The sequence below is a fragment of the Rothia sp. HMSC08A08 genome, assembly GCF_001808385.1.
Taxonomy (GTDB): domain Bacteria; phylum Actinomycetota; class Actinomycetes; order Actinomycetales; family Micrococcaceae; genus Rothia; species Rothia dentocariosa.
Window position 1 is genome coordinate 115,344 of the sequence record NZ_KV793078.1, and the last position, 57,671, is coordinate 173,014.

Here is a 57,671-nt window from a genome sequence, read left to right on the forward strand (position 1 = left end):
TACCGACGTCTCAGCTCTTTCGGGTAGCGTCTGCATAGAAGAGCTTAGTGGGTGAAATGCTTGGTGGGCGTTATCGCGGGTCATAGTGCAAGCCTAGCCGCGTGCTTATGCCCCTGCCGGGCGGTTCCTATATTCTGTGGATAACTATCCGAGCGGGACATAAAAACCGGCTATCCACAGGGATTGCGCCAATTTTTGCGGGTGAATCGGGTAATTTTAGCGGCTACACAAAGAAAAATGACATTCTCACATCGCATGGCTAATAGATGACAGCGGCAAGTGCACCCAGTCCGGAATGCGCCGCCAATACGGGCGGGAGAGAGCTAAGAACCGCATCCGAAGCGAAGGCTCCCAACGAATCTTGCAAGGCTTTAGCCTCCGCAAAGTTACCCATATGGTGAAGCGCCACCACATGACCGGTTGGCCGCACGCCGTGCTGCGCAGCCGCAGCTGCAGGATGCTTTTTTACCGATTGGTGCTTAGTACAAACGTCACGAATAATCTGCGTGAGGCGTTCTTTCGCGCGCGTTGCGGTACGGGGGCGCTCAACATAGGTCAGTTTTCCATCCGCGACCGTGCCGATAGGCTTGATCTGGAACATCTGCCCGACCATCGCCAACGCGGGCGAGACACGACCCCCGCGGCGAAGCGCATCGAGAGTAGGAATGTAGAAATAAATGTCGGTCTCGGCGCATATACCGGTAACTACTTCGGCAAGTTCCTCAGGACTATCGCAAATATCGGCTACATCATGGGCATGCAGCGCCGCATGCCCATAGGCTCCGGCGACGGTACGGGAATCAAGTACGGTCACTCGCGCTTTAGAAAGCTGCGCACCCACTCGCGCTGACTCAACGGTTCCAGAGAGCTCTCCCGAGAGGTGTATCGACAGAATATGCTCGTACCCTTCATCAACGAGGGCATCGTAGGTATCGGCAAAGACACCGGGGGCAGGGCCGGAGGTATTGACCGTATTTCCGAGGACATGCGCCATTAAAATGGCTTCGTCAATTTCCTCGAGGCTAAGACCGGTTAAATCGCGGGTATTCGTCTCGGTTCGTGTGCCCCTGATGCCTGCGCGTGCGGGCGTCTCTTGAACGGATACCGGCATGGGTACCACAGCAAACCCACCGCGTTCTTGACGCTCCTTAAGAATTTCAGGAGCAATAGCAGCGGCTGAGTCTGTCACAACAGCGATGCGTCCCATAAGGCACCCTCCTGAATCTTAAAAATACGGCAATTTGCAATAACCGACTTTCTCATCATAGCTAAAAAGAATGGTGCCGCCGGAAGCAAAACCCGAAAAGTTTTCTTCCGGCGGCACCGCATCAACGTTCTGAAAACTCTAGATGACGATATTCACCAGTTTGGGGACTCGCACAATCACCTTACGGATTTCGGAGCCTTCCACCAGCTTCGCGATAGTCTCGTCCTCCAGGGCTTGTTTTTCAAGCTCAGCTTCAGAAATATCCTTTGATACCTCAAGGCGCGCCTTCACTTTGCCCTTGATCTGCACGATTGCGGTGACGGTATCATCCACGAGCAGGGATTCATCTACCTGCGGGAAACCTGCGGTCAGCACCGGGTTATCGTATCCCAGCGCGTGCCACATGTCCTCGGCGGTGTACGGCGCGTAGAGTGACAACAAGATCGCAATAGTTTCGGCGGCTTCGCGCACCGCAGGGTCCGCTCCCCCAGGGCCCGAATCGATAGCCTTACGGGTAGCATTCACCAGCTCCATAGTCTTGGCGACCACCACGTTGAACTTACCCGAGTCAAGAAGCTGCTTCACATCATGTATGGTACGCGCCACCAGCTTGTGCAGGTTCGCATCGCCGGATGCCGCATCCACACCAGGTTCGGAGGTAACGTCCTGAGCAATACGCCATGCGCGCGCCAAGAACTTCTGCGAACCGGCGGGCGAAACATCCGCCCAGTCCACATCATCTTCGGGCGGCGAAGCGAAGATCATGGTAGTGCGCACTGCATCCACACCGAACTTATCAAGCTGCTCACCCAGGTTTACACCATTGCCCAGCGATTTCGACATGGCCTTACCGCCGTTGAGAACCTGACCCTGATTCATGAGAGCTTTGAACGGCTCGCCGTGCTCAATCAGCCCCAAATCACGAATAACTTTCGTGAAGAAACGCGCATACAGCAGGTGCAGAATCGCGTGTTCCACACCGCCCACGTACATATTGACCGCGCCCCATTCCCTGATCGCCTGCGGGTCGAAGGGGCCTTCGGCGTAACGGGGCGAAACATAGCGCAGGAAGTACCAGGAAGAATCCACGAAGGTATCCATCGTGTCGGAATCGCGGCGGGCGCTCTTACCGCACTGTGGGCAGGGAACTATAGCCCAATCATCGGCGGCAGCAAGGGGCGACTGTCCCTTGGGCGCCAGCTGCTCGCCACGCAGATTATCCGGCAACAGAACCGGCAGCTGTTCTTCAGGAACCAGCACCTCGCCACAGTCCTCACAGTGAATCACGGGAATAGGCGTGCCCCAGAAACGCTGGCGCGAGAGCAACCAGTCGCGCAGGCGGTAAATAACCTTACCTTCGCCGGTGCCGGCAGCCTCAACCAGCTCGGTAGCCTTCGCAATAGCCTCTGCCTTAGGAAGTCCGGTTAGCTCACCGGAGTTAATGAGTACCCCATCGCCCGCAGTGGCGATACCCGACTCGGCAGGGTCTTCCTCGCCCTCAACATCGAGCACCGTCACGATCGGCAGGTCGAATTTCTTGGCGAAGTCAAGGTCACGCTGATCGTGCGCGGGCACCGCCATAATAGCGCCGGTACCATAATCGGCAAGCACATAATCTGAAGCCCACACCGGCAACTTTGCGCCGTTCAGCGGGTTGATTGCGTAACGCCCAGTAAACATACCGGTCTTTTCACGCTCGGAAGACTGGCGGTCAATATCGCTGAGCGCCTTAATCTGCTCGCGGTAGTCCTCTAGCGCCTGTGCCTGTTCGGGTGCCACAATCTGCTCGGCAAAGGTCGAGTCAGCGGCAACAACAATAAAGGTTGAACCGTAGAGGGTATCTGGGCGGGTGGTGAAGACCGTGAAGGATTCGGCAGGCTGTGCCTCGGTAGCCTCAATCTCGAAGCGAACCTCAGCACCTTCGGAACGCCCAATCCAGTTCCGCTGCATCAGCAAAACACGTTCGGGCCATTTGCCCTCAAGCTGCTCCATATCGTCAAGAAGCTGCTGGGCGTAATCAGTAATCTTGAAGTACCACTGATTTAGCGACTTCTTAGTAACCGTGGTGCCGCATCGTTCACAGGCACCGTTAACCACCTGCTCGTTCGCGAGCACGGTCTGATCTTTGGGGCACCAGTTCACCATCGAGTCTTTGCGGTAGGCCAAGCCCTTCTTATAGAACTGCTCAAAAAGCCACTGGGTCCACTTATAGTATTCGGGGTCTGAGGTGTGCAGGCGTCGATCCCAATCCACGGCGATAGCGTAACGTTTAAAAGATTCTGCCTGCGTGTCAATATTCTTGTAGGTCCACTCTTTTGGGTGGGTACCGTTCTTGATAGCAGCGTTTTCTGCGGGCAAACCGAAGGAATCCCAACCGATAGGGTGCAGAACATCGTAGCCGCACTGCTTGTAGTAGCGGGCATTCATGTCTCCAATAGCAAACGCTTCTGCGTGGCCCATATGCAGGTCACCTGAGGGGTACGGAAACATGTCTAGCACATAGCGGCGACCTTTCGCGGCGTTGCCGGTTGGTTTGAAGACACCCGTTTCTTCCCAGTAAGGGCGCCATTTCGCTTCCTGTGCACGGAAGTCATACGCATTCTCGATGCGTTCGGTCTCTACCTCAGCAGACACTACTACGATTCCTTTGACGTTTGATTTTCGCTAACCAACCTATTCTAGCGTGTACCCACAAAGGTTTCTTGATGTATTCATAAACTTACGAGTTCCCGTTTCATATCGTGGATGCGCCTCACCGCCCGCGCCCGCTTCGCCTTCGTTGCCGCCAGAGCAACCCCGCGCGCGTAAACCATTTTTAGCCGTATACGACGAAAAACTCTGAATATTGTTTGACTTTTCATCTAAATCTCCAGCACCTACACAGAAATTCCACGTACACTGAGAGAAATCATTGCGTGTGTAAGCCGGTTTACGCACGCCCTCCGTGAATCTCCCGCAGGGATTTACAGCGACCGAGCCCGCAACACACGAAAGGCACCCGCCGTGACATCACCCAGTACCGTTCTTGAAGGTGTGCCGGGGGCACTCATCCCGGGCACTAGATTTGAAATAGAGCTGTTTGGGGCAACTACACGGTATTGGCAGTATGGTGCGGGCATGGGCCCCGGCGTTTTTCCTGTCGAAAGCTCTCCAAAGATCCTGCTGATTCACGGGTTCCGCGGCGATCATCACGGGCTTGAGATTATTGCGAACAGGCTTCTGAAGCTTTTACCCGAAGCTAGTATTATCAGCCCTGACTTACCGGGTTTTGGGCGTTCAGAAGACCTGCCCATGACTGTTTCTTTGCAGGGCTATACCGCATGGCTGCACGCGCTTATTGAGCAGATAAACCCTGCATGCCCTGATGGCTCTGATATTCACGTGGTAGGACACTCGTTTGGATCTATCGTAACCGCCGCTTATGCCGCCGAATATCCACATGGACTTGACCGCCTAACGCTCATTAACCCCATTAGCGAGCCCGCACTTGAAGGGTCACAGAAGATTGCCTCGCGGGCGGCATCGTTCTACTATCGCGTGGGCGCTGCGCTTCCCGAAAAAATTGGTTATCCATTGCTGCGTTCACAGCTGATTACCCGTGTGACGAGCGAGTTGATGATGCGCACCCGCGAACCCGCCATGCGCCGCTTTATCAATAACCAGCACGCCGCCTATTTTGGGTCTTTCGGCTCGCGTAAGGGTGTTTTGCAGGCTTATGAGGTTTCGATTTCGGCAACCGCTGCCGAGTTTGCCCCGCAGATTCGGGTTCCCGTGCAGATGCTTGTTGCTGAAGATGATGATTTGGGTACCCCACAGACGGCACGCGCCATGTTTGCCGCGCTTGAGGGGCGCCCGCACTCCCCTGGTGAACGTTTTGAGATGATTCCTGAGGTTGGGCATTTGATTCATTATGAGACGCCTACATTGGCGGCAGGTTTGATTGCAGAATTCACGCACGAAGATTTTACGGTGTAATCCCAAGGAGAATCCTATGAAACTTATGGTTGACGCCCGTTATACACGCATTGGCTTTCACGACGGCATTAGCCGGTATACCGCTTCGCTTTTGGGCGCGTTGAAGGATTTGATGGATTCCGGTGCTCCTGAGGTTGCCGATCTGCAGTTGGTGATGGTGATTAGTGATGAACGCCAGCTGCAGATGCTGCCTGATCTGCCGCATGTGAATATTTGTTCGCCGACCGGCCCCTTAGAACCGACTGCTGCCCTTCAGCTCAATAAGTACAACCCTGATGTGGTGTTTTCCCCTATGCAGACTATTGGTTCGGTGGGGCGCAAGTTCAAGCTGGTGCTGACCCTGCATGACCTGATTTATTATGCGCACCCGACTCCTCCGGGGTTTTTGCCTGCACCGGTGCGTGCTGGGTGGCGGCTATTCCATAAGAGCTATACACCGCAGCGCATGCTGCTGAACCGGGCAGATGCCGTGGTGACGGTTTCGGAGTCTACGGCGCGGTTGATTCGTGAGCACCGGCTGACGGAGAAGCCGCTACATGTGGTGCCGAATGCCCCGCAGCCGGGGTCTGTGGTGAGCGAGGATGAGGCTCTGCACCGTGCAAAGTCACGGGCTGAGGGCGCGAGCAGGCACCTGGTGTATATGGGCTCGTTCATGCCGTATAAGAATGTGGAGACTCTGCTGTATGCCATGCGTGAGCTGCCGGGGTACACGCTACATCTGCTGTCGAAGATGCCGGATGCGCGCCGCGCCGAGCTCGAAGATCAGGAGTTACTCTCTCCCCTGGCAGCAAGCTCGAACGTGGTGGTGCACAACGGGGTTTCCGATGAAGAGTATGCGGAACTGTTAGAGTCTGCGCATGCACTGGTGACAGCCTCTCGGGCTGAGGGGTATGGGCTGCCCGTGGTGGAGGCTCAAGCGGCGGGCTGCCCCGCCGTGATTAGCGATATCGATATTTTCCGCGAGATCGCCCCGCACGCCGTTTTCGCTCCTGTCACAGAGGATCCACAGGCGGATGCGCCCGCCTGGGCTGAGGCAATCTGCTCCCTCGAAGACGATGCGGTACGCGACCGCGTCATCCTCGAAGGCTTGCAGGATGCTTCACACTATTCCTGGCGGGATTCGGCGTTGAAGCTGGTGAGGGTTTTGAAGGGGCTATAGAAGAGTTGTCCCATAAGTAAAATGATAACTACCATATTTAGATTTTTAATAAACCCCAGCGTTTATATATAATTATAAAGTATGTTATATAGCAAATAAATAAAATACAAATATACAAACTATAAGCAGGTACCATTCCCTGCATTAATAGCAGCATAATTGGGGCTATTATAGGAAAATATAGACATTTATTTATAAGTTTTCCAGAATATCCTACTAAAATTGCAGAAGAAAAAATGTATGCTACATATGAAATTAAAGCATAAATTCCCATTACATTCTTATCATACCCGTCGAAAACATTATAAAGTACGTAATTGCCGGAAAACATACTTAATGAAAATATTGCTAAGATTAATAGAAGAATAATTACTTTTAATGAAGGCTTTATTGCCTTCAGTAAAGAACTATTCTTATCTGTTAACGCCCTATAGTATACGTACTTATCTGAAATATCAATATTAATATGATTACGTACGAGTTTAAGGTTTCCTAAACTACTAATAATAGTTACAGGAATATAGAGGAGTATACACATTGAAAACACGGAACCAATAAAAGCAAGATATAATTCAGTAAATGATTTATCATTTATTCGCACATCGTAAAAATAGAATGCTAACATAACCATAAAAGGAGTGGAAGAGATATATAAAAAATTTCTTCTTCGGAGAGAGTGTTTATATATAGATTCTTCCACAGACCTATCAGGCTTAGTGCAACGATAGATATATTCAGATACTACATAGGGAACTGAGGAATAGTCTTTAAAATAATTAAGATGGACTGTTAAAGGGCTTCCGGGAATTCCTACTGGTCTTATGCTAGGATATTTTTTACTATCGTTACTATTCTTATGTAGAAAATATAGAGGAGATAAACGCCCTACTATATCATGTACGGATGAGTATTCTTCCCATACCTTTATATCTAAAGGATTAATGGTAATTTTGAGTATAATTTTACTAAATATATAAATAACTGTATGTGCAAGCATTAATATAGCTAGGAATAAGCTGAATTTAATTATATCTACCCAACCAATAAAATTAATAGCTCCTGAGGCATTCATGGACTGAGCCCCCAGTGCGCCGAGAAACATTTGAATGGGATTTAAATCAACTATAATAATCTTTATCAACTGATAAAATAGATATATAGAAGAATCTCCAAGGAATAACGTTCCCAAAATCACCAATGAGATAAATAGCAAAAATAAAAACCAACTATAAATGATCCTTTTCATAGATGCTTCTTTTAATATAGTTATTGGTATAATACCGCTACCTACACAGAACAGTCTATGTACCTTCTTGGCTTCTGGTGACTTATTTTCTAATAATTTATACGCAAGGTAACCACCTTGAGAGTGAGCTACTATAGATATCTTTTTTACTGTCTTTGGAAATAAAGATATATCTTTACGTATTCCTTCCTCTATATCTAGTAATTCCTTCTTTCCCTCTACCGCAATACGTATGTAATTAAACAATTTTATAATAGCTATAAAAGCTAGAATAATCAGAACCAGTAGTATCAAGTATACAATTAGAATAGAGGTATTAGAATACTCTCCTCTAAATATATAACGTATAGTTAATATAGGGATAGATGATAGAGACAAGCCTATGGTTATTCTGATTAGAATTCTAAATATTTTAGACAGAGTATTTTTACTCGATAAATCTCTCCAATCATAGAAAAAGAAAATTAGAATTAATGGTATTCTGATCAAAAGCCACAGTATTTTTTGTTTAGAAGCATTTTTAAAAGTATTATTATCTGACCAGTGACTTTCTCGGATATATACTTTTTTATAAGGAGATGAGAATCCGCAATCTATAACATATTCTTTACTTGTTTTCTTAAGGGGGTATTCACTTTGCCGAAAATTTTCAGAACTAGCTAGATTTGCAATTTCACCTGCAATTACTTTTCCTTGCTTGCGTAAAGTGCTACCCCTTTTTCTGTTGCCTATACCATGTATTAATAAAATGCCATGATCAGGCTTTTCTATATTTAATGACTTCTTACCTTTGCTCCTACTCATCCTTACCTTCCATCTGAATATAGAATCCTCTTCCATGATGTCCAACTAACGTACAAAGTATCGAAAGTTCACGTAGGAATCAAGAAAAAACTCATATAAGCATGAAATATTTCTATAACTTTTAGAGTAAAGTAAATGCTATCTTGTATAAAGCTTAGTGATTAGACGACATCCAACCCATCGCATCGAACCTGCACCGCTCCGACACGCTTAAGCGCTGATAGTGCCGCACGCACGGAGCGTAACTCGTGGGTGACCTGCGGTGCTTGAGCGTAGGAGAAGAAGAGAATAGCGCGCCAGTCGCCGGGAACCGCATTCTCGGTTCCTGGGGGTGAAAACTCAGATATATCGCCCTCTCCCCCGCTCTCGGTACCGGCATGCACAGGCTGGTGCGCAAAGAAATCTTCGTCCAGCGGTATAGGCCCGGTCACCCGAACTCCTTCCGGCAGGTACAGCTCCGCCAGGAATGCCTGAACATCGTCCTCGGTACCCGTAATGGCCGCCGTGCGTACCGCCGGGGGCAAACCGATCTGCGACCGCTCATCCAGCTCATACAGGGCAAACCAGGTGGGATCCCACCGAACCAACGCCTGCTCCACCGGCGATGGCGAGGCAGTCGTCACTACAACCCCACCCTGAGCCGCAGAACGCACCAGCGCGGCCGCGTTAAACCAGCGCCGCAATGCGGCCTCCGGGGCACGCAAAGAATCAAAACGAAGCATCGCATCCGCGTCCAAAAGCAACGCCGCCGCATAACCGCCAAACGCTACCGGCTCAGCCCCCGGGGTCGCCACCACCAGCGCAGATTCGGCACCCACCGAAGCGCGCACATGGTCCCCCACCGAAGAAATTACCGGAACGCCCCGGAAGGCGCGCCCCAGCTCCTCTGCGGTGCGCAAAGCCCCCACAGTACCCGAACGCCACTGATCATACCCGCACTCTGCACACCGCCACTGCTGTGCCAAACGCCCGCACCACGAACAACTCGGCACCGAAGCACTCGCCGCCAACGAGAGCGGCCCCCGACACGTATTACAGCGCGCAGGCATGCGGCACCGCTGGCACGAAAACGACGGAACATACCCGGCGCGGGCAACCTGCACCAGCACTGGGCCATGCTGCAGAGCCACACGCGCACGCTCAAACGCCAACCGAGGAATACGTGCCACAGCCGCCAACGGGTCACGCGCCAACTGATAGTCATTACCCGTCGAAAAAATGCGCGGCGAAAACTCGTGCACTATCGCCCGAGGTGCCCGCACATGCGAAGCCCACCGGGTGCGTACCAATCGTGCCGACTCGCTGCTCATTGCGTAACCGGCGAACAGTGCCGCCGCATCCGTTGCCTGGGCACGCAATAACAGCACATCGCGCGCATGGCAATAGGGCGAACGGCGCTCCACAAGCGAAGAATCGCCGTCATCCCAGCACACCACCAGCCCCAAATTAGCAACCGGGGCATAGGCTGCCGCACGAGTACCAATCACAATAGGCACCAGCCCCAGGCGCGCTTTCAAATAGGCGTGATACCGGCTATGCGGTTTATCGCTCGAACTCAACCGAACATAAGCGCCTGCTGGCACCCGACGTTTCAGCGCGGACTCAAGCCTATCGAGGGTCTTCTGGTCGGGAGCCACCGCTAAGGCACCACGGCCATTCGCAGCCGCCGTCACCACGGCAATAGCCAGCAGTTCAGCCCAATCGAACTCAGGATGCGCGGGCAGCACATTTATAACCGCGCGCGCTGGAGACCCAGCCGCTAGATCCTCTAAAAACTCAGCGCCATTCTCATAATCGCTAAAGGCACGGGAGTCTTCTGCCGAAACCTGGGCGGCAGGAGGGTGAATCTGGTAGGGCGCGAAACCGCCCAAGAGGAAACCACGAATATCATCGGTCAAAGAGGGCGAACCACTGGTCGGTGCTTCTTCAGGAGCTTCTTCCTGCGGCTCGTGGTCGGTATCTGAGTCATCTTCGGCGACCGATTCAGAAGTGCTATCTTCCGCCTTATCGGCGGTTTCATCAGATCCTTGCGGCAGACCCATGAGCTCGGAAAACGTAGGCAAAAACTGTGCATACTGTTTATCAAGAGATGCCACGCGCGGCGTCACCGCAAGCCGCAAAACATTCGCCACGGTTGAGGCATACCGATCGGCAAGCGCCTCTGCAAGATCAAAAATCTCGGCAGAAACCGCAGGAATCCTCGACAGGACCGATAAAAGCGGCTGCAGACCCTTAGCAACATCGGTCGTTTCGGCGCGCTCCGCGATAAAACCCGTAACCCGCTGCGAACCGAACCGCACACGCACACGAGCGCCGGGAACCGCATCTTCGCTCAGCTCAGCGGGAACCTGGTAGTCAAAGGTACGGTCAAGATGCGGCAGCGTATTATCCAACCGAACCCGCGCCACCGGGTACGGTACCCCGCTCTGGGCAAGCCGCTGGTGTACATCAACCGGCTCAGGCTCGGGAGGAATCAGGGCATCGCGGAGAGCAGGAAATCCCTGCAACAGATCAGGCTGTTGCAGGGATTCCTGCTGAGCGGGCTCAGAAGCCGAAACGTTCATCGACGAAGTATCGGTAGGGTTCTGAGCATCCGCGTCATTGGGCTGCATACTCGCAGGTTCACGCATTAGGATGCTGAAACCGCCGAACGCAGAGCCTCAACACGGTCCAAGCGCTCCCACGTAAACTCGGGTTCATTGCGGCCAAAGTGACCGTGAGCCGCGGTCTTTTTATAGACGGGTCGGCGCAAATCAAGGTCATTGATAATAGCCAACGGACGCAGGTCAAAGACCTCACGCACAGCCTTCTCAATCTTGAGGGGATCAACCTTTTCGGTTCCGAAAGTCTCGACGTACAGACCCACAGGTGCCGCCTGCCCAATAGCGTAAGCGACCTGAACCTCGGCACGGTCGGCAAGACCAGCGCCCACAATATTCTTGGCGACCCAACGCATAGCGTATGCCGCAGAACGATCAACCTTCGAGGGATCCTTGCCCGAGAACGCGCCGCCGCCGTGACGAGCCGAACCGCCATAGGTATCAACAATAATCTTGCGACCGGTCAAACCGGCATCGCCTACGGGACCGCCCTGCACAAAACGACCGGCAGGGTTCACAATAAACTTCGTGTTCGAGCTATCAAACTCGGCGGCATCCAGCACCGGAGTAATCACGTGTTTGATAATATCCGCACGCAAATCCGCTAAATCGTAATCGGCGGTGTGCTGGCTAGAAACCACCACGGTATCAACCGAAACAGGCTTATTATCGGCGTCATACCCCAAAGTGACCTGAGTTTTGCCGTCCGGGCGCAGGTTCACCAGCGTACCGTTTTTACGAACATTCGTCAGACGTTCCGAGAGACGATGCGCCAGCCAAATCGGTGCGGGCATCAATACGTTCGTCTCGTTCGAAGCGTACCCGAACATAATGCCCTGGTCGCCCGCACCCTGGCGGTCATAATCATCAACCGCGATACCACTGCGAGCCTCTAAAGACTCATACACACCAGCATTAATATCGGGTGACTGCTCGCCAATCGATACCGATACGCCGCAGAATTCACCATCGAAACCGCGGGTCGATGAATCGTAGCCAATACCTAGAATAGTTTCACGAACGATCGATGGAATCTCAACATAGCTTGAGGTTGTCACCTCGCCAGCAACATGAACCTGTCCGGTTGTTACCATTGTTTCGACAGCAACGTTCGCGGTGGAATCCTGCGCGATAATGCCGTCAAGAATCGCATCAGAAATCTGGTCACAAATTTTATCAGGATGCCCTTCAGTCACCGACTCGCTGGTGAAAAGGCGTAGATGATTATTACTCACGGTTTCTACTCTACTAGGTTTGGGGCACGCGGGATACAGTACCCAAGGATGTGAACTCGTGTATCAATTATGACAGAACGTTACACGGGTTCGGAGGGAGGGAGTCACAAACTTAATCGGCTCGTATTTCTGCTTTTCTCAGGGCTTTACATACTGTGCAAGAGTGCGCAATATCTGATCGGAAACGACCTGTTTAGAGCCTGAAAAAACAGGTTCCCGATCTGTGAACGAAGAGAGCAACGTAATCGTATTATCATCGGTTCCGAAACCCTGGTTTACGCCCACCGTGTTGAGAGCCAGAAAATCACAACCCTTACGCGCCAGCTTCTCGCGCCCAAGCTCAAGCGGAGTTCGCTCAGCTGACCCAGTCTCTGCGGCAAAACCCACAATCAAGTGCGCACCGGCACCTGTCTTCTGTCGAAGCTCCACGACTTCACGCAGAATATCCGGGTTGCGTACCAGCTGAATCGTGGGAGCGTCCGAAGAATCTGCGGTCTTCTTAATCTTGTACTCGGCGTATTCGGCAGGCCGAAAATCTGCAACCGCTGCAGACATAATAAGCATATCGGCGTTGTTCTGAGCTTCCAGCACGGCATCGCGTAGTTCACGGGCGCTCACTACTCGGGTTACCTGTACTCCCTCGGGCGCGGGGACTTCAAGGTTAGCGCCGATTAGATGCACCGATGCCCCTAGATCACGCGCAGCCTGGGCCAAAGCTACACCCTGTTTACCTGTTGAGCGGTTACCCAAAAAACGCACCGGATCCAAGGCCTCACGGGTGCCTCCCGCCGTAATCACGATGCGTTTCCCCGCCAAAATTCCAGGCTCAGGCTCAATACCTAATGCAAATGAGCTGCTAGGCTCTTCCGCCGAGCCAGCATTTACCAGGCGTGTGGGCGTATATCCCGGAATCTGCGAAGGATGCTGCTCCCCCTTCGGAAACTCAGCAATTACGCACTGCGCCGCCTCAAAAATATCTTCCGGCTCCGGCATGCGGCCCACACCCGAATCGGGACCCGTTAGACGCCCAATCGCCGGTTCAATCACGTGATACCCAAGTTCGCGCAAAGCCTGCACATTCGTTTGCGTTGCTGGATGTTCCCACATCTGAGTGTGCATAGCGGGAGCCATAATCACCGGTGCATGGGTAGTCAGTACTGTAGCAGAAAGCAAATCATCGCAGCGCCCCGCCGCCAACCGAGACATCAAATCGGCGGTCGCCGGTGCTATAACAATCGCATCCGCTAGCTCGGCCTGGCGAACATGGTTAACCTCAGGAACACGCTCAAAAACGCTCGTGGAAACCGGGTTGCCGCTCAGGGCCTCGAAGGTAGCTTTACCCACAAACTCCAGGGCAGCTTCGGTGGGCATGGCAATAACCTCATGCCCATCTTTTGCGAAAAGACGAAGGAGCATTACCGCTTTATATGCGGCAATGCCCCCTCCAATACCAACGATAATGCGCATGGTATTTACAAACGTTCCTTACTCAGCGGAGTCGTCAATAACAACCTCTTCAAGAGCAATAACCTCTTCGGTACCGGCAGGAATATATTCCTCCTCGATAGCACCGAAATCGGCGTCGCCCAGACCCAAGGATGTGAATTCCTCAGGAACCAGGTAACCATCTTCGTTGAAGTGCCCATCCGGCACGTGATCGGCAACAATCTGATCTGCCATAATTTCACGCATTGCAACCGAAAGAGCCTTGTCATTAGCCTCAGACTCAACCAGAGGACCAACGTGGTCGCCCGCACTCTCCTGCAGATTCGCGTAATAAGCGTTAATCTGGCGAGCACGACGAGCACCGAAAATCACCAGCCCGTACTTAGACTCAGCCTTCTGAATCAGCGCATCCGCGCTGGGGTTCACAATCCCCTCGGGAGCTACGCCATCAACGAAGTTGTAGTCTTCGTGCTCTTTGATTTCGTTTACCACAGAAACTCCAATATGTTGTCTTTGTACACTGCTGACATTCATGTACACGAACTCAGCCAAAACTAAAGCAATATTCTACCGCTAAACTCGGTAAAAATCACGTACCTTAACGAGAAAGCACAGTAATACCCGGCACGCCGCCAAAATACGTACCCTATGCTTCAGCAGATTCAGCACCCACGATGTGCACAATCTCCTGCGCTGCGCGCTCTACCGAATCATTGACCACGGTTACGTCGAACTCGCTTTCAGCCTCAAGCTCGATTTTGGCGGTCTCAAGACGCCGCTGCTGTTCCTGCTCCGATTCAGTACCGCGCCCTACCAATCGAGACACAAGCTCATCCCAGCTGGGCGGTGCCAAGAAAATCAGCTGTGCCTCCGGCATAGACTCCCGAATCTGCCGAGCCCCTTGAAGATCAATCTCAAGGATTACCGGGCGACCAGCATTTAGAGCTTCCTGAACCTTAGCACGCGGAGTACCGTATTTATTCTTACCGTGCACTACCGCATACTCAAGCATCTGTCCGTCAGCGATCATCTGATCAAATTCCTCATGCGAGACAAAATAGTAGTGCACCCCCTCTTCTTCGCCGGGGCGAGGGTCACGAGTAGTTGCCGAAACGGAAAACCAGACGTTCGGATAGTGCTCACGAATATACTGGCAGACGGTTCCCTTACCCACGGCAGTGGGACCAGCCAGAACGGTAAGTCTAGGTTGAGCAGTCATCGGGTTCTTCCTACGGTGTGATGTAATAATGCGTATTTTATTCGGCGGCGAGAACTATCGACCGCTGCGGCGGCGTGTATGCCGAACATTGCGGTTAAAATACTCCACCATTTTACGGCGTTGATGCACACCAAGACCGCCCAAACGACGGGTCGGCGCGATCTGCAGTTCTTCCATAATTTTCTCGGCACGCACAGCACCAATTCCCGGAAGGGCACGGAGCATTTGATCCACAGGCATCTTTGCAAGAGCTTGGTCGTCATCGACCAGATCGAGTACCTGACGTACCGACAGCTCACGGGTAGAAAGTGCCTGCTTAACTTCCTGGCGGCGAGTACGGGCAAGCAACGCCTTTTCACGTGCTGATGCACGCACCTCATCGGTTAGCGGCGTAATCGGCATGGGGTCTCCCATCAAGCGATATATGTATATAAATCAGCGTTCTTACGTTTTCTAACTTAGCATGTTGCACTGTAAAACGATGAACCGAGGTTCGTAACGTAAAGCCTTTCAGGCTCAACATAGTGCAATGGCGCACAGAGCAGATAAACTCTGTACGCCACTACGCGATCACAACGAGTTACGATGTGCCACGTGCACGCACTAAATCGTCACGTGCACTCTGCGCCGCCCGCGCCAGATCAGTCGGCTGCGGACCTGCAGAGAGCACGCCACGGCTGGAATTCACCAAAACCTGAGGTTCAACACCTGCAAAAATTCGGTATAGGTCCTCAGCACTAGCCCCCTGGGCACCATATCCCGGCGAAAGAATGGGACCGTTGAAAGTGCTCAGGTCTATCGCCAATTCTTTGAGGGCCTCCCCTACAGTGGCGCCCACAACTAGACCGCATGAACCCATGCGTTCCCAGGTCTGTGCAGTGTTCTCTGCGGTAGCTGCGGCAATAACCTGCTTCGCTACCGCTCCGGTATCTTCTGCTTTGCCCACATGCTGCACACTCTTACCCTCAGGGTTTGAGGTCAGCGCCAGCACGAAAGTTCCACGCTGGTTCGCAGTTGCCGCATCCAGCGCTGGGCGAAGCGACTCGAACCCCAAATATGGGCTTAGCGTGACCGAATCCGTGCCGAGTGGTGAAGAGGTACCGAGCCAAGCATCCGCATAGGCTTTCATAGTCGAGCCAATATCACCGCGTTTTGCATCCGCCACGATTAGAACCCGGTCTTCAGCGGCGCGAGCAAAGAGCTCTTCCAACACGGCAAGACCTGCGGAACCGTGGCGCTCAAACAGGGCAACCTGGGGTTTAAGCGCTGCGGCGTAGGGGACGCATCCTTCGTAGACAGCTGTGGTGAAGGTACGCAGAGATTCGGCAGAATCTTCCAAACCCCAAGCCTGCAGCAGGCTCGGATGCGGATCAATACCCGCACACAGCGGACCGTATTCGTCCATCGCAGCCGCAAGACGATCGCCGAAGGGGATCACGAAAGTTCCCCCTCACGCGCCTGTTCGTCCTTGTCCTGCCCCTGCTCGCGGGTACTGGCGGTCCGCAAAAACTCACCATGTTCTTGCAGATTTATAATCTCCCAGCTACGCTCGCGCAGCGCGGTAATAGCTTGAACAGCAGCCGCGAACTCCGAAATCGTGGTCATCACAGGGCAACCAACACTGACTGCGGCCGCACGGATTTCGTAGCCATCACTACGAGCAGCACCACCGGCAGGCGTATTCAAAATCAGATCGATTTCACCATTGCGCACCATATCAACGATCGAATGCTGACCGTTTGCCTCCGCAAACTTGGAGGCAACCGTAGAATTCACACCATTGCGACGAAGCACATCTGCAGTGCCGCCGGTGGAGACAATCTCGAAGCCCAGCTGTTCAAGCATCTTGGCATAGATGATCACATTGCGCTTATCATGGTTAGCCACCGACACGAAGACCTTGCCCTCGGTCGGCAGCGGTGACCCTGCACCTGCTTGGGCTTTCGCAAAGGCAGTATCGTAAAGGGCGTCAAGACCCATGACTTCGCCGGTCGAGCGCATTTCGGGACTAAGTAGGGAATCAACCACCACACCCTCAGGAGTGCGGAAGCGGCTAAACGGGAGAACCGCTGCCTTAACTGCAATTGCAGTATTCTGCGGCAGGGATGCACCATCCATGTTCTTAGGCAAGTATCCCTCTGCCTTTAGCTCGGCAATGCTCTTCCCCAAACCGATCATCACGGCCGCCTTAGCCAGCTGCACTCCGGTTGCCTTCGAGACAAACGGAACGGTGCGAGATGCACGTGGGTTTGCCTCAATCACGAACAGATTCTCTGAGACGTAGGCAAATTGAATATTAATCAGGCCCCGCACTCCGGTACCACGCGCAATAGCCTCGGTTGCTTCTTTAACCTTGGCGATCACATCGGGGCCCAAGGTAATTGGCGGCAAGGTGCAGGAGGAATCACCTGAGTGAATGCCAGCCTCTTCAATATGTTCCATGACACCGCCCAAGTAGAGCTCGGTGCCGTCAAAGAGCGCATCCACATCAATCTCAATAGCGTCTTCCAGGAACTTATCGATGAGTGCTGGCTGAGAGGGAGAAACCTCGGTCGCATTTTCAAGGTAGCGTGCAAGATTTGCTTCGTCATAGACGATCTCCATACCGCGCCCGCCCAGCACATAGGAGGGACGAACCAACACCGGGTACCCAATCTCATCAGCAATGCGTTTGGCGCCCTCGAAGGTATATGCGGTACCATTCTTCGGCGAAATCAGACCACCTTCCTCCAGCACGCGCGCAAACTCGCCGCGATCCTCAGCAAGGTCAATAGCTTCGGGAGTAGTGCCCAAAATCGGGACCCCAGCATCTTTGAGGGCTTTCGCGAGCTTTAGCGGAGTCTGTCCGCCCAACTGCACGAAAACGCCCAACAAACCGCCCGTGCGGCGCTCTGATTCAACAATTTCGAGCACATCTTCCAACGTCAGCGGCTCAAAATACAGGCGAGTCGAAACATCGTAGTCAGTTGAAACAGTCTCCGGGTTACAGTTCACCATAACCGTCTCGTACCCCAGAGAACGCAGCACCAGAGAAGCGTGCACGCAAGAATAATCAAACTCGATACCCTGGCCAATGCGGTTCGGCCCCGACCCCAAAATCATGATGGAGGGAGTCTCATGGTGAGCGACCTCATCCTCAGAATCATAACTAGAGTAGTGATAGGGGGTAAACGCCTCGAACTCAGCGGCACAAGTATCAACAGTCTTGAATACGGGGCGAATACCTAGGGCATGGCGCACACCGCGCACAACGTCCTCAGAAGATCCGATAATCTCTGCGATTTGCGGGTCAGAAAAGCCGTGGCGTTTTGCCAGCTGCAGGATTTCAGGGGTCAAGTTATCGCGATTTTCCCGCACAATCCCGGCGACTTCATTCAGCAGCACCAGCTGATCTAAGAACCATGGATCAATCTTGGTGGCTTCAAAAACCTGCGCAATAGATGCGCCCGCCAAAAGTGCCTGCTGCACCTGATAGATACGCTGCGTGGTGGGTATCTTGGTCTTCTCGATAAGCGCGTCAAGTTCTTCGGCATTCAGTTGCTGCTTCGTGAACGAGAAAGAAGCACCTTTCTGCTCTAGAGAGCGCATAGCCTTCTGGAGTGCTTCGGTGAAGTTACGGCCCAGCGCCATTGCTTCACCCACCGATTTCATGGTGGTTGTGAGAGTCGGATCAGCGGCCGGGAACTTCTCAAATGCAAAACGTGGTACCTTGACGACCACATAGTCGAGGGTCGGTTCAAAGGATGCGGGCGTCTTCTGAGTAATGTCGTTCGGAATCTCATCCAGGGTGTACCCCAGCGAAAGTTTGGTCGCAATTTTAGCGATCGGGAACCCGGTTGCTTTAGACGCAAGCGCTGAAGAGCGTGAAACGCGTGGGTTCATTTCGATAACGATGATGCGCCCGGTCTTAGGGTCTACAGCAAACTGAATATTGCATCCGCCGGTATCAACCCCAACTTCGCGGATCACGTTGATAGCGATATCGCGAAGTTTTTGGTACTCACGGTCGGTGAGGGTGAGGGCAGGCGCTACCGTGATGGAGTCGCCGGTGTGCACGCCGACCGGGTCGAAGTTTTCAATCGAGCAGACGACCACGACGTTGTCATTTTTGTCGCGCATCATTTCGAGTTCGTATTCTTTCCAGCCAAGAATAGATTCTTCGAGCAGAACCTCGGAGGTAGGCGAATACTGGATGCCTGCACCGGCAATGCGGTAAAGATCTTCTTCGTTGTAGGCCATACCAGAGCCAAGTCCGCCCATGGTGAAGGAAGGACGCACGACCATGGGGTAACCGAGCTCTTTGGCCGCTTCAAGAGCTTCCGGCATGGAGTGCACAATGATCGAACGCGCCGATTCGCCGCCCGCGCGCTCTACCACGCCTTTGAACGCTTCACGATCTTCGCCCAGATTTATGGCTTCGATATTTGCGCCAATGAGTTCAACATCATATTCGCACAGAGTTCCCTGCTTATCGAGAGCGATAGCGGCGTTGAGCGCAGTCTGCCCGCCCAAGGTAGGAAGAATGGCGTCTGGACGTTCTTTTTCGATAATCTTAGCGATGACTTCGGGGGTAATCGGCTCAATATAGGTGGCATCTGCAAACTCAGGGTCGGTCATAATGGTCGCCGGATTGGAGTTTACGAGGACAACACGCACACCTTCTTCTTTGAGCACGCGTAGAGCCTGAGTGCCGGAGTAATCGAATTCGGCTGCCTGACCGATGACGATCGGACCTGAGCCGATGACAAGGACGCTGTTAAGGTCGGTACGACGTGGCATTTAGGCTTCCTTTGCAGTCTTCTTGGTGGAGGTCATGAGGTCAATAAAACGGTCGAAAAGATATGCGGAGTCGTGCGGACCTGCGGCTGCCTCCGGGTGGTATTGAACCGAGAACGCGGGAATATCTTTGCAGGTTAGCCCCTCGACCACGTTATCATTCAGCCCCACATGGGAAACCATGACCTTGCCGAATTCGGAGTTGGGGGCGGTTACGTATTCACCGATAGGCGCATCGACGGCGAACCCGTGATTTTGGGCGGTTATTTCAACTTTGCCGGTGGTTTTATCCATGACGGGCTGGTTGATACCGCGGTGTCCAAAGGGCAGCTTGTAGGTCCCGAACCCGAGCGCACGACCGAGAAGCTGATTGCCAAAGCAGATACCGAAGAACGGGGTGCCCTGGCGCAATACACCCTGTAGGAGTTCAACCTGTTCGTCAGCAGTCGCCGGGTCGCCGGGACCATTGGAGAAAAATACGCCGTCTGGACGAAGCGCATTTACGGTCTCAAGAGTTGTGTTTGCAGGCAGTACATGTACACGCACGCCGCGTTCCGCGAAACGCTGCGGGGTCATAGATTTGATGCCAAGATCGAGTGCAGCAATGGTGGCAACCGGCGGAGCGAACCAGCCGTATTGGTGAGGTTCAACTGTGTAGGCTTCCGTCACGGAAACGGTATCGGCAAGTTTACGGCCCGCCATCGGCTCGGAGGCGCGCACCGCTTCCAAAAGTTCGGCTTCGGGACGATTGGCGTGGCGTCCCGAAAAAATACCTGCACGCATTGAACCGCTAGAGCGTAGGCGGCGAGTCAGCGCACGAGTATCAATGCCTTGAATGCCCACGATACTTTGGGTCCTGAGCTCGTCATCCAGGGTACGTTCTGCACGCCAGTTGGAGGCAACACGTGCGGCATCTCGTACCACGTACCCGGCAACCCAAATTTTGCGGGATTCTGCATCTACCTTGTTCACACCGGTGTTACCGATATGAGGCGCGGTCTGCACCACGATTTGCCCTGCGTAGGAGGGGTCGGTCAGTGTTTCTTGGTAGCCGGTCATGCCGGTGGAAAATACTGCTTCGCCTAAGGATGCGCCAATTGCTCCATACCCGTAGCCTCGGTAGATGGTGCCGTCCTCAAGAACAAGTAACGCGCGGTCCGTGCCCAAAGCACCGGAACGTGTCATCTCAGTCATGCTCTTACTTTCCTTTTCTCGGTGGTCTGTTCCCCTGCTTGTGCCCTTTATAAATGGAACACTGTGTGCAGGAAATTCTTGGTATGCCGTTCGCAATTAACGGGTATTTTGTGGGTGAGTCGTATGTATGTGTATTAGTGATGTGCCGTCTCTTCCCGCACCCATTTTTCGGGGCTATTGACCGCATCCGGCGAGATCTCGCGAAGCTTCTCAAGTGCGATTTTTTTCTGATCGGCATAGCGAGTGCGAAATCCGGTCTGCACGCGGTGGCCGTCAAGAGTCCAACCGATCACGATAAGTCCGTCACGTTCTACAACCTTGCCGATCATTCCCCGCCCGGTGGTAATGACCGCAAGTTTCTTCGCGGGAATCCACAGGTCTTTAGCCCCGTTGCGGGTGAAGATAATGCCGTCCGAGTAGATCAGGAGCGTGGATTTTGTTTTGAACCCTAGCTGGTCGAATCCCACACGGTTCAGTTCATCACCGAATATCGTAGTGCTCACATACTCCCCCTCAAACGCCGCCTCGGCTTCAAACCCGTCGTAGCGTGCGGGAACGTCTTTGAGCGAACCGAACATCGTGGACTGCCGCTTGAGCCGGGATTTCCAACCGCGCCAAATACCAAAGAAGCACAGTGCCACCACAGCAACGCAGATAAGGGTGGGAATCAGTTTTTCCACGGTTCTTCTTTCTTCTCGGTTTTTGGAACGATCAAGCCTGCCGGTGAGGGCTCGCGAGCTCACCATTCAAAACGGTTGGATGCCCCGCGTAAAAGGTTGCACGCACAACACCGGGAACCTCCATCCCGCGATACGGGTTGTTCTTGCCCTTCGTGGCCTGATCCTCAGGCTTAATCACACGGCTAGCCTTCGGATCAACCAACACGATATTTGCTGGTTCACCTTCGGCAAGCGGACGGCCCTGCTCAGCATCCAGGCTGCCAATTTTCGCCGGAGTTTCGCTCATAATCCGTGCGACATCGGCCCAGGTAATATGCCCCGGCTCCACAAGAGTCATCTGAATAATCGAGAGTGCCTGCTCAAGACCGGTCATGCCGTTTGCAGCACACGCCCATTCACATTCTTTGCTTTCTGCCGGATGCGGTGCGTGGTCGGTACCAATAACATCAATAATGCCGTCGGCAACAGCCTGACGCAGAGCAAGCACATCCTCTTCGGTGCGTAACGGCGGGTTCACCTTAAAAATCGGGTCGTAGGTGCGCGCCTTTTCATCGGTCAAGATCAGGTGGTGCGGGGTAACCTCGGCGGTTACCTGTACGCCGCGAGACTTAGCCCAGCGCACAACCTCGACCGAGCCTTTAGTTGAGAGGTGGCAAATATGCAGACGCGAGTTCAAATGCTCAGCCAGCAGAACATCGCGGGCGATAATAGCTTCTTCCGCCACAGCAGGCCAGCCGGTAAGCCCCAGATCGGCGGAAACCTTACCCTCGTTCATCTGAGCGCCCTCAGTGAGGCGGGGCTCCTGCGCGTGCTGGGCGATCACACCGTCAAAAGTCTTTACGTATTCAAGAGCACGGCGCATAATCGCCGGATCGTAGACGCACATGCCGTCATCCGAGAACACTCGAACCTTCGCCTCAGAGGTCGCCATAGAACCAATGTCCGAGAGGAATTCGCCTTTCAGCCCAACGGTCACTGAGCCGATAGGCTGCACACGGCACCAACCAGACTCTTTACCCAGCCGGTCAACCTGCTCAACTACGGCTGCGGTATCTGCAACGGGAAGTGAGTTCGCCATCGCAAAAACAGCCGTGTAGCCGCCTAAAGCCGCCGCGCGAGTACCGGTCTCAACGGTTTCAGAAGCCTCATATCCGGGCTGGCGCAGGTGAGTATGAATATCGACCAGACCGGGAAGAGCAATCTGACCAGAAGCATCAACGACCTGAGCGTCTGCGGCTTCTATATCTTGACCGATACGCGCAATTTTGCCATCCTCAATCAGGATATCGGCAACGCGCTCACCCAACAGGGATGCGCCTTTAATAAGGTACGTGCTCATATGTATTCCTTCTTTCGGATAGCGTTAAGATTCGTCGCCGGAATATAGTTTCTCGCTTGACCCGTCAGTCAAGAGCAGGTACAGCACCGCCATGCGAACCGCCACGCCGTTACTGACCTGGCGCAGCACCCAGGCGTTCTGAGAATCGGCGGCTTCGGCGCACAGCTCCAGCCCTCGGTTCATGGGACCCGGATGCAGAATTGCGATTTCTTGAGGCTGCGCCAGCAGATTCTCGAAACGTTCTTTGGTGAGTCCCCACAAGGCGGTATATTCCTCTGCCGAGGGAAAGTAAGCGGCGTTCATACGCTCTTTTTGGATGCGCAGCATCATAACCGCGTCAGGTTTTGTAGCGATTGCGTCATCAAGATCGTGGAAAACTTCAAGTCCCCAATCCTGCTTCCAACGCTCAGTATGCACAGGCAAAAGCGTAGGCGGAGCCACAAAAGCGACATCGGCCCCCAGATTTTTTAGCAACCACAGATTCGACCGCGCCACGCGAGAGTGCAGAATATCCCCCACGATCAGCACACGCATACCGTTTAAATCGGTTCCTCGCGTTGATTCCAGACCATCATGCTGAGCCTTAAACTGGCGCATCGAAACCGCATCTAAAAGAGCCTGCGTTGGATGCGCATGCGTGCCGTCCCCCGCATTCAGCACGGGAATATTGGTCCATCCGGCCTCGGCAAGACGCTGCGGAGCCCCCGAAGCCGAATGACGAATCACGAAGGCATCCGCACTAATCGCTTTGAGAGTCTGAGCAGTGTCTTTGAGGGATTCTCCCTTAGAAACCGATGAACCACGCGCAGCAAAATTGGTGATATCGGCGCCCAGACGTTTCTCTGCGGATTCGAAGGACAGTCTGGTACGCGTTGAGTCTTCAAAGAAAAGGTTGACTACAGTCTTGCCGGCAAGCACATTGAGCTTCCGGTTTTCTGCCTTAACCTGTGCCATATAGTCTGCAACGTCGAGTATTTCAATGGCCTGAGTTCGTGTGAGATCGCGAGTGTCAAGCAGATGTTTCATGAAATCTGTCCTTCCAGCTGAATGATATCAACGCGGTCTGTGGCGTTATCCGTTTCTTCGAGTACCACACGAACCTTCTCTAAGGCACTGGTCGGAAGGTTTTTCCCCACGTGGTCGGCGCGAATTGGGAGTTGCCGGTGCCCGCGATCAACTAACACGGCAAGACGCACCAGAGCCGGACGTCCGTATTCGTTAAGGGCGTCCAAGGCGGCCCGAACAGTGCGGCCGGAGTACAGAACATCATCGACGAGAACCACATTTTTGCCGTCGAGACCCCCCACCGGGATCAAGGACTCCCCCGCGCTGCGGTTTTCATATTCCTCATCGGTGAGGTCATCGCGATACGAGGTAATATCGAGAGCGCCCAGGCCATTTTTGAGATCAAAATTTGAGTCATTCGTCTGGATGCGCTGTGCCAGACGCTGTGCTAACGGGTATCCACGAGACCGAATACCTAAAAGCACTAGGTTATCAGTTCCCTTATTAGACTCAAGAATTTCAAAAGCAATACGTGTAAGAGCGCGACGGATCTCATCGTCGCTAAGGATAGTGTGCCCTTCATTGGGCGTTTTTATTGGCGCGCCTATGGGATGCGCACCAGGCTCATAGGGTACAGATGTCCCCGACACAGCCGACTCCTTCCCCGCCTCACGGGACGGATTTAAAGGTCTGTTGCTTTTACCAAGACTACCATACGTACCACGCAGTTCAGGGGTATGTGTTTCTGAAGTTTTAATTTTTTTTTGGAGTCAAAAATCCTCTATATATCATGCAATAAACGCTCATGTTCCCTGAACAAAGACTCATAAAACGTCGAGAGTCCATTATGCTAGTAAAAGCATCACCGATAGTACAACCACACCGAGGACTGCATCATGGAAGATCTCTTTGAGGGCCTGGTAAGAATTATCTTTGGGATTCTTGCAGCCCCTATCGTTTTCGTGGCGCACCGCTACTTTAAGCGCCGCAACCGAATGCGCACCCGGCAGCTTACGGAGCTTGGCTTTGCTTCTTCCACTCAGGTGATTCGGCATACTCTTGGAGAGACTCAACGCAACTCATACTTCTCGGTTATCGGTGCAGTCCTCTTCGGACTATGTACTCTCATCATGGCATGGATTTGGGTATCTTCCTCTTTTGACACTATCGCTACTGTCCTACTGAGCGTCGTTGCTCTATGCACTCTTATCTTCATCTGGTACTACCGCCGATCCTACGTTGAGTTCAGGCTATACGAGTTTATGAGATCCCGACTTGGCGAGGGCGTTATCACTCTTGACTATGCTGATATTGATGCCTATACATTTACCTACAATAAGTTTGAAACCGCTCTTAAAATCACCACGGTATCCGGCATATCATTTGAGCTCGATCCCGCTATTCAAGACTGCCGTTACCTCTGTGCCATGATCGCTATGCGTATGCGTTCTAATCGTTGGCCCGATCCGTCCTCAGACCGTGATATGAGCGTTGTGCTTCATATGATGCGCACACAACACTGGCTCAAGTTCCTACTGCACGTACGTGAAGGGTCTAACCTTGCTGTTAATAATCTCGCTTCTACCCAGCATCGCAATACTCGGTACACCCATGAGGGCAGCGAACTTTTTGAAGAGGCTAAACGCCAGCTCGGGTTCTATGCATAACCCGGCTTGATCCATATGAATGTATACTAAAAGCCGCCTCAAACCCCTAAAAAGCAGGGGTTTGAGGCGGCTTTATAACTGAGCCGTTTAAGCAAGCAGAGTCGGTTTTACCTGGCGCAGCTTATCCAAAAGACCGTTAACAAATTTCGGTGAATCGTTTGTAGAGAGCACACGCGCCAAACCGGTTGCCTCCGAGATAGCAACCGCATCTGGAACATCATCATTATAGAGAAGTTCCCACGCGCCGATCCGCAAAATTACGCGGTCGACAGCTGGCATACGCTCAAACGACCAGTCACGCGCATAGGTCTCAAGGTATTCTCGAATCTCGTCATCATGTTCACGTACGCCGCGCACGATCTCTTCGGCATAGGCCGAGATCTGAGCGGCAGTATGCAGACGGCGTCGCTTCAGCACATCAATAATGTCTTCTTGACGCTGATCGGCTTCAAAAAGTACCTCGACGGCACGTAAGCGGGCTTTGGTACGAGAGTTCATTAGTCGTTAACACGGCCCAGGTAATCGCCGGTACGGGTATCAACCTTCACCTTGGTGCCTGTCTCCAGGAATAGTGGAACCTGAATTTCATAGCCGGTCTCAAGAGTTGCAGGCTTATTGCCACCAGTGGAACGGTCACCCTGCAGGCCAGGCTCGGTGTAGGTAATTTCAAGAACAACAGAGGCAGGAAGCTCAACATATAGCGGAGTACCCTCATAGAGGGCTACAGTCGCGGTCTGCGACTCCAGCATGTAGTTAGCAGCATCGCCCACCACAGCTGCAGGAACATTAATCTGATCATAGGTCTTCAGATCCATGAAGACGTAGTCTTCGCCGTCCTGGTAGAGATACTGATAGTCGGAACGATCAACAGTAGCAGTCTCAATCTTAGCGCCAGCATTGAAAGTGCGGTCGACAACCTTACCGGAGGTTACGTTACGCAACTTGGTACGCACAAACGCACCACCCTTACCGGGCTTTACATGCTGGAACTCAACAACGGACCACAGACCGCCATCAATCTTGAGGATTGCACCGTTTTTAATATCAGTGGTAGATGCCATGCGGCTCTCCTTCGTATTGTCGACGCTTACACACAACACGATGCGTGTTGCCGCAGGCGCTAAGTTATCAATGAGCAAATAATGTCGCCCTTTAGTTTACACTATGGCACCGCTACTATGACATATCTAAGTAAAATTCCCATCACGTTCTGCATGTTTGACTGCCTAGACATGGGTACCCCCTGTAAAAGCACCTAAATTGCAGTTAGTTATTCGGCGATTTCTTGGTATGTCATATACAGGATGGAGTCATCGGGAACCTCATAAACACGCGGTTTACCCAGTTCTTCCAAAACGATAAAACGCAAAAGCGAGCCGCGCGCTTTTTTATCCCGGCGCATAGTTTCGAGAAGCTCTTTCCAGCGATCCCCCCGGTATCCCACTGGAAGATTCAAAGATTTGAGAATGGCACGGGTGCGATCAACAATTGTTTCATTAAGATACCCAGCGGCAAGCGCGAGCTCGGCCGCATACACCATCCCCACCGCAACGGCTGCGCCGTGGCGCCACTGGTATCGCTCGGCACGTTCAATAGCGTGCCCTAAGGTATGCCCGTAATTGAGAATTTCGCGGCGACCGGATTCGCGCAGGTCTTCAGAAACAACCTCCGCTTTCACCCGAACGGCACGCTCAATCAGGTCACGCACTATTGACGACTGAGAATCCCGAATCTTTTCTGGGTTAGCCTCAATACTGTCAAGAATCTGTGGGTCAGCAATGAACCCACACTTTACGACCTCCGTCATACCTGTTAAAAGCTCATGCTCCGGCAAGGTACGCAGCGTACCAATCTCGCAGAGCACTGCAGAAGGTGGCCAAAATGCCCCCACAAGATTCTTTCCCTCGGCGGTGTTAATACCTGTTTTTCCTCCCACAGCGGCATCGACCATGCCAAGAAGAGTGGTCGGAATGTGAATCACACGTACCCCGCGCAGCCAGGTTGCCGCCACAAAACCGGCAACATCAGTAATGGCTCCGCCGCCCACTGAAATAATTGCATCCGTGCGTGTAAAGTCGTTCTGACCTAAAACCTGCCAGCAAAATGCGGCCACTTGATGGTGCTTAGCTTCTTCAGCATCAGGAATTTCAGCGCTAAAAGACTGGTAGCCAACTTTACGCAGATCTTCCATAACAAGCTCGCCGGTAGCCCGTAGGGCGCGCGGGTGGATCACCAAGATTTTATGCGCTGTGTTACCTAGAATATCGGGGATTTTCTTAAGCAAATTATGCCCCACCAGAACATCGTAGTTCTCGCGTGGTGAGCTGCCTGTGACGGGTATATAGGTAATGTCTTCCTCACCGGAAGCTCCGAAAGTTGGAGCTATAGAGGTTTCGGACTCAGCGGCGTGATGTGACTGTTCAATCATGAGAGTGTTCCTTTCGGAAGGCAAGAACAAAGTTCTGAATTTCGGCGGTCATAACGCTAATATTTTTTTCTCCACGCGCATCCAAAGTATGCTGTGCAAGTTCCTCGTACCGGTGCTGCCTATGCTCAAAAATCTCAGACCAGCGCTCTACCGGGTTAGGCTCTAGAAGCGGGCGGGTTTTATTGCCGGTAATGCGCGGCTCAACCGTATCTACATCGACCAGAATGTAAACCACGCATTCGTCACGCAAAAGGTCAGCAACCGCATCAGTCATAGGGGCACCGCCGCCCAGCGAAAAAACTGTGTTGCGATAGGTTGGCGAGGTCAGCACATCTTCAATAGTCTTGCGTTCAAGTTCCCGAAAATAGGCTTCACCAAAGATTTCAAAAATCTCGGACACCTCACCATAACGTTCCACAATCAGCTGGTCGGCGTCAAGAAACTCATAGCCGTAAAACCGCGCAAAATGGGTGCCAATATAGGTTTTTCCCGCCGCCATAGGACCGATAAGAACTACCGGACGGGCACGTTCGGCAAATTCTTCCTGAAGCTCACGTACCTGCTGCGGATGTATGCGAAGGGTATTTTCCTCGCTTTTCTCCTTAGAGATGCTTTCGCGCTCTGATTCTAAACTAGCAACGCCGTGCCTCAGGTGTGCAGCCCGTGCCATACGCGCTGTAATCGCGGCAAAACTTGCGGATTCATGCGGCTGTTCAGACACAGGTGCCCGTTCCAAGTCATCATTTTTACGTGAAGCCTGTTCCGCAACGACGCGCGGGCGCGCGAAGATTGCGGGCGTCGGTATAGTGTCTGATTGCTGACCGCGTGCAGCCTTGTTCGTCTCCAATACTTCAGACTCTTCAGGAACTTGAGGACTCCCCTGTTCGTCCTGCGGTTTATGAGGTTCTACAGTAAAGCCTGCTAATTTTTCACGAAAAACGCTTGAAGCGAGAGGGGCCGGTGTGGCCGAATCAGATGAAGCATATACCCGTACCTTCGATGCAGCACGCGGGGCAGCTTTCCCAAATTTCCCAAAAACTGTGAGTGGGCTGGGAACAGCCGCTTTGCGAGCAGAATGAAGTTCTTGAGTGTGTGAGCCTACCTCATGCTGTTCAGCCGTGTTCTCCTCAGGTTCCGAAAGCTTTGACTGCGGGCGCGAGGCATTCCCCTCTCGGGCACGGCGCGCTGCTTCCGCTATGCGAGAGAAAGGGTTCGTCTCCGACGATGCGCGCCCGGAAGGCGCTGGATCCTCAGCAGCCACAGTCTAGGAATCCCATCCCGCAACATTAGATTCCCAAGCCAACGATTCGGGAATCTCTGCCAGATAAGAGTCCATATTTCGACGTGTCTCGCCGATGGAATCGCCACCGAATTTCTCCAGTGCTGCCTGTGCGACTACAAGGGCGACCATAGCCTCCGCCACCACACCGGCGGCTGGTACAGCACATACATCAGATCGCTGATGATGCGCCTTCGCGGGTTCCCCGGTTGAAGTATCAATAGTTTTGAGTGCCTTGGGAACAGTAGCGATGGGCTTCATAGCGGCACGAACACGCACAAGATCGCCTATACTCATACCACCTTCAATGCCGCCGGCTCGATTCGTATCACGAGTCACGCCATGTTCACCAACCGAAATCTCATCGTGTGCGGCGGTACCAGGACGGTCTGCAGTCGCAAAGCCATCGCCAACTTCGACACCCTTAATAGCTTGAATCCCCATCAGGGCCGCGGCAAGGCGGGCATCCAGACGACGGTCCCAATGCACATATGACCCGAGTCCTGGGGGCATACCATAAGCCAAAACCTCGACGACACCGCCAAGTGTTTCTCCATCTTTGTGCGCCTCATCAACCCGGGCGACCATAGCATCTGAAGTAGCTTTATCGAAGCACCGAAGAGGATCAGCGTCAAGAGCAGCAACATCACGGGGAGCAGGCACCGACGCTCCATCGGGCGCGTGTACTCCGCCCACTGCAACAGTATGCGATACAAGCTCAACACCAAGTGCTTTTAAAACCTGAGCTGCGACCACACCCAGAGCTACCCGAGTCGCAGTTTCGCGTGCCGATGCGCGTTCAAGAACAGGACGAGCCTCCGCAAAGTTATATTTCTGCATACCCGTAAAATCCGCGTGACCGGGGCGCGGGCGTGTCAGGGCAGCATTGCGGGCACGCCCTTCAATAAGTGCGGGATCTACCGGATCTGAGCTCATGACATCAACCCATTTAGGCCATTCAGTATTCGCGATTTCAAGTGCTACGGGGCCACCCTGCGTCAGGCCGTGCCGCACCCCGCCCAGAATACGTACTTTATCTTCTTCAAACTTCATACGAGCGCCGCGGCCGTACCCTAGACGGCGGCGAGCCAGCGCATCACGCACCATCTCGCTGGTAAGCTTCACGCCGGCGGGGACTCCTTCGATAATACCGACCAGCGCTTCACCGTGAGACTCCCCCGCGGTCAGCCAACGTAGCTCCATGTATTTCCTCATCTCCGTTTTGCCGTCTTGAGAGTTTCGGCACCGTCAAAGTTTGAATCTGTATATAAATTCTAACGTCTCTTTTAACACACAATGTCAGGAAGCTGTTCACGCGGAGCAAGATTTACAGCGGCACACATCGCATTGAGCACATCAAGCTCGTGCGGGAGATGCTGATCTATAGCATGCCCGGTAAAAACGCGTACCTGGTCGAGAGCCTGATAGAGAAGCATTTCAAGGCCCGATACGACGCGCCCGCCGCACCGCTCCCAAATCTGCGCTAGCTGAGACGGCCACGGATCATAAGCTACATCCAGTAGAACAGCGTACGGGTAGACCTTGTGTATGTTTTCAGTAAAATCATCCGCAGCATGAGCGGGGAGAGTCGAGATCACCGAGTAATACGCGGCGCAGTCTTCCGGAAACCGGGCAAGAGGCTCTGTCTGGACCTCAAGACTTAGACGTTTTGCTGCGTCATATATGGTAGAGAGCTTATGCAGTGAGCGCGCATACACCGTCACACGAGTGTACCCCAAACGGTGTAAGGCGGCTAGAGCAGAAACAGCGGTTGCGCCGCCGCCCAGGATAGCCGGTTGTGTCGTTGCTTGGTGAGTTTCAAGCCCAGCATGTAGAAGTGCATTGACGATGCCGCCGACATCTGTATTATGACCACGCGGCAACGGTACTTCGGTATCTTCCGTCTTTCTCCAGAAAACGGTGTTAACCGCCCCAGTCACCTGGGCCAAAGCGGTTGTTGAGTGAAGATACCGAATAATATCGGTCTTGAGCGGCATTGTGACCGAAAACCCGCAGATTGCTTCTCCGGCCTCTGCCTCATCCATGAGAGCCGGAAGATCCGCGGAGAGTGTGTCACGACGGGCATACGCAATGTTCTCTTTGAGTACCTGGTACGCAGCGGTATGTAAAACTGGCGAGAGCGAATGCGCTATAGGATGCCCCAGCACATAGGCTCGTCGTGCTGCCGCTGCCTTAGTCATGGTATTCCCTTCCCACGAGATGCCGTCTAGATTGTCCGTCACTTTACGCACATAAACGGAACGGATGCTCCTTCCAGTTTAGTGGAAGGAGCATCCGTTCCGTCTTACGAAGAACCGTACAGAACCTACAAATACGGTGCCTCAGTACTGACCATGCAGTATCTTACTTACAGCGACCTGAGTGTTCCTCACACCACTGGTTGTACTCGTCAACGTACTTCTGGTGTTCCTTATAGGTGCGCGAGTACTTCGTCTCACCCGTGTCAAGGTCAACTGTTACCCAGTAGTAGTATGGGTTGTTCTCGGGATTTGCTACCGCTTTGATTGAGGATAACCCTGGCGATGCAATCGGGCCTGCCGGCAACCCTGTATTTGCATAGGTGTTGTACTTATTATTCTTATCTGCCTTTTGCTCTTCCGTGAGGTGATATGAACGTACGCCCAAGCCATAGGTCACGGTAGCATCGGACTGAATCAAACCGTTAGTCTCCCCCTTGGGGTTATTGAGGCGGTTATTGATAATGCCCGCAACGGCCACATAGTCCTTAGGCTGTGCTTCAAGCTCCACGATAGAAGCCTTAGTCAGGACCTCAAAGGTTCGTTGGTCTCCGCTAACTCCTGCTTCCTGCAAATCAGCCTTTGTTCGCGAAACCATAGCCTCAATAATTTTCTTGGCGTCGGTCCCTTCCTTCGGAATTCGGTATTCGCCCGGGTGCAGCCAGCCTTCCATAGAGGGGAAGTTCTTCGGGATACCGTATTCTTCGGGGTGAGACATAGCAGCTTCAATATCGCGACGACTTATCTTGCCTTCGGTAGCTTTAGCGATAATATCGACCGTCTCGTTCATACGCTTACCCTGCTGAACCGCGATATAGAAAATATTATTATCGCTATCTACCAGGTTCTTCACGACCGAAGAGCTGCTCATTTGCTTCTGCAACTCATAGGTACCAGCCTTAAGAGTTTTACCGTTAGCCTCTTTCTGGTACACGTCAATAAACTTGCCGGGATCGGCAATAATGTCTTTTTCTTTGAGCGCCTGCGCAATCTGCGCGGTACTCTCACCCTGCTCAATCGTAAAGCTTACCGGCTCGCCATTTCCCGACCCCGAGTAGTCACGATTTTTGAAGGGGTTAATGTCGTAACGCTGCACGAAGACCACCCCAAGCACAATAAGTACCACGGCAAAGACGCTCAAAGCTGTTGCCATGATGGTGTGGCGGCGACGCTTACGTGCGCGTAGCTCCCTAGCGGTTACCACCTCATCCTCAAGGGTGATACCGCGAATGCCAGCCTGGCTTTCGGCGAGTGTCGGACTGAGAAGCTCGCTTAAGCTACTCTCTCGCGTCCGCTGTTTTGTAGGTTCTTCGGTCACTGAAGGTTCTCCGTTTCGTTGACGGGGCCGTCTATAGTCTCTTGCAGATGGGAATCTTCGCGGGGTGATTCATACACCAGATATCCAGCGACAGCTTGCCCAGCTTTAAGAGCATCCAGACTGTACTGCAATATGTTAACAGCAGCAACCTGGTCAACCATAGTCTTGAAATTTCGGCTGGATACACCAGCCTCGTGGAGGGAACGATGCGCACTCACCGTGGTGAGACGCTCATCGACCAGCCAAATGTTGATGTGTGTATTTCCTTCTGCATCCAATTCAGAGCGCAAAGCGTGGGCGTAATCCCGTGCCATGCGGGTGGAGTCCGACTCTCCTCCCCGCATGGTTTTGGGAAGCCCCACAAAGATCTCTTTCACGTCGTTAACCTCCACAAGTTTGCGGAGAACTCGACGGTCCGAGTTCTTCTTGCTGTCACGACGGAGTGTCTTGAGCGGAGTCGCCAGAATGCCGTCTGGATCGCTCAATGACGTGCCAACGCGGGCATTACCCACGTCAACACCCATCCGTACTCCTCGTTGAAATTCAGTCAAGTTATGCCTGCGCTATCGCGTTGCGAATAGCATCCAGTGCTTCTGAAACCTTCGAAGCATCCTGTCCGCCACCTTGTGCAACATCGTCTTTACCGCCGCCACCGCCGCCGAGTACACCTGCTGCGAGTCGCACCAAGGCACCGGCTTTAATGCCAGCTTCACGGGCACCTTCATTTGTGGCGACAAGAATAACCGGGCGACCATTGGTCACGCCAGTCACCGCCACAACGGCAGCTTCAGAGCCGAAGCGTGAACGTAAATCTAACGCTAGCGAACGAACACCGTTGGCGTCCAGCTCTCCCGCATGATGTGTAAGAACTCGTACGCTGCCGATGGTTTGCGCGTTTTCTAAAAGCTTACCAGCCTCAGCCTGAAGCTTCTCGCGGCGCAGCTTTTCAAGTTCTTTCTCAGCTGACTTTAGTTTCGCCAACGTCTGGTTAATTTTCTCGGGTAGCTCGGACGAAGACTGCACCTTCATCATGCCGGTCAGCTGATTGACTAGGGTACGCTCAGCGGCAAGATGCTCGAAAGAATTCATACCGACCAGTGCCTCAACGCGGCGGTTACCCGAGCCCACAGACTGTTCGGTGAGCAGAGTCAGAGAACCAATCTCAGATGAAGTTCCTACGTGGGTACCGCCACAAAGCTCACGCGAAAACTCTCCACCGATTTCGACCATACGCACAATGTTGCCGTACTTCTCGCCGAAGAGGCTCATAGCGCCTAGGGCTTTAGCCTCGGCAAGAGGCATCTCACGCGCAATAACTTCGTGGTTATCCCGGATAGCAAGGTTTGCTACCTCCTCGACTTCACGCTTAGCGGAGTCAGATAGGCTCTCACCCCATGCGAAGTCAAAACGCAGGTAGCCTTCCTTATTGAAGGAACCACGCTGAGTTGCCTCATTACCCAATACCTGGTGCAAAGCCGCATGAACAATATGGGTACCCGAATGTGCTTTTTCACCGTCTCGACGTCGCTGCACATCAACCTGCGCCACAACCTCAGCGCCCGGATGTGCTTCACCTTCACGAACAACGGCGCGGTGAACGCTCAAGCCCTTGACAGGCTGCTGCACGTCCTGAACATCAATCACGAAACCGTTTCCAGTAATCACGCCGGTATCAGCTGCCTGTCCGCCGCCCTCCGCATAGAACGGGGTTTCATCCAAAACAACCTCGATCTTATCGCCCGCTTTAGCTACGGGAACGGAAACCCCATCCTTCAGCAAAGCACGAAGATGAGTCTCAGTGCGAAGTTCGGTGTACCCGGTAAAGATAGAACCACGTTCATCCACGAGCTTACGAAGCTCAGAGAGGTCTGCGAAAGAACCTTTTTTAGCCTTAGCATCAGCCTGAGCACGGTGACGCTGCTCAGCCATCAGTTCGCGGAACGCCTTCTCATCAACCTTTACGCCTGCTTCAGCGGCCATTTCAAGGGTCAGGTCGATTGGGAATCCGTAGGTATCGTGCAGTGCGAATGCTTCTGCCCCAGAAACAGAGTTTGACCCGTCTTTCTTAGCCGTAGCAACGGCTTCTTCCAAACGCTCAGTGCCGGTTTCAATCGTATGCAAGAATGCCTTTTCCTCGGCATAAGCGATGCGGGAAATACGCTCGAAATCATCCGCCACGTAGGGGAAAGCACCAGCCATCGCATCGCGAGAAGCGGGGAATAGGATAGGCAGGCACGGTTCAGTAACGCCCAGCAGACGCATCGCACGAATAGCGCGGCGCATCAGGCGGCGTAGAATATAGCCGCGTCCTTCGTTGGAGGGAGTCACACCATCGGCAATCAGCATGAGAGAAGAGCGAATATGGTCCGCGACCACACGCATGCGCACATCGTCTTCATACCCCGGATCTTCGGGAGATTCAGAGCCGTGGTATTTTTTCCCGGAGAGCTTCGAAGCGGCGTCAAGTACCGGGCGCACCTGATCGGTTTCGTAGAAGTTTTCAACACCCTGCAGAAGCATCGCCAAACGCTCAACGCCTAAACCGGTATCGATATTCTTCTTGGGCAATTCACCCAGAATCTCGAAGTCTTCCTTACCGATCCCTTCACCACGCTGATACTGCATGAACACAAGGTTCCAGATCTCAATATAGCGATCGTCGTCTACCGCCGGACCGCCTTCTTTGCCGTATGCGGGTCCGCGGTCGTAGAAAATTTCGGAATCGGGGCCTGCAGGACCAGGCTGACCTGTAGACCAGTAGTTTTCCTTCATGCCCATGCGTTGAATACGTTCTTCTGGGAATCCTACGGTTTTAGTCCATACGTCGAAGGCTTCGTTGTCTCCTTCGTAAATGGTCACCCACAGACGTTCCGGATCTAACCCGTAACCGCCTTTATCCTGGCTAGCAGTGAGTAGTTCGTAGGCGAAAGGAATAGCTTGCTCTTTGAAATAGTCGCCGAATGAAAAGTTACCCGCCATCTGGAAGAAGGTGCCATGACGGGCGGTCTTACCTACTTCTTCAATGTCGAGGGTACGAATACACTTCTGAACGCTTGTTGCACGCGAGAACGGAGGGGTCTCTCGTCCAAGAAAATAAGGGATAAATGGCACCATACCCGCAATGGTAAACATGGCACCGGGTTCGTTTGAGATGAGTGATGCAGAAGGCACCACGGTATGTCCGCGCTTCTCGAAAAATTCGATCCAGCGCTTAGAAATTTCCTGTGAGAGCATCGCTTTCCTTAGACAATTCTGTGTGAAATTCTACGAAATCTATCAAGTTCGTCATGCCGTCATTACGGCTACGTTACAGTACCGGCTAGTTAAAGAAATCTTCACCCAGCTCTCGGTCACGTTGGATGCGGGCGGAGCGAAGTTCCTCCTCTGTAGCGGCAATCCGCGATTCCACGTCGAGCAGTTCCCGCTCGGCAGCAGCCCGATTTGTGGAAGCAATTTCTTGCTCACTCATCTGACGGTCCCAGGTATCTATAGAACCAGGACGTATATCCTGTTTCTGTCGCTCAACTTTAGCATGAAGTTCAGCTTCTTTTTCCTGCATGCCTTCACGAACACGCGCAGCAAATTCGACAGCTTTAAGCGCATAGGGTTGAAGAGGCTTACCAACGGGTGAATCGAAAAACTTTCCCACCTGTGACTCCGGGTTAAGAGCGAGTGTACCCTGTTGGTACTGAACAAGAGCGCCTGTTTTCTTTTCGGGCGATGCGCTGGCACGTTTTGACGCGAAATAGCCTACCGCTGCGCCCGCTCCCACAAGAAGAACTGACCGAAATAAACCCAATTACTGTTCACCTCCCTGTGAAGTACCAGCTGCACGATCGTCGTCACCAGGCTTCTTACCGCGGAATGCCTGACGGACACCGTATGAGAACGAAGCAACTTTAATAAGGGGCTGCCCCACAGTTGAGGTCACCAAAGAAGACAGGGCAGAAACGTTCGCGGAAGCATCGGATACGTTAGAGGTGATACCGTCTACCTTCTCAAGCTGCTCATTCGTGGTAACGACTGTTTTAGTAACTTCGTCGATCAAAGGTGATGTGCTCTGGTTGAGCGAACGAATGGTCACGATAAGTTCATCGAAAACTTTAGTCAGGCGAATAATAGGTAAAGCAAGTAACGCCACAAGAATTGCGAAAACACCAGCAGCTATCAGACCTGCAATGTCTCCACCACTCATCACGACCTCTTTCCTATATCAACCAGTAAAACACAGTGAGCGCCCGCGAGAAACAAGTTTTGAAGCGAGCACACAGAAAAACCGTACCCACGGCTTACTCCATCATAAATGAAAAACCTTGTGCATGCCCATTTTGAACGCCGCTTGTCGTCAAAATATACAGCTCTACCAGGGGTTTTATAAAAAATTTACACTTACTGCGGTATCTCGTTACAGTTCAGATTCCACGTTTATTACCCTCATCAAACTCTATAAGACATGCATAAGATGCAACATCAAGGAATAATCCTCAGGTTTAGTCATACACCACCGACCTGAATTTTGGGTTCCGAAGCAAGTAAACACCTTCAATAAATGTTGTACCGTCTATTAAACCGGTAATAGCTCACAAGACATCATGCAATAAAAATAACCCCTCCTACAGCCGAACCGTAGGTAGGGGTTACCTTCTCGAAAATTCGAGATTATGCTAGGCGTGAGTAGTACTCAACAACCAGCTGCTCATCGCAGACCACAGGGATCTCTTCGCGCTTGGGGGCTCGTTCGAGCTTAGCGTGCAGCTTCTCGATTTCGACGTTCAGGTATGCCGGAACCTCAGGCAGAACTGCCTGGTTCTCGCCCGCAGCTGCGACCTGGAAAGGAGTGGTCTTCTCAGACTTCGGGTGAACGTGAATCAGCTGACCGGGCTTGACGCGGAACGAAGGACGATCCACGCGCACACCGTCAACCATAATGTGACGGTGTACAACCATCTGACGAGCCTGTGCAATGGTGCGAGCAAAGCCCGAACGCAGAACCAGAGCGTCAAGACGGGTCTCAAGGTGCTCAACCAGGTTCTTACCGGTCTGACCCTCGACACGTTTTGCTTCAAGGTATGCGCGGCGCATCTGTGCCTCACGAATGTTGTACTGAGCGCGCAGACGCTGCTTTTCCTTCAGCTGGGTAGCGTAGTTAGAATCAGCCTTCTTGCGGGCACGACCATGCTGACCGGGGCCATAAGGACGGCGCTCAAGGTACTTTTCTGCCTTCGGGGTCAGTGCGATGCCCAAAGCACGGGACTGACGCACGGTACGGCGGGTGCGGTTATTTTTAGCCACAATTACCTTTCATAGTGCAGAACCCCCATGTATTCACGCTAAGGGCTCTTATCTTTTTGGAGCTGGCCTCCTCGGTTTACCCGCACCGGGTGGTGGGGCGGAGAGTTTGGGGCAGAGTACCCCAGCACTACGTCAGCGTTATTCCCACTGAACACAATATACTGAGCTATATAGTGGGTATAACGAGACTGCCAGACCCATCAAGTCTACCGTGGTTCGCATTCAGAATCTAGCTGAGTACCGCACAAATTTTGTGTTCTCAACCATGCGCAAGAACACATTATGACACTCCCTCAAAACTTTATGACAGAAGTTCCTTTACCGAATCTTTACCATGTCATAGAATAAAGGCAGTACACCGGATGTGCGACCGACTTCCGGGCTCATAAGAGTCTGGTGCGCATTCGGAGTTTATCTATCACATCTCACTCTAGCGGTATACACCACGGCCGAGGTGGTGCATACCGCTTTTCTGTTCGGTTAGCTATCGGCTCGATTCAGAATTTCTCGGATACGCTCGCGCCGTTCAGCCAGGGTTCGTTCAAATCCGTATGGCGTCGGCTCGTAGTAGACCTTATCCCGCAAGGTATCCGGCATATACTGCTGAGCCGCCACATGCCCCGGCTCGTCGTGCGCATAAATATATCCGTCACCGTGTCCCAAGTCGGCGGCGGCCGCATAGTGGGCGTCTCGAAGATGAGCTGGAACCTGCCCCGAAAGCCCAGATCGTACATCCGCTATTGCCTTATTAATAGCCACATATGCCGCATTTGATTTGGGCGCTAAGGCACAGTAGATCACCGCCTGCGACAGAATAATACGCGCCTCTGGCATGCCGACCAACGCCACCGACTGGGCGGCGGCGGTCGCTACTTGAAGCGCCTGCGGATCGGCAAGACCGATATCTTCACTCGCCGCAATCATAATGCGCCGCGCCACAAAGCGTGGGTCTTCGCCGCCTTCGAGCATGCGCGCTAGATAGTGGACGGCGGCATCAGCATCGGAACCGCGTATAGATTTAATGAAGGCGCTAATCACGTCGTAGTGCTGATCGCCGCCTTTATCGTAGCGAACGGCAGCCCGGTCAACGGCTTCCTGGGCATGTGCCAGAGTAATGCGCACGGGTTCTCTAGGGTTTACCTCTCCCCCAGATTCCGCGTTCTCGTCCGGGGATTCGACCTGTTCATGCTCGCTGAAGGCTATGGCGGCGGCCGCTTCTAAAGAAGTCAGCGAGCGGCGTGCATCGCCACCGGAGACTGCGGCAAGGTGGGCACGAGCATCTTCATCAATCACAGCAGCACCCTTGAACCCGCGGGGGTCTTCGAGCGCTCGGTTAATTAAAGACTCAATATCGGCTGGCTCCAAAGAATGCACTCGAAGCAAAAGTGAACGTGAAAGAAGAGGCGAAATCACGCTGAACGAGGGGTTTTCCGTCGTTGCCGCCACAAGAATAACCCAGCGGTTTTCGACTCCGGGCAGCAGCGCATCTTGTTGAGCCTTTGTAAACCGGTGAATCTCGTCAAGAAAAAGCACTGTTGTGGTGCCGTACATGTCACGGTCTAAAAGTGCTTGGTCCATAACGGCGCGAACGTCTTTAACTCCGGCGGTGATAGCGGAAAGTTCGACGAATTTACGCCCCGGCGCACGTGCGATGACATGCGCCAATGTGGTTTTCCCGGTGCCGGGAGGGCCGTACAAAATAACAGACGAAGGTCCTGCTGGTCCAGACTTATCGGCACCGGCAAGCACACGAAGTGGAGACCCTGGGGTCAGCAGATGGGCTTGTCCAAAAACTTCATCGACGTGACGCGGGCGCATACGTACTGCCAAGGGCGCTTGGGATGCGGTACGTGAAGACGGTGCGGACGTAAATTTTACGCGATCTTCGTCGTCTGGAAGGTCAAGGTCAAAAAGCGAATCTGCCATGTTTCAACTCTACCGTGCGTACATGCGGTATCTAGAGGGTTTCGCTATCGAGAATGAGGGTTACCGGCCCGTCATTAACGAGTTCAACCTGCATATCGGCGCCGAAAACTCCTGTTTCAACACGGAGCCCGATAGCGCGGAGCTTCTGGACAAAAGCCTCAAAAAGCGGCTCGCTGACAGCGCCCGGAGCCGCTTTCGACCACGACGGGCGCCTGCCTTTTTTCGCATCTCCGTAGAGCGTGAATTGACTAACGGCGAGAACGGGCGCATCAACCTCAAGCGCGGATTTTTCGCCATCAAAAAGGCGCAGGTTAGCGGTCTTATCCGCCATTTTCGCCAGTTGGGCCTCGCCGTCCTCATGGGTAATACCGACGAGTGCAAGATACCCGGTTTCTTCAATCGCCCCAACGATTTTATTCTCTACACGCACGGATGCGCGGCTTACACGCTGCAAAATAACTCGCATGGGTATGCTCTGCCTTTCGATGTTTATAAGACGTTCAGATACTTCCGCGAAGCTGTACCGCTTGCAGAAATTTCTCTGCTTCACGGGGTGTTCGGAATTCGATATATCGTTTGTCAGGGTGATTTCTGCGTGCTTCGGCCATCAGAGGCGCATATTTAGGGTAGCTGCTCCAGGTGTAGCGAATCATATTTTCGGGGTCGGTAAAAACGCTCCACAGAGGCGGCTCAGTATTTCCGGCCCAAAGTTCTTCACGAGTCACTGCTCGGTGCAGGGTTCTTCGAATAACCCGCTGCTCAACAAACCATCTCGGATAATGCAGGTAAATGACGGTATCAGCACGCTCTAGAAGACGCTCACGTACCTGCGAATACTGCCATTCTGTAATCCACGAATCCTGCGCCGCGAGCTCATCCACATCTGCTTCAAAACTGGGGCGGGGCGTCCAGTTCTCGCCCCAATGCAAAGAATCCATTTCGGTATGCGGTATGCCTAAAATCGCACCAAGTCTTCCGGCAAATGTGGTTTTGCCGCTGCCACTGGCGCCTGTCATGAGGATGCGCATAGGTTCATGCCTTTCGTACGGGGACTCTTTCCAGAATAGCTAACCCATACACGAATGCGCGCCGAAACGACGAAAGCGGGCTGCATATACACCTTGGTGTATCTACAGCCCGCTTTCCTCTCAGCGCTCACACGCAGGAATTTTCAAGTAAGAACTACTTCTCGTCTTCATCCTTCTTCTTCGGCTTGAAATCAACGCCTGCTTCCTTGCGCTGCTGCGGCGTGATCGGCGCGGGTGCGGCAGTCAGCGGGTCATAGCCGTTACCGGTCTTCGGGAAGGCAATAACCTCGCGAATTGAATCTACCCTCGCAAGAAGCGAGATAATGCGATCCCATCCGAATGCAATACCGCCCATCGGAGGTGCGCCGTACTTGAAGGCGTCCAGCAAGAAGCCGAACTTCTCCTGTGCTTCTTCCTCGCCAATTCCCATGACCGCAAAAACACGTTCCTGCACGTCACGGCGGTGGATACGGATAGAACCGCCACCGATCTCGTTACCATTGCAGACAATATCGTAGGCGTATGCCAGCGCCGAACCGGGATCCTTGTCGAAGGTATCCAAGAACTCGGGTTTTGGCGCCGTAAAGGCGTGGTGCACGGCAGTCCATGCTGAGTGCCCCAGCGCGACATCTCCTGACTCGGTGGCCTCTGCGGCAGACTCGAAGAGAGGCGCATCTACTACCCACAGGAACGACCACTCGCCGTCCTTGATAAGGCCGGTACGGTGGCCGATCTCAACACGGGCAGCGCCTAGCAGAGCACGCGCCTGTTTAGCTTCACCGGCGGCGAAGAAGATGCAGTCCCCGGGGTTGGCGCCGGTTGCTGCAGCAAGACCTGCACGTTCCTCATCGGTGATGTTCTTCGCAACAGGACCAGTCAGTTCGCCGTCTTCCTGCACGAGTACATAGGCCAGACCTTTCGCACCGCGCTGCTTTGCCCATTCCTGCCATGCATCCAGGGTGCGGCGCGGCTGAGAAGCACCGCCAGGCATCACCACGGCACCCACGTAGGGAGCCTTAAACACACGGAAAGTGGTGTTGGCAAAGTAATCGGTAAGTTCGGTCAACTCAAGACCAAAACGCAGATCTGGCTTGTCGGTACCGTATTTCTCCATCGCTTCGGTATAGGTCATACGGCGAATAGGACGGGGAATATGCACATCAATCAGGTTCCAGACAGCCTCGACAATGCGTTCGCCTAGGTCAATAATGTCATCCTGATCTACGAAGGATGCCTCAATATCGAGCTGAGTGAACTCAGGCTGACGGTCCGCGCGGAAGTCCTCATCGCGGTAGCATCGGGCAATCTGGTAGTACTTTTCAATGCCGCCCACCTGCAGGAGCTGTTTAAACAGCTGAGGTGACTGCGGCAACGCATACCAAGAACCAGGTGCCAAACGCGCAGGAACCAGGAAGTCACGGGCACCTTCGGGCGTTGATCGGGTAAGAGTGGGGGTTTCAATCTCTAGATAACCGTCATCAGCAAGCAGGTTGCGTGCCGCGCGGTTAGCGTCGGAACGCAGGCGCATGATGCGAGCGGGTTCGGGGCGGCGAAGATCGAGGTAACGGTAGCGCAGACGCGCCTCTTCACCAACCTCAACATGCTCGTCAATCTGGAATGGAAGCGGTGCCGCAGTATTGAGAACCTCGACCGCAGAAACTTCAACCTCAATTTCACCGGTTGCAAGATTCGGGTTTTCATTTCCCTCAGGGCGCTTGGTCACCTGACCGGTTACACGCAGAACGTATTCATTGCGTAGGTGTTCAAAATCATCTTCGTTATGGAACACGCACTGGGTAACGCCCGCGCGATCACGCAAATCGACGAAAGCTACGCCGCCGTGGTCACGACGACGAGCTACCCAGCCGGTGAGGGTTACGGTTTCTCCGATGTTGGCGGCGGTGAGCTCGCCATTGGTATGGGTGCGAAGCACTGCATTCCTTTCATTGCAGGCACCTCACGACTATAGACAGTAGCCGGGTGCATGCGCTTGATTTTTAAGATACGCACACTGCGTGCGCATTTTCCCATTGTAATGCCGCCACTCACTATAGTGTGGCGACACCCTCAATATTTTATGAGCTGATGCTCTCGGCAGGCACTACACGCACGTTCAGGTCTTCTTCTGGCGGCATCCAGCTCGCGGGGTCCGCAGCAACTTGTTCCCCCGAACGGATATCCTTGACCTCGTGCGCCAGCTTGCCGTCATCCTCCGTCGAAATAAACCATACGAAGGGAATACCGCGTTTTTCAGCATATTTGATTTGCTTACCGAATTTGGCTGCATTCGCCGAAACTTCACAGGCGATACCACGCGACCGGAGTGCATCAGCAACATCGTTAGCGGCAGACCAGCCTTCATCATTAGTGAGGGCGATAAATACCGCAGAGGGAACCTTACGGGTAGCCTGCGCAAACCCCTGCGAGAGGATGCGCGCCACCAAGCGGGTTACCCCAATTGACAGCCCGACTCCGGGATAGGTTTTCTTCCCGTTCGAGGCCAGCGACTCGTACCGACCGCCCGAGCAAATCGACCCCAAAGATTCATGTCCCACGAGCACAGTCTCATAGACAGTACCGGTGTAATAATCCAGCCCGCGTGCGATAGATAGATCGGCAAGAACTTTTCCGGGAGCGCGGCGGGCAGCCTCATCGATAACTTCGGCAAGCTCTGTAACACCTCGATCAAGAAGTTCATGCCCAACCTTGTACCGCTCAGCGAGTTCACGGACCTGAGCCGCAAAAGATGAATCCTCGGTACGAATCTGCGCAAGCTCTAGGGCTGCCTGAGCCTGCTCTTCAGAGGCGCCAACCTCACGCTGAAGTTCCTGCGCCACCGCATCCGCGCCAATTTTTTCAAGTTTGTCAATGGAACGCAGCACCGCGGCTGTATCGGTAAGTCCCAGCCCAAGATAAAAGCCCTCAGCAAGCTTGCGGTTGTTCACCCGAAGTTTGAAATCGGGAATAGGAAGTTTTGAGAGTGCATCCACGACAACGAGAGCGAGGGTTACATCGTAGCGGAAAGGCAGTTCACCATCACCCACAACATCAATATCAGCCTGGGTAAACTCACGTGCACGCCCTTCTTGTGGGCGCTCGCCGCGCCAAACTTTCTGAATCTGGTATCGAGAGAATGGGAAATTCAGATACCCGGCGTTTTCAACGACGTACCGCGCGAAAGGCACGGTCAGATCGAAATGCAGAGCAAGTTTTTCTTTAGCTTTAGTGGCGTTATCATCCAACAGGCGAGAGACCGAGTAAACTTCCTTATCAATATCACCCTTGCGAAGAAGCTGCTCAATAGTCTCAACCGAACGGGTCTCAATCGAAGAAAAACCGTGAAGCTCGAAGGTCTTACGCAGAGTGTCAAGAACATAGTTCTCAACAAGTCGTTCAGCCGGTAAATACTCCGGAAAACCAGACAGCGATGCCTTACGAGCCATATGCTTCTCTCCTTGAAATCGTGGTATCAGATGTGCGCCATATTATGTGACGCGCACAGCCTTTTAATGATAGCAAGGATGCGCCCACAGCGAACCGCAAAACTTCGCGCCTATTCTGGCGCGTCACATGCCGCTATAGGATGTATAAACTGTATACACCCGCTATGCTGTATAGATGCGCTATATGTTTCGACCTATAGCCATGAGACGTTTCCCCGGCATGACATAGAGCCTATTCTTCCGATTGGTTTTTCATGCCCCTAGTGAATGAGAGTTATAGCGGTGACTATTAAATCCGACGACACCCAGGTAAACCTTGAGCAGGCACGTAAGTTTGGTCGTGTATCCGATGACGGTCATGTTTTTGTGATTGTTGAGGGTGAAGAGTACGCCGTAGGGCAGTTGCCCGGTGCCTCCGAAGAAGAAGCTCTGGCATATTTCGCCCGCAAGTTCGAGAACGTTGAGGCACAGGTCTCTCTGCTCGAATCGCGTGTCGAGAATAATTCCCCGGCGGCAGATCTGCAAAAGGGTATCACCTCCATCGGTGCGCAAATTGGTGTGCGCAATATGGTGGGCGATTACGCAAGCTTGCAGGAGCGCCTGTCCGCATTGAACGAACGCATTATTAAGCTGGGCGAGGCTCAGCAGCAGGAACGTGCCGAGAACCGTGAACGTGCTCTGGCGGCGCGCGAAGAGATCGTTGCTGAGGCTGAGCAGATTGCGGCTCAGGATGTTGAGAAAATCCATTGGAAGAATTCTCACGCCCGTATGAACGAACTCTTCGATGCGTGGAAACAAGCCCAGCGTGAAATTCATTTGGCGAAATCAGTTGAAGACGAGCTGTGGAAACGATTCCGCGCCGCCCGCACCACCTTCGACCGCAACCGTCGGGCGCATTTCTCGCAGCTTGACGACCGTAACGCCCGCATCAAACGCGCGAAGGAAGAGCTGATCGCTCGCGCTGAACAGCTGTCTTCTTCAACCGATTGGTCTGAGACCTCACGTGAATACGGCAAGTTGATGCGTGCTTGGAAGGAAGTTCCGCGCGGTTCTCGCCGTGAGGACGATAAACTGTGGGCGCGTTTCCGTGCCGCTCAGGATGTCTTCTTTGATGCCCGCAACGCCGCCGAAGCACAACAGGACGAAGCATATGCCGAGAATCTCAAGGTTAAAGAGGCTCTGCTAGTTGAAGCTCGCGCCCTGTTGCCGGTAACCGACATTTCTGCCGCTAAAAAGGCTTTTGAGAAGATCCTTGATCGTTGGGATGCAGCCGGTCGAGTTCCGCGCGCAGATTTGCGCCGTATAGATTCTGAACTTCGTAAGATTCAGGATGAAATCAACGGTGCAGAAGCCGCTAAATGGAAGAAGAACGATCCCGCTAAGGCAGCCCGCGCAAACTCGCTGCTCACCCAGATCCAGGATTCGCTCGCCGAGCTTGAGTCTGAGCTACAGGCAGCACAGGCCTCCGGCGATGCTAAGAAGATCGCCAAGGCGCAGGAGGCTTTGGAGGCGCGCCGCGCCTGGGCGGCAACCCTTGAAGGTTTCAACGCCTAAAGCTTGTTCCTTCCTTTCTTACGAAGGTACAAAAATTCCGGGGTGTTCCCAATCGGGAGACCCCGGAATTTTTGTGTTTATCTGCCAAGCTATGCCCTGCTTACACGCTTTACACACTCTGAGCAGATATTTTCACGCACCTACTGTAAGACTATGCAGCCGCTGGCTTGGCACCGGTGAGACGATACGCCTTATAGACGCCCGCAACGTTGCGCACAACGTTCAAGACATGCTCCAGCATAAACCTGTCCCCTAGCTCAACCGCAAACCGGTCGATGACAGTACGATCCTCAGAGGTGTGCACGCGCGCATCCAGAATACTTACTCCGGCCTCTGAAATAGCTCGGATGAGGTCGCTGAGCAGACCCTTACGGTCCAGACCCTCCACCTGAATCTGCACGCGGTACATGGCATCAGGTGAGGAAGCCCACTCCACCGTGGTAATACGGGGTTCATCATCAGCATTACGCATATTGGGGCAGTCGCGCCTATGTACTGAAATACCGTTATACCGAGTCACCATGCCAATAATGTCATCGGGCGGAACCGGTGTGCAGCATCGCGCAATCTTCGTCAGCACGCCCTCAGCACCTGGAACGACCACGCCGTTATCGCTGACAGCACGGTGAGTCTGCTTAAGCAGGGTCTCATCAAAGTCGCTAACCTCAACCTCAGATTCTTCAATCTGGTCGCCATTATAGAGCTCGACAAGAGAGTCAATCACCTGCTTTGGCGATATTTCGTTCTCACCAATTGCTCGGTACAGCGTTGCAACGTCATTCTTGTGCAGCTGTTGAGCTACCTGCGTCATGAGCTCTGGGCTCATCATCTTCTGCAGCGGCAGCTCATTATTGCGCATGCTCTTAGTGAGAGCTTCACGCCCGCGATCCAGCGCCTCAAGACGGCGTTCTTTTGCGAAATGCTGACGAATCTTTGTTCGCGCTCGCGATGAACGCACGAATTTGAGCCAGTCCTCGCTGGGGCCAGCGTCCTCATTTTTGGTGGTCGTAATTTCGACTGTTGAACCCGTGGGCAGCACTGTATGAAGTGGCACTAGGCGCCCATTCACCTTAGCGCCAACGGTACGATCCCCCACTTCAGAGTGAATAGCATAAGCGAAATCCACAGGAGTTGACCCGGCGGGAAGAGCAATTGCTTCACCGTCGGGGGTGAGCACCACGATTTCATCGGTATCGAGAGTTTCTGCCAAAGACTCATAGAATTTATCTGACTCAGGGTTGGAATTGGAGATTTCGGCAATAGACTGCAAAATCCCCACATTCATGGCGGAGGTATGCGCCCCCGGCTCGTGTTTCTGCTGGGTTATTTTCTCACCCCGCGAAGCCGCTTTATATCGCCAGTGCGCGGCAACACCGTATTCCGCTTCCTCATGCATCTTATAGGTGCGGATTTGAATTTCCAACGGTAAATTACCCGGCCCATAAACCGTCAAATGTAATGATTGATAATTGTTATTTTTAGGATTCTTAATATAATCTTTGAAACGCCCCGGCATAGCGGGCCAGAGTGAAAGTATATGCCCTAAAACGGTGTAACATTGTTCATCCGTTTCGACCATAATGCGCACCGCGAGAATATCGTTAATCTCGTCAAAACTACGCCCTTTGGTTTTCATTTTTTGATGAATGGAATAGTAATGCTTCGGGCGGCCCGTCACCGTAGCTTCAAGCCCCACCGAGTCTAAACGCTCTGTAATTTTGCTGCGTGATTCATCAAGAAATTTTTCAAGTTTAGGGGTACGCTCCCCCACCATACGCACGATTTCGGCATATATTTCGGGGCTCATCGCGGCGAAGGATAGATCCTCAAGCTCCCACTTGATGGTGTTGAGTCCCAGGCGATGGGCCAGCGGAGCATAAATTTTAAGAGTTTCTTCGGCTTTTCGCGCCGCCGACCCTGTGGCTACAAAACGCCAAGTACGTGCATTGTGCAGACGGTCGGCAAGTTTGATAAGAAGCACGCGAATATCTTTACTCATCGATAGCACGAGTTTGCGAATAGTCTCGATGGATGCGTGCTCGCCATAGGTCATTTTGTCGAGCTTTGTCACACCATCAACAAGGTAAGCAACCTCTTCGCCGAACTCTTCTGTGAGCTCTTCCATGGTGTATTCGGTGTCTTCGACTGTGTCATGCAGAAGCCCCGCTGCCAAGACAGGACCGGTCGCGCCCATTTCAGCAAGAATCGCGGTCACGGCAACGGGGTGGGTAATATACGGATCGCCACTTTTACGCTTTTGACCTTCGTGATATTTATTCGCTATTTCAAAGGCACGCTGCAGAACTTGAATATCTTCATCGGGGTGATATTTCCGCACGGCGCGTACAACAGGCGCTAAAAGCGGTGAGAAACGTACAGACGCACTTTCGTTGGCTCCCCCAGATGTTGAAAGCATGCGGCGACCAAAAACCAAACGGTTAGGCACACGTCCGGATGCCGCCATCACACGGTGAGAGCCACGCACAATTTTCTTAGGCGGCTGCGTCTGCATGCCGCCTTCGTTATCGGGGATTACGGGAGATCCTGCTGCGCTCATCTTTCTGCCTTCTTCCTCGTGCCCTCCACGTATTGAGAATCATCGTCGACCCACGCATCACCATAAAACCTGCGATATTACGATATCTTGAGTGAGACTCTCATGTGTTTATTTATCCTACTCACTGTTGTGCAAATGCGGCAAACTCATGTAGTGAAACTTTCAAGATTTATTGTAGGTGTTACATAAACCATAGGGGGCGCTCTTGTGAGAACGCCCCCTATGATTATTCACTTATATGCCCCAGTCAAGTTATTGGTCTGCGTTTATAACGTTGACTTCAAAACTCGGTTTACGGCGTTTACGCGGTTTATCATCGTCATCCTCAGATGCGGCATCCGCCTCTGCCTGACCACTCGCGCGGTATTCCTCAACCTTACGTGTGTGGGCGAGAATCTTCCGCTCGCCCAAACGTAGGGTTCCATAAAGCGGCGCCGATACGAAGAGTGTACCGACCATGCCGACCAGAATACCGACGAACAATGACAGTGAGAGATCTTGCAGAGTACCGGCGCCCAGCATAAACGCGCCGATAAAGAGGATCGAACCCACCGGAAGAACACCAACAATAGCGGTGTTAATTGAACGCACTAGCGTCTGGTTCACCGCAAGGTTAATGTCTTCCGCAAATGTCCTGTCTTTACGGGAGAAAGCATCCTCGGTGTTCTCACGGATCTTATCGAAAACCACCACCGAGTCGTACAGTGAGTAGCTCAAGATCGTCAAAAAACCGATGATCGCACTCGGGGTAATCTCGAATCCGAGAGCCGCGTAAATTCCTACCGTAACAACTACGGTAAAAAGCAACCCGGCTATAGAGGCCAGCGACATCTTCCACGTGCGGAAATAGAACGCCATGCCGATCAGTGCAAGGATCACGAACACTATCAACCCGAAGAATGCCTGGCGAGTTACATCTTCGCCCCAGGTAGGACCAACGTAAGAAGAGGTTACGTCGTTCTCGCTCACACCATAAGCATCTTGCAGAGCTTTCTTAACACTGAGGGTTTCGTTATCAGAGAGCTTGCTCATTTGAGCTCGGATAGTTCCGGGGGCAATATTTGTAACACGCACATCCGATGCCGAGGGTGCATGCTCTTTCACGGCGTTTTCGCCCTCAGATACCTCAGTGTGGGTGGTTCGAGATACCACAAATTCCGAGCCGCCACGGAAATCAATACCCAGGTTAAATCCACCGCTTACAAGCGGTATGGCAACAGATACCACCATCAACAGAACCGCAAGTAAGAGCCAGAGGCGGCGCTTGCCGATGAAAGGATAAGACCGAGCACCCGAGTGCAGGTCATTACCGAAGCGCGCAAAAACATTAGGCTTAACTTCAGCAGCCATGATTACGCCTCCTTCTCATCATTTGTTGCTTCTTCAGCAGTGGCGGCGCGCTCAGCACGTCGACGCTCCGCAATACTGAGTGTAGATTCCTTTGACGAGCGGAAACGACCGGCGCCTCGGTATAGGGGCGCTGCCCCCAAGGATTCCGGTGAAAGCCCGGAATGGCGGTGCCCCTCGCCAAAGTATCGTGTATTTGCAAGCAGAGTAAGCGCGGGGTGGGTGAAGAGATACACCACAACCAGGTCTGCGATCGCGGTAAGACCCAAGGTAAATGCGAAACCCTTCACCGAACCAACCGAGACCACATACAGCACTACTGCCGCCAGAAGGTTTACAGCTTTAGAAGCCAGGATAGTTCGGGACGCTCGCTTCCACCCGTGACTGACAGCCGCCGGTATTGTACGTCCGGCACGAATCTCATCACGAATACGCTCGAAATACACAATGAAGGAGTCTGCTGTCGCGCCAATTGCCACAATCAAACCAGCAACACCCGCCAGGGAGAGGCGATAGTTTAGGGCCCATCCCAAAAGCACAATGGCCTCATACGAGATAATGCCCGCAACTACCAAAGAAGCCATTGTCACAAACCCGAGCAGACGGTACTGGAACAGTGAGTACACGAAGACCAAAAGCAGACCAATCAGACCGGTCAGAATACCCACTTTAAGCTGTTCTGCGCCCAAAGTTGCAGAGATCTGCTGCTCTGACTGAATAGAGAAACTAATCGGAAGAGCACCGTACTTCAGCTGATCGGCAAGGTTTTTAGCCTCCTGCTCTGAGAAGTTACCGGTAATCTGCGGCTTGCCGTCCGCGATAACCGCCTGCGAGACGGGCGACGACAAAACCTTGCCGTCGAGCATAATAGCGAAACGGCTGCGGGGGTCGTTCGGGTTCTGACCGCGAATAGCGTTCAAACGGGCCGTCACGTTCTTAAAAGTTTCACGTGCCGATTTAGACGAATCATCTTTGAACTCAATATTCACGGTCCAGCGACCGGTGTTAATGCCCTGCCCGCTAGTTTCTTGCGAGTGACTTGCTGTCGAAATATCGTTACCATTGAGTTCTACCGGGCCCAAAATGAATTTCTCGTTGCCATCGGTAGAGCACGCCACGATAGCTTTCTTGGGGTCTGCCGCTTCCGCTTCTTCATTATTGCCCGCGGAGCAATCTTTAGCCTCAAACTCTTTATAAAGCTCGGGAGTAATCCAGTTGGTATCTGAACCGTTATCCTCCTGTGGCTCTGCGGTAGGCTTTGGGAGTTTATCGTCAGGAGTGCGTGATTCCTCAGGTACTGCTGTACCGGGCGATGAGGATTGCAGCACCGCGCGGAAGGTCATGTTGGCGGATGCCTGAATAAGCTCACGGGTTTCTGGGCTGATATTTCCAGGAACCGAAACCACAACGTTGTTTCCGGAGCCGAAAGACGTTGTAACTTCTGCCTCCGAAACGCCTGCACCGTCAACGCGCTGACGAATAATTTCAACGGCCTGTTTCAGCTGCTCCTGGCTAACGTTGGTGTCGTTCGACCCGTTCACTTTGGGTGAGAGGATCATCTGGGTACCACCAGATAAATCAAGTGCTAGTTTTGCTCCCCACGACCCACCGGCTTGCGTGGTACCGAAAATACCAGCGGCCATAAGGATCATGAGCAAAACCATCGAGACGAGGGCGCCTCGCGCGGCTGCAAGCGGTGAACGCCTAGCCATATGTGCCCCTTACTAGTTCTATGTTCTAGATATTCTTATGTGCATGAGATAAGGAGCTCCCCCTTTTAGCGGCGAAACTCCTTGACCAGTTATTCTTTGGTCTCTGAAACGTCAGAGCTTGTTTCTTCGGATGCGCCAGCACCTTCGGCAGAATCTTCAGCAGCCGTAATAACCTGCGCAATCGAGTGTGGGTTAATGGTGATGACGGTGCCTTGAGCAATCTCAAGTTTGGCTTTCTGCGCCTCAGCATCAACGGAGACAATTTTGCCGTATAGACCCCCACGTGTCATGACTTCGTCCCCGGGTTTAAGCGAAGCGATCATATCCCGCAGCGCTTGGAACTGACGCTTCTGCCGCCTAAAACTGCTGTAAATTAAAAACCCAGCAAAGACGACGACAAGAATCATCATAAGCGAATTGACGTCCATATGTTTCCTCTCCGTAGGCGCAAGCCCACCGCCGCAGGTTGGTAATTCCTACGGATATTTTGACGTTTTATCTGTGCACTACCTATCCATCCTACGCGAGAGGGTTGTGTTTCCCTACTCGTTTCATGATCTGCGTGTAGATTTTCTCAAGCATTATTCGCCGTTTTGACAATGCTCGGGCACCTTTTATGCGGATAGCTAACGCACCACTTTTAGCTTATACCCCACACAAAGGTATATCCCGACAAAGACAGTGCCTGTACCTAGTCTCCGATCTCGCTGAGCAACAGCGAGTACTAGAGGCTAATTTCAGGTGCCTCAAGCCCCAAATGCTCCCAGGCGGCAGGCAGTGCTACGCGCCCGCGCGGAGTGCGACCAATGAGACCCTCACGCACCAGATATGGTTCAGCGACAGTTTCTACAGTTTCGGTTTCTTCCCCCACCGCGATGGCTAGAGTTGAAAGGCCCACCGGTCCCCCACCGAATTTGTGGATAAGAGACTCTAAAACGGCGCGATCTAGACGGTCGAGGCCGCGCGCATCCACCTCATACATATCAAGGGCGGTCGCGGCATCATGAGAGTTGATATCGTGAACATCATTGACGAGTGCCCAGTCTCGCACACGGCGCAGCAAACGGTTTGCGATACGCGGGGTTCCGCGCGAACGACCGGCGATCTCGGCATATCCTTCACTTGTGATACGCATATCCATCAAACCGGCGCTTCGGCGAAGTACAAGTTCTAACTCAGGCACAGAATAGAACTCAAGGTGCCCGGTAAAACCAAAACGGTCACGCAGCGGACCGGGAAGCAGGCCTGCCCGGGTTGTGGCACCCACCAACGTAAATTGAGGAAGCTCAAGTGGAATCGAAGTTGCTCCGGCACCTTTGCCAACCACAATATCCACACGAAAATCTTCCATCGCCATATAGAGCATTTCTTCTGCCGGGCGGCTCATACGGTGTATTTCGTCAAGAAAAAGTACCTCGCCCGGTGTGAGCGAAGACAGAATCGCAGCCAAATCACCCGAATGTTGAATCGCTGGCCCGGAGGTAATACGAAGCGGTGCCTCCATCTCAGCGGCAATAATCATTGCCAGGGTGGTTTTGCCCAGCCCGGGAGGACCGGAAAGCAACACATGGTCGGCACTGCGCCCACGCATTTTCGAGGCTTCGAGCACAAGGGAAAGCTGTTGACGCACACGCTTTTGCCCCACGAAGTCGTCAAGCGATTTAGGGCGCAGCGCCGCCTCAATCATTTTCTCTTCAGGTTCTTCTTCCATTGCAACCAGACGCTGCCCAGGAACCTGCCCTGGCGCATACCCACCGGATGTAGCGTTATCGTATGGATTCTGAGTCACAATATCGTCCTTTATGGAAGAGAACACCAAGTCTTCTTAGCCTACGGTACTGGCGTACCGCTAATGCCGCCCCACCGTATTCTGTGCCCCCAGAGAGGCAAGTACCCCTCGCAGGGCAACGCTCACGGCTTCCTTTTCTGCATCTGGGTTATGCTGCACGTAAGCGTCGATTGCGGCATCTGCGTCTTTTTCGCTCCATCCTAAAGAGGTGAGCGCATCCATAACCTGAGGCTTCCACGCGATGCCCTGGGCGGGAGCGTTTTCTTCGGCCTGACCTTCACTCAAAATGAGTTTACCAGCCAGTTCTAACACAATGCGCCGCGCACTTTTCGGCCCGATCCCCGGAACTTTGGTAAAGGCTTTATCGTCGCCGGTTGCAACGGCTCGCTCAACCTCGGTAGCAGTATGCACGCTCAAGACGGCAAGGGCAATACGCGGACCAATCCCCGAAACCGAGAGCATCATCTCAAAGACCTCTCGCTCTGCAGGTTCTGCAAACCCGTAGAGAGTCATAGAGTCTTCGCGCACGATCATAGAGGTCAACAAGGTTGCAGTGGATCCCGTGCGCAGATTTGAGAGGGTACGTGCTGTAGCCCGAACGAGCATACCAAACCCATTGACGTCAAGAATTGCACTCTCTAGCCCTACATGGGTTACATGCCCCGTTAACGACGCAATCATCTTTTCCCTCTCTTGTTACCTTGCGGACCCTACCAACGTGGGTGCCATCATCCAGTATATTAGAATATTTTTCTGAATGTACAGTTTATAGCAATCTTTATCGAAAATATTTCCGATATAAGTTTAGCGTCGTGTCTTTGCCTCAGCTTCAAGCCAGATTCGTTGTGCCGGTGTCAGCTTCGCATGCTGTGCACGCACTGGGCGTGATCCCTGGTGAGTCTGCGTATTCGCTGACATATTAATGCCAGAACCAATGCCGCCACCGCGCCAGCCATGACAGATTGCAATCGCTAGGGCGTCTGCCGCATCGGCGGGTTTAGGAATTTTTTCCAGCCCCAAAATCTTGGTAACCATACGACCAACCGAGGCTTTATCTGCACGCCCCGAGCCGGTAACGGCGGCTTTTACTTCAGAAGGCGTATGAAAGAAGACCGGAATGCCGCGTACTGCTGCGGCAGAAATAACCGCCCCAGAGGCATGGGCTGTACCAATCACCGTATTGACCTGCTCCTGCGCAAAAATGCGTTCAATAGCAAGAGCATCAGGTTGATAGGTATCAAGCCAGGTTTGCGTCACGGTAAAAATCCGCAGAATACGCTCATCAAGAGGCTCAGCGGCGGCGGTTCCCGCGATCCCCACATTGATGAAGCTGGCTTTGCGGTTGGCGGTCATGTCAATCATGCTAAGCCCACAGCGGGTAAGCCCCGGATCTACACCCATAATGCGGGTGGCGCCAGCAGAGCGCGGCTCATTGCGAAGAGGATGGTTTTCTTGCGTAGATGCGTTCATGGTCCTCTTTCGTTGTTGCGCTGGCTGCGCTGTGTATATAGTTCATGCCCGAGTGGCTGCGATGCCGGTGTCTGGCACCGCATTGTAACCGTGCTCGGGCATGAGGTTAAAAGGCTTTTACTCTGCCTCTAGCTGTTCCATGACGTCAGCAGAGACGTTGGCGTTAGAGTATACGTTCTGCACGTCGTCGAGTTCTTCGATGGCGTCTGCAAGTTTGAGGAATTTCTTAGCGCCTTCGAGGTCGAGGTCTACCTGCATGGTGGGGCGGAATACGGGGTCGTCGTTGTTGTAATCAAGTTCCGCTTCATCCAGCGCTTTGCGGATTTCAGGCAGGTCAGTGGGAGCGGATACAACCGTGAAGACATCGCCTTCGTCGAGTACTTCTTCGGCGCCTGCGTCAAGCACAGCCATAAGAACATCGTCTTCGGTCAGACCGTCGGTCTTGGTAACTTCGGCAACGCCCTTGCGTTCAAAGAGGAAGGCGACCGAACCTTGATCTGCCATGGTGCCGCCGTTACGGGTGACTGCCAGGCGAACATCTGACGCCGCACGGTTACGGTTGTCGGTAAGGCACTCGATGTAGAGCGCGGTGCCCTGGGGCCCGCGAGCTTCGTATAGGATCTCGGTGTAGTCGATGGTTTCACCGGTGAGCCCAGCGCCACGCTTAATAGCGCGATCAATGTTGTCGTTGGGTACAGAGTTTTTCTTTGCTTTGGAGACGGCTAGGTCGAGTGCGGGGTTACCAGAAATATCTGCGCCGCCCATACGAGCCGCAACTTCAATAGCTTTAATGAATTTTGCGAAAGCCTTCGCGCGCTTAGCGTCAATTGCGGCTTTCTTATGCTTTGTAGTGGCCCATTTAGAGTGACCCGACATTCGTATCTCCCTTGTCTCTTCTTCGCCCGTGGCGGCGTACTTGCCCTGTTGCCACGTCACAATACTTTTACACTATACCGGTTTCGCGCGGTTCTCGGATAGTTTCATACCTGCGTTTCGCGGGGTGCATACCGTCAAAGTTTTGGTGTGCACCCCGCGGTTTGTTTGGATGTTGTGGCGAGTATCTGCCCTAGCGGGGGCGTTTCATAGCGGATGCGCGCGCTTTTTCGACCATCGAGTCATCAATTTTTTCAGGGGTGAACTCCCCATATTTGCGTTGTGCTGCCGCCTCAATCAGATAGTCCGAAATCTTCGGGTTCTTCGGCAGAAGCGAACCGTGCAGGTAAGTACCCACCACGTTGTGCACGCGAGCGCCTTCATGATGATCTGTCGAGTTGTTCCCTACGCCTTTGGTCACGGTTGCCAAGGGCTCGCATCCTGCGCCGAGGTAGGTTAGTCCCGAGTGGTTTTCAAATCCCACGATGGTGCCGAATTCTTGTGAGTCTTCAACGATGTTGCCAATCAGACGTTCGTTGCCGCCGACCGTGTAGGCATCAAAGATGTTAATACCTTTGAGGGTTTCGCCTTCGTGGGTGCGGAATTCTTTGCCGAAGAGCTGGTAGAGCCCGCAGATCACGAGCATGGGCATGCCGTCTTCTGCATTCTTTTTGAGCTTAGCTCCTATGGCGTGCAGGTCTTCTTGAATTACGGTTTGTCCGGAGTCTTGGCCGCCGCCTCCGATAATAATATCGACGTCGTCGGGGAAGGTATCTCCGGGGTTGTAGTCGAGAATTTCAACGTCGAACCCGTGGGCGTGTGCGCGGCGTGCCAGCGCTAGGGTGTTTCCCCAGTCCCCGTAGATGTTCATATCTTTGGGGTATAGCTGAAGAATGCGCAGGGTTTTGCCGTTATTAGGGCTTGAAACCGGTTCTCCTGCAATGGTGTGGGTCATTACGAAACCCTTTCGACGTCGGTGAATTTGGTGAGCTCTTCGCGTAGGGCGAGCATTGCGGTGTAGGTGCAGAAGATTCGCATGGGTGCGTCGCCGCTGGTGGTGATGAATTTCCTGAGGGCTTCGCTGAGGTTTTCGTTGACGTCATCCACTCGTACACCGTCGTGTTCGAGGCGCAGCGCCATGTCCCAGGCGCGTACCCCTGAGACCATGTCTACACCGGTGTCGCTCAGTGAGTCGAAGTCTACGTCCCATAGCCATGAGACATCACGGCCGTCTGCGTATTGGTCGTTGATGGTGATCATGGTGGCGTAGTCGTCTGCGCTTGCGCTGGCGAGTGAGAGGCGGAATCCGCTGGGGTTCTTAACAAGCAGAAGCTGCAGCGGGCGGCCATTGATGTTGAGGGTTTCGCCGCGACCGAATGCCGGGGTTATTTTAGCGAGTTCGTCAATAAGGGCTTGTTTGTTGAGTTTTTCGCCCAGAACCGCACGGGTGAGGGCAATGGCACCGGCGGCGTTGTAGATATTGTAAATACCGTAGAGGTTGATGTTTCCTTCGCAGGTTTCACCGGCGAGATCGAAGGTTGCGCTGGTACCTGAGAACGCGGTGAGGGTAACGTCTGCGGGGGGAAGTTCGCCGCGGTTGTTATTGATTCCGGCGCGCATTTCGTCGTCCGAGGGGAAGAAGGAACGCAGCGTTTCGTTGAGCCCAAAGTAGCTGATGTTTGTTCCGGTTTTTACGGATTGCGCAAGCGAGAGGATGCGCGGGTCTTCCCGGTTGAGTACCACAGTATCAGTGGTGGCTTCGGCTACAGTGGAGAGCATGCGGCGGGTCGTGTCAATTTCGCCGAATCGGTCAAGCTGGTCTCGCAGTACGTTCAGCAACAATGC

The 57,671-nt window shown here is 53.0% G+C and carries 48 protein-coding genes (2 of these 48 cut by a window edge); 4 read left to right on the forward strand and 44 right to left on the reverse strand.

Annotated elements, in window-relative coordinates; all coding sequences use genetic code 11:
• From HMPREF3164_RS08120 to leuS, 3 genes are all read right to left on the reverse strand, one after another.
• Positions 1–84: the 5' portion of a ComEA family DNA-binding protein gene (locus HMPREF3164_RS08120; RefSeq protein WP_070450301.1), read on the reverse strand. 1,158 nt of this gene lie to the left of the window's left edge; 84 of the gene's 1,242 nt are visible here — the first part of the coding sequence; the start codon lies at positions 82–84; the stop codon falls past the left edge of the window.
• Positions 85–259: 175 nt separating this feature from the next.
• Positions 260–1,207, reverse strand: a complete 948-nt coding sequence (locus tag HMPREF3164_RS08125; protein WP_070450304.1) for a DegV family protein — start codon at positions 1,205–1,207, stop codon at positions 260–262.
• 138 nt (positions 1,208–1,345) lie between these two features.
• Positions 1,346–3,841, reverse strand: a complete 2,496-nt coding sequence (gene leuS, locus HMPREF3164_RS08130) for a leucine--tRNA ligase (RefSeq protein WP_070450306.1) — start codon at positions 3,839–3,841, stop codon at positions 1,346–1,348.
• Positions 3,842–4,210: 369 nt separating this feature from the next.
• Here leuS and HMPREF3164_RS08135 point away from each other — a divergent pair, with 369 nt between their 5' ends.
• Positions 4,211–5,182: an alpha/beta fold hydrolase gene (locus HMPREF3164_RS08135; RefSeq protein WP_070450309.1), complete on the forward strand. Its 972-nt coding sequence runs from the start codon at positions 4,211–4,213 to the stop codon at positions 5,180–5,182.
• Between the two features lie 16 nt (positions 5,183–5,198).
• Complete coding sequence (locus HMPREF3164_RS08140) at positions 5,199–6,341, forward strand: glycosyltransferase family 4 protein (protein ID WP_070450312.1); 1,143 nt, start codon at positions 5,199–5,201, stop codon at positions 6,339–6,341.
• 37 nt (positions 6,342–6,378) lie between these two features.
• On the opposite strand, the gene HMPREF3164_RS08145 is transcribed toward HMPREF3164_RS08140, so the two are convergent.
• The 14 genes from HMPREF3164_RS08145 to pyrR form a co-directional block, all read right to left on the reverse strand.
• Positions 6,379–8,427, reverse strand: coding sequence for a hypothetical protein (locus HMPREF3164_RS08145; protein WP_141744119.1), 2,049 nt, complete (start codon positions 8,425–8,427; stop codon positions 6,379–6,381).
• 125 nt (positions 8,428–8,552) lie between these two features.
• Positions 8,553–11,003, reverse strand: coding sequence for a primosomal protein N' family DNA-binding protein (locus HMPREF3164_RS08150; RefSeq protein ID WP_246822650.1), 2,451 nt, complete (start codon positions 11,001–11,003; stop codon positions 8,553–8,555).
• Positions 11,004–11,020: 17 nt separating this feature from the next.
• A complete protein-coding gene (metK, locus tag HMPREF3164_RS08155) occupies positions 11,021–12,226 on the reverse strand; it encodes a methionine adenosyltransferase (protein WP_048754032.1) in 1,206 nt (401 codons plus the stop codon).
• Positions 12,227–12,364: 138 nt separating this feature from the next.
• Entirely contained in the window at positions 12,365–13,693 is a 1,329-nt protein-coding gene (locus HMPREF3164_RS08160) for a bifunctional phosphopantothenoylcysteine decarboxylase/phosphopantothenate synthase (RefSeq protein ID WP_070450321.1), read from the reverse strand.
• A gap of 18 nt (positions 13,694–13,711) precedes the next feature.
• On the reverse strand, positions 13,712–14,164 hold the full coding sequence (gene rpoZ, locus HMPREF3164_RS08165; RefSeq protein ID WP_048754030.1) for a DNA-directed RNA polymerase subunit omega: 453 nt from the start codon (positions 14,162–14,164) through the stop codon (positions 13,712–13,714).
• A gap of 154 nt (positions 14,165–14,318) precedes the next feature.
• Positions 14,319–14,891: a guanylate kinase gene (gmk, locus tag HMPREF3164_RS08170; protein WP_070450324.1), complete on the reverse strand. Its 573-nt coding sequence runs from the start codon at positions 14,889–14,891 to the stop codon at positions 14,319–14,321.
• A 54-nt stretch (positions 14,892–14,945) separates the two neighbouring features.
• Positions 14,946–15,293 (reverse strand): integration host factor, actinobacterial type, encoded by a 348-nt coding sequence (gene mihF / locus HMPREF3164_RS08175; RefSeq protein WP_037230933.1) that lies wholly within the window; start codon positions 15,291–15,293, stop codon positions 14,946–14,948.
• A gap of 178 nt (positions 15,294–15,471) precedes the next feature.
• Positions 15,472–16,329, reverse strand: coding sequence for an orotidine-5'-phosphate decarboxylase (pyrF, locus tag HMPREF3164_RS08180; protein ID WP_070450327.1), 858 nt, complete (start codon positions 16,327–16,329; stop codon positions 15,472–15,474).
• A complete protein-coding gene (carB, locus tag HMPREF3164_RS08185) occupies positions 16,326–19,670 on the reverse strand; it encodes a carbamoyl-phosphate synthase large subunit (RefSeq protein WP_070450330.1) in 3,345 nt (1,114 codons plus the stop codon). Before carB ends, pyrF begins: the two co-directional genes overlap by 4 nt.
• The gene (gene carA / locus HMPREF3164_RS08190; RefSeq protein WP_070450333.1) at positions 19,671–20,861 is read right to left on the reverse strand and encodes a glutamine-hydrolyzing carbamoyl-phosphate synthase small subunit; all 1,191 of its coding nucleotides are present in this window, start codon (positions 20,859–20,861) and stop codon (positions 19,671–19,673) included.
• Positions 20,862–20,995: 134 nt separating this feature from the next.
• Entirely contained in the window at positions 20,996–21,541 is a 546-nt protein-coding gene (locus HMPREF3164_RS08195; protein ID WP_070450341.1) for a PH-like domain-containing protein, read from the reverse strand.
• Positions 21,542–21,572: 31 nt separating this feature from the next.
• Positions 21,573–22,880 (reverse strand): dihydroorotase, encoded by a 1,308-nt coding sequence (locus tag HMPREF3164_RS08200; protein WP_070450345.1) that lies wholly within the window; start codon positions 22,878–22,880, stop codon positions 21,573–21,575.
• 24 nt (positions 22,881–22,904) lie between these two features.
• Entirely contained in the window at positions 22,905–23,906 is a 1,002-nt protein-coding gene (locus HMPREF3164_RS08205; RefSeq protein WP_070450348.1) for an aspartate carbamoyltransferase catalytic subunit, read from the reverse strand.
• Positions 23,903–24,535 carry a bifunctional pyr operon transcriptional regulator/uracil phosphoribosyltransferase PyrR gene (gene pyrR / locus HMPREF3164_RS08210; RefSeq protein WP_070450350.1) on the reverse strand — a complete coding sequence of 211 codons (633 nt, stop codon included), beginning with the start codon at positions 24,533–24,535 and terminating at the stop codon, positions 23,903–23,905. Before pyrR ends, HMPREF3164_RS08205 begins: the two co-directional genes overlap by 4 nt.
• A gap of 246 nt (positions 24,536–24,781) precedes the next feature.
• On the opposite strand from pyrR, the gene HMPREF3164_RS08215 reads away from it, so the two are divergent.
• On the forward strand, positions 24,782–25,552 hold the full coding sequence (locus tag HMPREF3164_RS08215) for a hypothetical protein (protein ID WP_070450353.1): 771 nt from the start codon (positions 24,782–24,784) through the stop codon (positions 25,550–25,552).
• Positions 25,553–25,639: 87 nt separating this feature from the next.
• Here the strand turns inward: HMPREF3164_RS08215 and nusB are convergent, their stop codons facing one another.
• From nusB to hisS, 17 genes are all read right to left on the reverse strand, one after another.
• Positions 25,640–26,050: a transcription antitermination factor NusB gene (gene nusB, locus HMPREF3164_RS08220; RefSeq protein ID WP_004004728.1), complete on the reverse strand. Its 411-nt coding sequence runs from the start codon at positions 26,048–26,050 to the stop codon at positions 25,640–25,642.
• Positions 26,050–26,613, reverse strand: a complete 564-nt coding sequence (gene efp, locus HMPREF3164_RS08225) for an elongation factor P (protein ID WP_004004729.1) — start codon at positions 26,611–26,613, stop codon at positions 26,050–26,052. Before efp ends, nusB begins: the two co-directional genes overlap by 1 nt.
• Positions 26,614–26,822: 209 nt before the next feature.
• Positions 26,823–27,980, reverse strand: a complete 1,158-nt coding sequence (gene aroB / locus HMPREF3164_RS08230; protein ID WP_070450356.1) for a 3-dehydroquinate synthase — start codon at positions 27,978–27,980, stop codon at positions 26,823–26,825.
• Complete coding sequence (locus HMPREF3164_RS10950; protein ID WP_246822651.1) at positions 27,973–29,241, reverse strand: shikimate kinase; 1,269 nt, start codon at positions 29,239–29,241, stop codon at positions 27,973–27,975. The genes aroB and HMPREF3164_RS10950 overlap by 8 nt, the downstream gene beginning before the upstream one ends.
• 3 nt (positions 29,242–29,244) lie before the next feature.
• A complete protein-coding gene (gene aroC, locus HMPREF3164_RS08240; protein ID WP_070450359.1) occupies positions 29,245–30,462 on the reverse strand; it encodes a chorismate synthase in 1,218 nt (405 codons plus the stop codon).
• An 83-nt stretch (positions 30,463–30,545) separates the two neighbouring features.
• Positions 30,546–31,460, reverse strand: a complete 915-nt coding sequence (locus HMPREF3164_RS08245; RefSeq protein ID WP_070450362.1) for a shikimate dehydrogenase family protein — start codon at positions 31,458–31,460, stop codon at positions 30,546–30,548.
• Positions 31,461–31,623: 163 nt separating this feature from the next.
• Complete coding sequence (gene mltG, locus HMPREF3164_RS08250; protein WP_004004734.1) at positions 31,624–32,835, reverse strand: endolytic transglycosylase MltG; 1,212 nt, start codon at positions 32,833–32,835, stop codon at positions 31,624–31,626.
• Positions 32,832–33,359 (reverse strand): Holliday junction resolvase RuvX, encoded by a 528-nt coding sequence (gene ruvX, locus HMPREF3164_RS08255; protein WP_219619744.1) that lies wholly within the window; start codon positions 33,357–33,359, stop codon positions 32,832–32,834. The genes mltG and ruvX overlap by 4 nt, the downstream gene beginning before the upstream one ends.
• A gap of 28 nt (positions 33,360–33,387) precedes the next feature.
• A complete protein-coding gene (alaS, locus tag HMPREF3164_RS08260) occupies positions 33,388–36,069 on the reverse strand; it encodes an alanine--tRNA ligase (protein ID WP_070450365.1) in 2,682 nt (893 codons plus the stop codon).
• Between the two features lie 85 nt (positions 36,070–36,154).
• Complete coding sequence (locus tag HMPREF3164_RS08265) at positions 36,155–36,607, reverse strand: peptide chain release factor 4 (protein ID WP_246822652.1); 453 nt, start codon at positions 36,605–36,607, stop codon at positions 36,155–36,157.
• Positions 36,608–36,634: 27 nt separating this feature from the next.
• Complete coding sequence (locus tag HMPREF3164_RS08270; protein ID WP_004004740.1) at positions 36,635–37,030, reverse strand: DUF948 domain-containing protein; 396 nt, start codon at positions 37,028–37,030, stop codon at positions 36,635–36,637.
• A 464-nt stretch (positions 37,031–37,494) separates the two neighbouring features.
• Positions 37,495–38,127 (reverse strand): 30S ribosomal protein S4, encoded by a 633-nt coding sequence (rpsD, locus tag HMPREF3164_RS08275; RefSeq protein WP_004004741.1) that lies wholly within the window; start codon positions 38,125–38,127, stop codon positions 37,495–37,497.
• Between the two features lie 480 nt (positions 38,128–38,607).
• Positions 38,608–40,053 (reverse strand): replication-associated recombination protein A, encoded by a 1,446-nt coding sequence (locus HMPREF3164_RS08280; RefSeq protein WP_048754017.1) that lies wholly within the window; start codon positions 40,051–40,053, stop codon positions 38,608–38,610.
• 31 nt (positions 40,054–40,084) lie between these two features.
• Positions 40,085–40,519, reverse strand: a complete 435-nt coding sequence (dtd, locus tag HMPREF3164_RS08285; RefSeq protein ID WP_048754016.1) for a D-aminoacyl-tRNA deacylase — start codon at positions 40,517–40,519, stop codon at positions 40,085–40,087.
• 34 nt (positions 40,520–40,553) lie between these two features.
• Positions 40,554–41,081, reverse strand: coding sequence for a P-loop NTPase family protein (locus tag HMPREF3164_RS08290; RefSeq protein WP_048752089.1), 528 nt, complete (start codon positions 41,079–41,081; stop codon positions 40,554–40,556).
• Positions 41,082–41,235: 154 nt separating this feature from the next.
• A complete protein-coding gene (aspS, locus tag HMPREF3164_RS08295; protein ID WP_070450368.1) occupies positions 41,236–43,014 on the reverse strand; it encodes an aspartate--tRNA ligase in 1,779 nt (592 codons plus the stop codon).
• Between the two features lie 142 nt (positions 43,015–43,156).
• Positions 43,157–44,524: a histidine--tRNA ligase gene (gene hisS / locus HMPREF3164_RS08300; protein WP_070450370.1), complete on the reverse strand. Its 1,368-nt coding sequence runs from the start codon at positions 44,522–44,524 to the stop codon at positions 43,157–43,159.
• 282 nt (positions 44,525–44,806) lie between these two features.
• On the opposite strand from hisS, the gene HMPREF3164_RS08305 reads away from it, so the two are divergent.
• Complete coding sequence (locus HMPREF3164_RS08305; RefSeq protein WP_238382381.1) at positions 44,807–46,078, forward strand: DUF349 domain-containing protein; 1,272 nt, start codon at positions 44,807–44,809, stop codon at positions 46,076–46,078.
• A 151-nt stretch (positions 46,079–46,229) separates the two neighbouring features.
• On the opposite strand, the gene HMPREF3164_RS08310 is transcribed toward HMPREF3164_RS08305, so the two are convergent.
• The 10 genes from HMPREF3164_RS08310 to HMPREF3164_RS08355 form a co-directional block, all read right to left on the reverse strand.
• Positions 46,230–48,635: a RelA/SpoT family protein gene (locus HMPREF3164_RS08310; RefSeq protein ID WP_070450373.1), complete on the reverse strand. Its 2,406-nt coding sequence runs from the start codon at positions 48,633–48,635 to the stop codon at positions 46,230–46,232.
• 252 nt (positions 48,636–48,887) lie between these two features.
• Complete coding sequence (secF, locus tag HMPREF3164_RS08315) at positions 48,888–49,985, reverse strand: protein translocase subunit SecF (protein WP_048754012.1); 1,098 nt, start codon at positions 49,983–49,985, stop codon at positions 48,888–48,890.
• 2 nt (positions 49,986–49,987) lie between these two features.
• On the reverse strand, positions 49,988–51,694 hold the full coding sequence (gene secD / locus HMPREF3164_RS08320) for a protein translocase subunit SecD (protein ID WP_070450376.1): 1,707 nt from the start codon (positions 51,692–51,694) through the stop codon (positions 49,988–49,990).
• Between the two features lie 89 nt (positions 51,695–51,783).
• A complete protein-coding gene (gene yajC / locus HMPREF3164_RS08325; protein ID WP_048752078.1) occupies positions 51,784–52,122 on the reverse strand; it encodes a preprotein translocase subunit YajC in 339 nt (112 codons plus the stop codon).
• 296 nt (positions 52,123–52,418) lie between these two features.
• Entirely contained in the window at positions 52,419–53,405 is a 987-nt protein-coding gene (gene ruvB / locus HMPREF3164_RS08330; RefSeq protein WP_210398382.1) for a Holliday junction branch migration DNA helicase RuvB, read from the reverse strand.
• 138 nt (positions 53,406–53,543) lie between these two features.
• Positions 53,544–54,164 carry a Holliday junction branch migration protein RuvA gene (gene ruvA / locus HMPREF3164_RS08335; protein ID WP_070450383.1) on the reverse strand — a complete coding sequence of 207 codons (621 nt, stop codon included), beginning with the start codon at positions 54,162–54,164 and terminating at the stop codon, positions 53,544–53,546.
• A gap of 123 nt (positions 54,165–54,287) precedes the next feature.
• Positions 54,288–54,953, reverse strand: a complete 666-nt coding sequence (gene ruvC, locus HMPREF3164_RS08340) for a crossover junction endodeoxyribonuclease RuvC (protein WP_013399139.1) — start codon at positions 54,951–54,953, stop codon at positions 54,288–54,290.
• A gap of 117 nt (positions 54,954–55,070) precedes the next feature.
• Positions 55,071–55,829, reverse strand: coding sequence for a YebC/PmpR family DNA-binding transcriptional regulator (locus HMPREF3164_RS08345; protein WP_041321796.1), 759 nt, complete (start codon positions 55,827–55,829; stop codon positions 55,071–55,073).
• Between the two features lie 190 nt (positions 55,830–56,019).
• A complete protein-coding gene (locus HMPREF3164_RS08350; protein ID WP_013399141.1) occupies positions 56,020–56,781 on the reverse strand; it encodes a type 1 glutamine amidotransferase in 762 nt (253 codons plus the stop codon).
• Positions 56,781–57,671, reverse strand: the 3' portion of a protein-coding gene (locus HMPREF3164_RS08355; RefSeq protein WP_070450386.1) for a Mur ligase family protein. 396 nt of this gene lie beyond the right edge of the window; 891 of the gene's 1,287 nt are visible here — the last part of the coding sequence; the start codon falls outside the window, past its right edge — the gene reads right to left on this strand; the stop codon is at positions 56,781–56,783. The genes HMPREF3164_RS08350 and HMPREF3164_RS08355 overlap by 1 nt, the downstream gene beginning before the upstream one ends.

Bases quoted from the DNA above. Each gene is read 5' to 3' on its own strand.
- HMPREF3164_RS08290 (WP_048752089.1), bottom strand. From the start codon at position 41,081: ATGCGCATCCTCATGACAGGCGCCAGTGGCAGCGGCAAAACCACATTT.
- aroB (WP_070450356.1), bottom strand. From the start codon at position 27,980: ATGATTGAACAGTCACATCACGCCGCTGAGTCCGAAACCTCTATAGCT.
- HMPREF3164_RS08215 (WP_070450353.1), top strand. From the start codon at position 24,782: ATGGAAGATCTCTTTGAGGGCCTGGTAAGAATTATCTTTGGGATTCTT.
- HMPREF3164_RS08310 (WP_070450373.1), bottom strand. From the start codon at position 48,635: ATGAGCGCAGCAGGATCTCCCGTAATCCCCGATAACGAAGGCGGCATG.
- ruvX (WP_219619744.1), bottom strand. From the start codon at position 33,359: ATGGGTGTTGACGTGGGTAATGCCCGCGTTGGCACGTCATTGAGCGAT.
- ruvA (WP_070450383.1), bottom strand. From the start codon at position 54,164: ATGATTGCGTCGTTAACGGGGCATGTAACCCATGTAGGGCTAGAGAGT.
- gmk (WP_070450324.1), bottom strand. From the start codon at position 14,891: ATGACTGCTCAACCTAGACTTACCGTTCTGGCTGGTCCCACTGCCGTG.
- efp (WP_004004729.1), bottom strand. From the start codon at position 26,613: ATGGCATCTACCACTGATATTAAAAACGGTGCAATCCTCAAGATTGAT.
- alaS (WP_070450365.1), bottom strand. From the start codon at position 36,069: ATGCTCTCACAGGAAATTTCTAAGCGCTGGATCGAATTTTTCGAGAAG.
- nusB (WP_004004728.1), bottom strand. From the start codon at position 26,050: ATGAACTCTCGTACCAAAGCCCGCTTACGTGCCGTCGAGGTACTTTTT.
- HMPREF3164_RS08125 (WP_070450304.1), bottom strand. From the start codon at position 1,207: ATGGGACGCATCGCTGTTGTGACAGACTCAGCCGCTGCTATTGCTCCT.
- HMPREF3164_RS08270 (WP_004004740.1), bottom strand. From the start codon at position 37,030: ATGAGTGGTGGAGACATTGCAGGTCTGATAGCTGCTGGTGTTTTCGCA.
- HMPREF3164_RS08205 (WP_070450348.1), bottom strand. From the start codon at position 23,906: ATGAAACATCTGCTTGACACTCGCGATCTCACACGAACTCAGGCCATT.
- HMPREF3164_RS08245 (WP_070450362.1), bottom strand. From the start codon at position 31,460: ATGACTAAGGCAGCGGCAGCACGACGAGCCTATGTGCTGGGGCATCCT.
- HMPREF3164_RS08280 (WP_048754017.1), bottom strand. From the start codon at position 40,053: ATGGCAGATTCGCTTTTTGACCTTGACCTTCCAGACGACGAAGATCGC.
- ruvC (WP_013399139.1), bottom strand. From the start codon at position 54,953: ATGAACGCATCTACGCAAGAAAACCATCCTCTTCGCAATGAGCCGCGC.
- dtd (WP_048754016.1), bottom strand. From the start codon at position 40,519: ATGCGAGTTATTTTGCAGCGTGTAAGCCGCGCATCCGTGCGTGTAGAG.
- hisS (WP_070450370.1), bottom strand. From the start codon at position 44,524: ATGGCTCGTAAGGCATCGCTGTCTGGTTTTCCGGAGTATTTACCGGCT.
- HMPREF3164_RS08140 (WP_070450312.1), top strand. From the start codon at position 5,199: ATGAAACTTATGGTTGACGCCCGTTATACACGCATTGGCTTTCACGAC.
- aroC (WP_070450359.1), bottom strand. From the start codon at position 30,462: ATGGAGCTACGTTGGCTGACCGCGGGGGAGTCTCACGGTGAAGCGCTG.
- secF (WP_048754012.1), bottom strand. From the start codon at position 49,985: ATGGCTGCTGAAGTTAAGCCTAATGTTTTTGCGCGCTTCGGTAATGAC.
- yajC (WP_048752078.1), bottom strand. From the start codon at position 52,122: ATGGACGTCAATTCGCTTATGATGATTCTTGTCGTCGTCTTTGCTGGG.
- HMPREF3164_RS08200 (WP_070450345.1), bottom strand. From the start codon at position 22,880: ATGAGCACGTACCTTATTAAAGGCGCATCCCTGTTGGGTGAGCGCGTT.
- HMPREF3164_RS08145 (WP_141744119.1), bottom strand. From the start codon at position 8,427: ATGGAAGAGGATTCTATATTCAGATGGAAGGTAAGGATGAGTAGGAGC.
- HMPREF3164_RS08345 (WP_041321796.1), bottom strand. From the start codon at position 55,829: ATGTCGGGTCACTCTAAATGGGCCACTACAAAGCATAAGAAAGCCGCA.
- carA (WP_070450333.1), bottom strand. From the start codon at position 20,861: ATGACTGAGATGACACGTTCCGGTGCTTTGGGCACGGACCGCGCGTTA.
- secD (WP_070450376.1), bottom strand. From the start codon at position 51,694: ATGGCTAGGCGTTCACCGCTTGCAGCCGCGCGAGGCGCCCTCGTCTCG.
- mihF (WP_037230933.1), bottom strand. From the start codon at position 15,293: ATGCCGATTACGCCGCTAACCGATGAGGTGCGTGCATCAGCACGTGAA.
- HMPREF3164_RS08350 (WP_013399141.1), bottom strand. From the start codon at position 56,781: ATGACCCACACCATTGCAGGAGAACCGGTTTCAAGCCCTAATAACGGC.
- HMPREF3164_RS08150 (WP_246822650.1), bottom strand. From the start codon at position 11,003: ATGCAGCCCAATGACGCGGATGCTCAGAACCCTACCGATACTTCGTCG.
- HMPREF3164_RS08160 (WP_070450321.1), bottom strand. From the start codon at position 13,693: ATGCGCATTATCGTTGGTATTGGAGGGGGCATTGCCGCATATAAAGCG.
- carB (WP_070450330.1), bottom strand. From the start codon at position 19,670: ATGCCACGTCGTACCGACCTTAACAGCGTCCTTGTCATCGGCTCAGGT.
- ruvB (WP_210398382.1), bottom strand. From the start codon at position 53,405: ATGGAAGAAGAACCTGAAGAGAAAATGATTGAGGCGGCGCTGCGCCCT.